Annotated in this window: 45 protein-coding genes and 1 tRNA gene (1 of these 46 cut by a window edge); 23 read left to right on the top strand and 23 right to left on the bottom strand. The window is 56.3% G+C overall.

Features of this window, described 5'->3' with window-relative positions:
- Nucleotides 1–247 precede the first annotated feature (247 nt).
- The 5 genes from VFA76_13725 to VFA76_13705 all read left to right on the top strand — a co-directional run bounded on the left by VFA76_13725 (nucleotide 248) and on the right by VFA76_13705 (nucleotide 3653).
- The gene (locus VFA76_13725) at nucleotides 248–1165 is read left to right on the top strand and encodes an alpha/beta hydrolase (GenBank protein HZR32899.1); all 918 of its coding nucleotides are present in this window, start codon (nucleotides 248–250) and stop codon (nucleotides 1163–1165) included.
- Nucleotides 1166–1281: 116 nt separating this feature from the next.
- Nucleotides 1282–1698 (top strand): hypothetical protein, encoded by a 417-nt coding sequence (locus VFA76_13720; protein ID HZR32898.1) that lies wholly within the window; start codon nucleotides 1282–1284, stop codon nucleotides 1696–1698.
- Nucleotides 1699–1712: 14 nt separating this feature from the next.
- Nucleotides 1713–2135, top strand: a complete 423-nt coding sequence (locus VFA76_13715; GenBank protein ID HZR32897.1) for a hypothetical protein — start codon at nucleotides 1713–1715, stop codon at nucleotides 2133–2135.
- Nucleotides 2136–2402: 267 nt separating this feature from the next.
- On the top strand, nucleotides 2403–3200 hold the full coding sequence (locus VFA76_13710) for an alpha/beta fold hydrolase (GenBank protein HZR32896.1): 798 nt from the start codon (nucleotides 2403–2405) through the stop codon (nucleotides 3198–3200).
- A 48-nt stretch (nucleotides 3201–3248) separates the two neighbouring features.
- Entirely contained in the window at nucleotides 3249–3653 is a 405-nt protein-coding gene (locus VFA76_13705) for a hypothetical protein (GenBank protein ID HZR32895.1), read from the top strand.
- Nucleotides 3654–3655: 2 nt separating this feature from the next.
- Here VFA76_13705 and VFA76_13700 read toward each other — a convergent pair whose 3' ends face one another.
- The gene (locus VFA76_13700) at nucleotides 3656–4687 is read right to left on the bottom strand and encodes a carboxypeptidase regulatory-like domain-containing protein (GenBank protein ID HZR32894.1); all 1032 of its coding nucleotides are present in this window, start codon (nucleotides 4685–4687) and stop codon (nucleotides 3656–3658) included.
- 249 nt (nucleotides 4688–4936) lie between these two features.
- Between VFA76_13700 and aroA the strand changes: the two genes are divergently transcribed.
- Nucleotides 4937–6232 (top strand): 3-phosphoshikimate 1-carboxyvinyltransferase, encoded by a 1296-nt coding sequence (gene aroA / locus VFA76_13695; GenBank protein HZR32893.1) that lies wholly within the window; start codon nucleotides 4937–4939, stop codon nucleotides 6230–6232.
- A gap of 9 nt (nucleotides 6233–6241) precedes the next feature.
- Here aroA and VFA76_13690 read toward each other — a convergent pair whose 3' ends face one another.
- A complete protein-coding gene (locus VFA76_13690) occupies nucleotides 6242–7219 on the bottom strand; it encodes a hypothetical protein (GenBank protein ID HZR32892.1) in 978 nt (325 codons plus the stop codon).
- A gap of 292 nt (nucleotides 7220–7511) precedes the next feature.
- Here VFA76_13690 and VFA76_13685 point away from each other — a divergent pair, with 292 nt between their 5' ends.
- Nucleotides 7512–7787: a hypothetical protein gene (locus VFA76_13685; GenBank protein HZR32891.1), complete on the top strand. Its 276-nt coding sequence runs from the start codon at nucleotides 7512–7514 to the stop codon at nucleotides 7785–7787.
- A 78-nt stretch (nucleotides 7788–7865) separates the two neighbouring features.
- Here VFA76_13685 and VFA76_13680 read toward each other — a convergent pair whose 3' ends face one another.
- On the bottom strand, nucleotides 7866–8372 hold the full coding sequence (locus VFA76_13680) for a hypothetical protein (GenBank protein HZR32890.1): 507 nt from the start codon (nucleotides 8370–8372) through the stop codon (nucleotides 7866–7868).
- A gap of 266 nt (nucleotides 8373–8638) precedes the next feature.
- On the opposite strand from VFA76_13680, the gene VFA76_13675 reads away from it, so the two are divergent.
- From VFA76_13675 to VFA76_13645, 7 genes are all read left to right on the top strand, one after another.
- Nucleotides 8639–10390 (top strand): S8 family peptidase, encoded by a 1752-nt coding sequence (locus VFA76_13675; protein ID HZR32889.1) that lies wholly within the window; start codon nucleotides 8639–8641, stop codon nucleotides 10388–10390.
- Nucleotides 10391–10720: 330 nt separating this feature from the next.
- Nucleotides 10721–12820 carry a TonB-dependent receptor gene (locus VFA76_13670; protein HZR32888.1) on the top strand — a complete coding sequence of 700 codons (2100 nt, stop codon included), beginning with the start codon at nucleotides 10721–10723 and terminating at the stop codon, nucleotides 12818–12820.
- Between the two features lie 18 nt (nucleotides 12821–12838).
- A complete protein-coding gene (locus VFA76_13665; protein HZR32887.1) occupies nucleotides 12839–13384 on the top strand; it encodes a YfiR family protein in 546 nt (181 codons plus the stop codon).
- A 1-nt stretch (nucleotide 13385) separates the two neighbouring features.
- Nucleotides 13386–16142 (top strand): response regulator, encoded by a 2757-nt coding sequence (locus VFA76_13660; protein ID HZR32886.1) that lies wholly within the window; start codon nucleotides 13386–13388, stop codon nucleotides 16140–16142.
- Nucleotides 16139–16750 carry a response regulator transcription factor gene (locus tag VFA76_13655; GenBank protein HZR32885.1) on the top strand — a complete coding sequence of 204 codons (612 nt, stop codon included), beginning with the start codon at nucleotides 16139–16141 and terminating at the stop codon, nucleotides 16748–16750. The genes VFA76_13660 and VFA76_13655 overlap by 4 nt, the downstream gene beginning before the upstream one ends.
- Nucleotides 16747–17775, top strand: coding sequence for a diguanylate cyclase (locus tag VFA76_13650; GenBank protein ID HZR32884.1), 1029 nt, complete (start codon nucleotides 16747–16749; stop codon nucleotides 17773–17775). The genes VFA76_13655 and VFA76_13650 overlap by 4 nt, the downstream gene beginning before the upstream one ends.
- Nucleotides 17776–18104: 329 nt before the next feature.
- On the top strand, nucleotides 18105–19082 hold the full coding sequence (locus VFA76_13645) for a redoxin family protein (protein ID HZR32883.1): 978 nt from the start codon (nucleotides 18105–18107) through the stop codon (nucleotides 19080–19082).
- Nucleotides 19083–19216: 134 nt separating this feature from the next.
- Here the strand turns inward: VFA76_13645 and VFA76_13640 are convergent, their stop codons facing one another.
- Entirely contained in the window at nucleotides 19217–19651 is a 435-nt protein-coding gene (locus tag VFA76_13640; GenBank protein HZR32882.1) for an NlpC/P60 family protein, read from the bottom strand.
- A gap of 451 nt (nucleotides 19652–20102) precedes the next feature.
- Between VFA76_13640 and VFA76_13635 the strand changes: the two genes are divergently transcribed.
- On the top strand, nucleotides 20103–20858 hold the full coding sequence (locus VFA76_13635) for an HAD family hydrolase (GenBank protein ID HZR32881.1): 756 nt from the start codon (nucleotides 20103–20105) through the stop codon (nucleotides 20856–20858).
- Between the two features lie 60 nt (nucleotides 20859–20918).
- Here the strand turns inward: VFA76_13635 and VFA76_13630 are convergent, their stop codons facing one another.
- From VFA76_13630 to VFA76_13605, 6 genes are read right to left on the bottom strand one after another with little or no spacing between them, the layout of a single operon-like run.
- Nucleotides 20919–22097, bottom strand: a complete 1179-nt coding sequence (locus VFA76_13630) for a lactonase family protein (protein HZR32880.1) — start codon at nucleotides 22095–22097, stop codon at nucleotides 20919–20921.
- Nucleotides 22098–22102: 5 nt separating this feature from the next.
- Nucleotides 22103–23515 (bottom strand): hypothetical protein, encoded by a 1413-nt coding sequence (locus VFA76_13625; protein HZR32879.1) that lies wholly within the window; start codon nucleotides 23513–23515, stop codon nucleotides 22103–22105.
- A gap of 30 nt (nucleotides 23516–23545) precedes the next feature.
- Nucleotides 23546–24589, bottom strand: a complete 1044-nt coding sequence (locus VFA76_13620) for an FAD:protein FMN transferase (protein ID HZR32878.1) — start codon at nucleotides 24587–24589, stop codon at nucleotides 23546–23548.
- Complete coding sequence (locus VFA76_13615; protein HZR32877.1) at nucleotides 24576–24935, bottom strand: PQQ-binding-like beta-propeller repeat protein; 360 nt, start codon at nucleotides 24933–24935, stop codon at nucleotides 24576–24578. Before VFA76_13615 ends, VFA76_13620 begins: the two co-directional genes overlap by 14 nt.
- Complete coding sequence (locus VFA76_13610) at nucleotides 24901–25614, bottom strand: PQQ-binding-like beta-propeller repeat protein (GenBank protein ID HZR32876.1); 714 nt, start codon at nucleotides 25612–25614, stop codon at nucleotides 24901–24903. Before VFA76_13610 ends, VFA76_13615 begins: the two co-directional genes overlap by 35 nt.
- Nucleotides 25615–25631: 17 nt before the next feature.
- Complete coding sequence (locus tag VFA76_13605; GenBank protein HZR32875.1) at nucleotides 25632–26801, bottom strand: DUF362 domain-containing protein; 1170 nt, start codon at nucleotides 26799–26801, stop codon at nucleotides 25632–25634.
- 200 nt (nucleotides 26802–27001) lie between these two features.
- On the opposite strand from VFA76_13605, the gene VFA76_13600 reads away from it, so the two are divergent.
- Genes VFA76_13600 through VFA76_13590 form a run of 3 tightly spaced genes read left to right on the top strand, consistent with a single transcriptional unit; the run spans nucleotide 27002 to nucleotide 32924 of the window.
- Nucleotides 27002–28360, top strand: a complete 1359-nt coding sequence (locus VFA76_13600) for an amidohydrolase/deacetylase family metallohydrolase (GenBank protein ID HZR32874.1) — start codon at nucleotides 27002–27004, stop codon at nucleotides 28358–28360.
- A 43-nt stretch (nucleotides 28361–28403) separates the two neighbouring features.
- A complete protein-coding gene (locus VFA76_13595; GenBank protein HZR32873.1) occupies nucleotides 28404–29672 on the top strand; it encodes an aminotransferase class V-fold PLP-dependent enzyme in 1269 nt (422 codons plus the stop codon).
- A 15-nt stretch (nucleotides 29673–29687) separates the two neighbouring features.
- Nucleotides 29688–32924 (top strand): DUF5107 domain-containing protein, encoded by a 3237-nt coding sequence (locus tag VFA76_13590; protein HZR32872.1) that lies wholly within the window; start codon nucleotides 29688–29690, stop codon nucleotides 32922–32924.
- A gap of 8 nt (nucleotides 32925–32932) precedes the next feature.
- On the opposite strand, the gene VFA76_13585 is transcribed toward VFA76_13590, so the two are convergent.
- Both VFA76_13585 and VFA76_13580 read right to left on the bottom strand, forming a co-directional pair.
- Nucleotides 32933–33736, bottom strand: coding sequence for a tetratricopeptide repeat protein (locus VFA76_13585; GenBank protein HZR32871.1), 804 nt, complete (start codon nucleotides 33734–33736; stop codon nucleotides 32933–32935).
- 247 nt (nucleotides 33737–33983) lie between these two features.
- Nucleotides 33984–37499 (bottom strand): TonB-dependent receptor, encoded by a 3516-nt coding sequence (locus tag VFA76_13580; protein HZR32870.1) that lies wholly within the window; start codon nucleotides 37497–37499, stop codon nucleotides 33984–33986.
- Between the two features lie 354 nt (nucleotides 37500–37853).
- Here VFA76_13580 and VFA76_13575 point away from each other — a divergent pair, with 354 nt between their 5' ends.
- Together VFA76_13575 and VFA76_13570 are read left to right on the top strand one after the other, a co-directional pair.
- A complete protein-coding gene (locus tag VFA76_13575) occupies nucleotides 37854–38576 on the top strand; it encodes a GntR family transcriptional regulator (GenBank protein ID HZR32869.1) in 723 nt (240 codons plus the stop codon).
- Nucleotides 38577–38767: 191 nt separating this feature from the next.
- Entirely contained in the window at nucleotides 38768–40408 is a 1641-nt protein-coding gene (locus VFA76_13570) for a CRTAC1 family protein (GenBank protein HZR32868.1), read from the top strand.
- Between the two features lie 14 nt (nucleotides 40409–40422).
- Here VFA76_13570 and VFA76_13565 read toward each other — a convergent pair.
- A tRNA-Lys gene (locus tag VFA76_13565) sits at nucleotides 40423–40498 on the bottom strand.
- Between the two features lie 132 nt (nucleotides 40499–40630).
- On the opposite strand from VFA76_13565, the gene VFA76_13560 reads away from it, so the two are divergent.
- Nucleotides 40631–41425 carry a DUF1080 domain-containing protein gene (locus tag VFA76_13560; GenBank protein HZR32867.1) on the top strand — a complete coding sequence of 265 codons (795 nt, stop codon included), beginning with the start codon at nucleotides 40631–40633 and terminating at the stop codon, nucleotides 41423–41425.
- A 106-nt stretch (nucleotides 41426–41531) separates the two neighbouring features.
- Here the strand turns inward: VFA76_13560 and VFA76_13555 are convergent, their stop codons facing one another.
- The 4 genes from VFA76_13555 to VFA76_13540 form a co-directional block, all read right to left on the bottom strand.
- Entirely contained in the window at nucleotides 41532–41909 is a 378-nt protein-coding gene (locus VFA76_13555) for a hypothetical protein (GenBank protein ID HZR32866.1), read from the bottom strand.
- 93 nt (nucleotides 41910–42002) lie between these two features.
- Nucleotides 42003–42851 (bottom strand): prohibitin family protein, encoded by an 849-nt coding sequence (locus VFA76_13550; GenBank protein ID HZR32865.1) that lies wholly within the window; start codon nucleotides 42849–42851, stop codon nucleotides 42003–42005.
- Between the two features lie 637 nt (nucleotides 42852–43488).
- The gene (locus VFA76_13545; protein ID HZR32864.1) at nucleotides 43489–44229 is read right to left on the bottom strand and encodes an SUMF1/EgtB/PvdO family nonheme iron enzyme; all 741 of its coding nucleotides are present in this window, start codon (nucleotides 44227–44229) and stop codon (nucleotides 43489–43491) included.
- On the bottom strand, nucleotides 44226–45677 hold the full coding sequence (locus VFA76_13540; GenBank protein HZR32863.1) for an aminotransferase class V-fold PLP-dependent enzyme: 1452 nt from the start codon (nucleotides 45675–45677) through the stop codon (nucleotides 44226–44228). Before VFA76_13540 ends, VFA76_13545 begins: the two co-directional genes overlap by 4 nt.
- Before the next feature lie 65 nt (nucleotides 45678–45742).
- On the opposite strand from VFA76_13540, the gene VFA76_13535 reads away from it, so the two are divergent.
- Nucleotides 45743–46459, top strand: coding sequence for a uracil-DNA glycosylase (locus VFA76_13535; GenBank protein HZR32862.1), 717 nt, complete (start codon nucleotides 45743–45745; stop codon nucleotides 46457–46459).
- A 2-nt stretch (nucleotides 46460–46461) separates the two neighbouring features.
- Here VFA76_13535 and VFA76_13530 read toward each other — a convergent pair whose 3' ends face one another.
- From VFA76_13530 to VFA76_13510, 5 genes are read right to left on the bottom strand one after another with little or no spacing between them, the layout of a single operon-like run.
- The gene (locus VFA76_13530) at nucleotides 46462–47721 is read right to left on the bottom strand and encodes an MFS transporter (protein ID HZR32861.1); all 1260 of its coding nucleotides are present in this window, start codon (nucleotides 47719–47721) and stop codon (nucleotides 46462–46464) included.
- Between the two features lie 17 nt (nucleotides 47722–47738).
- Entirely contained in the window at nucleotides 47739–48689 is a 951-nt protein-coding gene (locus VFA76_13525; protein HZR32860.1) for a bifunctional riboflavin kinase/FAD synthetase, read from the bottom strand.
- 5 nt (nucleotides 48690–48694) lie between these two features.
- Entirely contained in the window at nucleotides 48695–49465 is a 771-nt protein-coding gene (locus VFA76_13520; protein ID HZR32859.1) for an MBL fold metallo-hydrolase, read from the bottom strand.
- Entirely contained in the window at nucleotides 49462–50064 is a 603-nt protein-coding gene (locus VFA76_13515) for a DUF1844 domain-containing protein (protein ID HZR32858.1), read from the bottom strand. Before VFA76_13515 ends, VFA76_13520 begins: the two co-directional genes overlap by 4 nt.
- Before the next feature lie 14 nt (nucleotides 50065–50078).
- Nucleotides 50079–51125: a folate-binding protein gene (locus VFA76_13510; GenBank protein HZR32857.1), complete on the bottom strand. Its 1047-nt coding sequence runs from the start codon at nucleotides 51123–51125 to the stop codon at nucleotides 50079–50081.
- Nucleotides 51126–51203: 78 nt separating this feature from the next.
- Here VFA76_13510 and VFA76_13505 point away from each other — a divergent pair, with 78 nt between their 5' ends.
- A complete protein-coding gene (locus VFA76_13505; GenBank protein HZR32856.1) occupies nucleotides 51204–52283 on the top strand; it encodes a 3-isopropylmalate dehydrogenase in 1080 nt (359 codons plus the stop codon).
- A gap of 9 nt (nucleotides 52284–52292) precedes the next feature.
- On the opposite strand, the gene VFA76_13500 is transcribed toward VFA76_13505, so the two are convergent.
- Nucleotides 52293–52461, bottom strand: partial view of an agmatine deiminase family protein gene (locus VFA76_13500; GenBank protein ID HZR32855.1) — the final stretch only. Its footprint extends 890 nt past the window's final position; the window shows 169 of its 1059 coding nt (coding positions 891–1059); the start codon falls outside the window, past its right edge; the stop codon is at nucleotides 52293–52295.

The raw sequence follows: 52461 nt of genomic DNA, 5'->3' as shown, positions 1-52461 counted from the left end.
TCTCCAATAAGTGGCGATCTAGCCTTGTCGCAAACAATTCGAAGAGCCTGGAACACCGTGGAAGCGTGGGCCTTCAGGCCCACGATAAGGCGCACGAAAGAAGTGGGCTTTAGCCCCTGAGGATTCGAGTGCACAGGGGCTAAAGCCCTCATCCCTTGCTGCCAGCCGCACGGCTAAAGCCGTGCTCTTCCACGTTAGGGAGAGATCGATCCTGCAGGACGCTCAATATCTCTCATCAGGAGCTTTCATGAAAGCATTGTTGACGCCGTTTTTACGCGTGACTGTCTTCGGCCTGGTCATTTCGCCTTTGCTTGGGATCGCATCTGCAGACGCGAGACAAACCATTGCCACGCACACTGCCAATCTAGGCGGTGGTGCCATTTCCTACATGACCTCCGGCCGGGGAACCCCGCTGATCCTGCTACACGGTTTCGCGGAGACTTCTCGCATGTGGAAACCCATCATTCCACTGCTGGCAGAGAAATTTACGGTGATCGCACCAGACTTGCCTGGGATTGGCGATTCGGCGATTCCGCAGAGTGGTCTGGATATGAAGAACGCTGCGGTCCGCATTCATGATCTTGCGAAGTCGCTCGGGGTGCAAAAAGCAGAGGTCGTGGGGCACGACATCGGCCTGATGGTCGCCTATGCTTACGCCGCGCAGTTTCCCAGCGAGGTGACAAAGCTCGTGCTCATGGATGCGTTCCTTCCGGGGGTCGAGGGTTGGGAGGCGGTTTACAACAACCCCAACATATGGCATTTCCGTTTTAATGGGCCCACCCCTGAAGCTTTGGTTCGAGGCCGCGAGCGCACCTACTTCGAGTATTTCTGGAATGACCTCGCAGCCCACAAAACCCGCTCCCTTCCCGAAGCCGATCGCCGTGCCTACACCGCCGCTTATGCGCGGCCAGAGCGCATGCGCGCAGCGTGGGCTTATTTCGTCTCCTTCCAGCAAGCCGCAAAGGATTTTGCCGAACTCTCTCGGACCAAGTTGACCATGCCAGTGCTGAGCATCGGCGGCGAGAAGTCGTTGGGAGATGCGCTCGCGCAACAAACCAAGCTGGTTGCAACAGACGTTACTGTGGTCGTGCTCAAGGACACAGGTCATTGGATGCTGGAGGAGAAACCGAAAGAGACTACCGAGGCGCTGCTGAAATTCTTATGAGGTTTACCGTGAAATTTTCGCAATTGTTATCTTTTCTATTACAGCACTTTGCTTGGTTGTTAGCACGCCCTCGGCGACAGCTTTGCCGCAGCACGCGCCGGTGCTAGACTTCGCCCATGGCAACTAAAAAGAACAGGAAGAAAAAGCCGAAGCAGTCAAAGAAAACTGCCCGCAAAAAGCCAAGCAAGCGTCCCAGGAAAGTGACGAAGACCAGTGTTCGGGCGAGATCTCCGAAGAAAAGGTCCGCCGCCAGGAAGCGAACTCGCAGCCAGGGCCGGCGTGGCGGCGCCCAGCCGTTTTCGCCGCGAGTTCGGCAACCGTTTTCAGGCGAACAGTCGGGAGATTTACAGGGATTGTCGCGCCGCCCCAGCGCTGATTCGGAGAGCGTGGAAGAGTTAGTTGAGGAGGGGAATGCCTTTGAAGCTGACGCCGTCTCCGGCGTGGAAGAAGCCGGCAACACCGAAGGAAGGGAAGTCCACACCCGTGAGGTACCGGAGGACGACGTGCCGCAGGAATATCTGGACGAAGATTAAACCTGGAGGGCAACTTGAAAGCCTCTACCTTTTATCGAAGTGCCGCTGTTCTTCTGCTGCTTTTTGACGTCGGACACACCTATGGCTTTCGCCAGTCCGACACCGCATGGGGAATAGACACGCTTCTTGCTGCGATGCACTCAATTCGCTTTACCGTGCAAGGGTTCAGCCGGACGTATTGGGACCTCTTTGTTGGGGCTGGGTTCTTTGTGTCTGTGTTTCTTCTATTCTCGGCAGTATTGGCCTGGCAACTCGCCGGCCTTCCGGCACAGACTTTGGCGCTCCTGCGCCGCACTGCGTGGACGTTCGCCCTTTGCTACGGCGTCCTCACCATCTTAAGCTGGAGATACTTCTTTGCCCTGCCTATCATTTTCTTAGCTTTAATTACGGTGTGTTTGTTTGCCGCAGCATGGCTTTCACCGAAGCCAATCGCTTGACAATTACAGTCCTCTTTTCTCACAATCGTTTCCGTGTTTAAGAAACGGAACGACGATGCTCTACTTGTTAGCTCTTTGATAAACCGCCCTGATCATCCGTCCCATTTCCAAAACGGGAAAACACTCGGATGTTGCCAGGTAACCTCTTTGTCGGGAGGATTTTGTCTCTAACCTCCCCAAAACCAAAGATTTGGCGGGAAAAACTCGCCAAATGTATGATTCCACAGCCGGGCAGGGGGGAGGGGGTGGGGGTACTCGATAGCTAATATGACGCGCATCAAGAGTGGTGACGCAGAAATCGCGTACGAAGTTATTGGCGAGGGGCCGCCTTTGGTGCTGCTGCACGCCTTTCCGGCAAATCACGAGATGTGGTTGCCGGCGGCGCAAATGCTGGCACGCAACCGCCGGTTGGTATTGCCTGACCTGCGCGCCCACGGCGATTCCGGCGCCGGTGATGGCCCCGCCACCATGGAAAAGCACGCCGCCGATCTGGTTCGCGTCTGCGACGATGCCGGCGTCGGTCGCGCCGTGTTTGCCGGCGTCTCCATTGGCGGATACACCTTGTTTGAATTCTGGCGGCGAAATCGGCAACGCGTCTCTGCACTGATTTTGTGTGACACCAAGGCGTCGGCGGATACTCCTGAGGGCCGCAGCAACCGGCTGAAGTCCGCCGAAGATGCTCTCCAGCGCGGGCCCGAGTTTGTGATTGACGGTCTTCTACCCAAGCTCCTGGGGAAGAGCACGCAAGGGTTACGTCCCGATCTGGTCGCAGCCGCACGCCGCATGATGATGAAGATGTCCGCAGAAGATATTGCCGCCGTGCAACGCGGCATGGCCGAGCGGCCGGACTCAATCCCGACCCTAAAAACCATAGACGTGCCCACGCTGGTGCTGGTGGGCGATGAAGATGGCCTCACTCCCGTGGCCGACGCCGAGCTCATGCGCCAGAACATTCCACGCTGCGACCTGAGCGTGATCGCGAAGGCGGGCCACTATGCTGTCTTCGAACAGCCCAAACAGGCGGCGACCGTGATCCGCCAGTTCCTGGAGACTTTGCGCGCCTGAAGCGACTCAGCGCCGGGGATTCAGCGGCACTTTGCTAGAATGCTGCCCATGATTGATACGTTTCTGGTCCCCAAGAGCACCGTGACTGCTAAAGGCGACGGTCCGGTGGTTGATCTGAGTGGTGCGGGAAATCGTGTCCTGCTGCTCACGCTAGAGATTACGGATATTGTGGAGCAGGAATCTTTGGACGTGAGCATTTTTGGCTCACCCGACGGCGCTGCGTGGGGAGCGAAGTCGCTGGCCTCATTCCCCCAGAAGTTTTATCGTGGGCAGCATCCCTTGCTGCTCGACCTCACCAAGCAGCCCGAGATCAAGTTTCTGCGGGCGCACTGGGAGGTAGGCCGCTGGGGACGCGGTCCGGAGACTCCTGTCTTCGAATTTCAGGTTGCAATCAGGGAAGTTCCGGCCGAGGTCCTAAAAGAAGTCACTGCCGAAGCGCACGCCCGCCTCTGATTTCAGTTTTTGCCGCCCAGGGTTTCGCGGTTGCCGCCGGAAGCAACGCCGTGTTCCAGGGTGCTGACGCGAGCGCTGGCATTCTGCAAGTGCGTGCGTGCACCTTCCAACGTTAGCCGGGCATGCTCAGAGTTGGCGCCGTTGGGTTCGCCACTGAGAAACGCCTCCAACTCTGGTGTTGCACTGGAATAATTCTTCAGGCCGACATAAGCATAGCCCTTCACCAGGTGGATCATGGGCGCGCGGTTTCCGTTGAGCGAGAGAGCTTTGTCAGCTTGCTTGATGGCCTCTGAGAATTTGTTAAGTCCCAATAGCGCTCTGCTGTTTTCGAAGTAAACCTGCCACGTCGCCGGCAACAGGGTTGCGGCGCGCTCCAGCGGCCTCAAAGCCTGTTGAAATTCGCCTTGCGAATTCAGAACGGCCCCCATGACCATATAAGCCATACCGTAACTGGGGTCGCACTCGATGGCATGTTGCACATCTGCAGCAGCTTGCTGCACCTGGTTTGCATTCAGTTTCACTACGCCGCGCAGGGTGAGCGCTTCTGCATAGTTGGGGAATACTGCTATGGCTTTGTCCAGCAACTCGCCCGCGCGGTCTATCCTTCCCTGAGAAAACGCCTGCCTGGCTTTTTCAAACAGCGAACTTGCCCGCTCAGGTACTTTAAGTTGGTTGACAGAGATGGTTTGCTGACCGTCCTGCTCGCGTTGCCGCTGCGCGCGAGGCATCTTCACGGTCAATGAGTCGCTAATCTGTCGCACTTCCACTCGTTCGCTGGTTTGAGCGACGCCGGATGAGACCTCCACTTCATACTGCCCCTCGGGAACATGGTTGAAAGCAAAACTGCCGTCGGGGTTGGTGAAGCCCGTGGCCGCGATTTCACCCGCCATGAGGGAACGAAGCTCCACGCGGGCGTCCGGCACCGGACGTCCATCCAAGGTGAGAACATTGCCAGAGAGAGTGCCTTTATTCCCAGGTTCACCGACAAGTTGAGCTACGCCCGGGAGTGCGGCCAGGTTGAGAGCGGTTACCACTAACAAAAGCGTTATCCTGTTCAACATACTGCCCACCTTGAGAAGGGTCGGTCGGAGGGGGTCGGACTCAAAGGTAGGGGAGACCTGGAAGACCTTGTACCGCCGCTCTAACGGGGCGCCTTTTTTTGCGCACCATTGAGTGAGATGGGTTTGGAAAGAGAAAGTTGTCTTGTTATGGTTGCTAGCATGAATATTTTCATGTACTTAAGCGGGCAACTCGGCACAATGTTGGAAACGGCGGTTGCCTGAATGGCCGAGAGTTCAAGCATTCTGGTTCGTCCCGCGAAGAACCTTGCGGGAAGCCTGCGACTTCCGGGCGATAAATCCATCTCGCATCGTTATGCAATGTTGGCTGGCGTGGCGGAAGGGCAGAGCCATGTGGAAAATTTTTCCACCGGCGCGGATTGTGCCAGCACCGTGGCTTGCATGCGTGCGCTCGGAGTCGGGATCCAACAGCAAGATGGAAATCTTGAAATTCACGGGCTCGGTCGAGAGCTGAAACGAGCTGCCGGCGCACTGGACTGCGGCAACTCTGGCTCGACCATGCGCATGCTCTCCGGAATCCTGGCCGGCCAGAGGTTCAGGAGCGAACTGATCGGCGATGCTTCCTTGTCACGGCGTCCGATGGAACGGGTGGTTACTCCACTGACGCAAATGGGCGCCAATTTTTCGTCAGGACCCGGTTGTCGGCCGCCATTGAAGATCGAAGGCGGGCGCTTGCGGGGAATCGAGTACCACATGCCCATTGCCAGCGCACAGGTGAAGTCGTCGCTGCTGTTTGCCGGAGTGTTGGCCGAGGGTGAAACCAAAATTGAAGAGCCGCTGCGCACCCGCGATCACGGGGAACTGGCGCTGCGCGCTTTCGGCGCGGAGGTCAGTAGCGCGGGAACCAGGTGTTCGCTGCGAGGAGGGCAGGAGTTGCACGGGATTACGGCTGCAATTCCCGGAGACATTTCCAGCGCGGCGTTCTTTATTTGTGCTGCTGCCCTTTTCCCGGAGTCCAATCTGGTGATTGATGCCTTGTTGCTGAATCCCACCCGCACCGCGATCCTCGACTTTCTAATTTCCATGGGGGTTCGCATTTCGGTGATGCATGTGGAGGAACATCACGGCGAACTGGTGGGAACAGTACACGTGCGCAGCGGAGGGAAGTTGCTGGGAGGTCGTATTTCTGGAAAGCAATCGGCGGCGCTGATTGACGAGCTTCCGGTGCTCGCCGCCATCGCGCCTTATACGGAGAAGGGAATTGAAATCCGTGATGCTCGTGAGTTGCGGGTGAAAGAGTCAGACCGGATTGCCGCTATGGCGCAAAACCTGGGCGCTTTCGGAGCTGAGGTGGAAGTGCTCGAGGATGGATTGCGGGTGCCCGGAGGCCAGGACCTTCACGGCGGCGAGGTGGATTCCTTCAGAGATCACCGCATAGCGATGGCCTCAGCGATTGCGTCTCTACGCGCGTCAGGAGAGACTTTGATCCGCAACCCGGAAGTAGTGGAGATTTCCTATCCCGGCTTCTTTTCAAAGTTGGAGGATTTGCTGGAGCGCTGACGGCGTATTTTATCTGGGTTTGTCCGGAGTGGCGGCGGTTAAAGACACTGTCGCGTCTGGCATGCGGACCGCAGGGGCTCCCGCCACCGGTTTCCGTCGCGGCAGGACACGAGCCACGTCGGAATGACGAATTTGGCCAAAATTGCGCATCAAGTTGCCGGCATAATGCGCGAGACCGATCAGCGAGGTGCGATACCAGCAACAGCGGTTCATATGTGGTGACAAGCCGCAGAAGAAACGAAAGCGGTCGAGGACCGGTGTGGACGCTAAAAGAGCGGCCACCATGCGATGGTTCCCTTCCAGGACGGTGAGGGGGTCGCGATCATTGAGTCCGATCAACACCACCGCACTTTTCTCACTGTGGCTGGGTAATTTGCGGCTGAGAGATTCGATGTCCGCCAGGAAAGGATCGTCTGGAGTTTCTGTGATTGCCTGACGGATGCGGCTCGCGATTTTCTTCAGCCCAAAACCATCTTGGGAGAAATGTCGCCAATCGGCGCGCGGAAAAATCCGGATCTGCTCGAGATTCTCCGGCCTAAGCTCGATTTCCCACCATTGCGTATCTCTCGGCAGTTCCCGCCACATCGCCCCACGTTTGCGGAAGAATACGTCTCGGCGCTGTTGGGTTTCCGTGGCATTTTGCAGATTTGGGTGCAGAAGGAGGTTGGTGACCTCTTCTCTATCGCGATCAAAGTCCGGGTGATGAAGCTCATTCCTCAGAAACTCACAAATGACCTCGTCCTCCTTCACCGGGCGAAGAAGCTTAATGCCGCCTGAAAGGTAACGGTCCAAGCTGGGTACTTCCACGGACTCAACCGGATTTGAACCGTCGCGAGGTTGCGACGCGCCACTATGCCAAAGACGCAGAATCAACAGTAAGGCAGCTCCCACAAATGCTGCCGAGGTGAACACCGTGAGCTGGACAAATAATGCAAAGATGCCAGAAGGCAAAGTCTGCACGGCGAGAAGAAAACCATCGTTGACCATGATCGTGTTCTTTACGGCACGTTCTTATCTGCGACTCTCAAAGCAAAACTGCAACCTACCAGGTGGCTGACAAATTGCGGGCCAATTTTCTGCATCTATTTTGATGCCTACAATGCTGCTTGTGAGTACCGGCGCGCCAAAAAAGTTTTCCTGCACAAACGGGTGGAACAGGCGTCCCTGGCTTCTTCTATTCTGCTTTTCGCTTGCGCAAAGTGGTTATTCTGGTTAGCTTTTTATCCCGGTGGCTGGAGGCTGCCCCGATGTAATCGGAATTCCAAACGGAGGTTGGCAGGTGGCACGGTCCGTAAGAAATTGGCTTTTGCGACAACTCAATGCGAAAGACCCCCTGGATGGAATAGTGGTTACCGTAAAACTCGCCCTCATAGAACTCGGCACCAAGACCGTAGCCAAAGAACTGCGCAGGCTGGCTGACTGTTTGGAGAGAACGGGGCGCCTGCCGGGGTGGAATTTTCCTGTGATTGCGGGTAATCCGCTCAAACACCGAACACGTCATATGCCGCAGGTGACCGCAGAAACTTCCACCCGGGAACGCAGGAATGTCGCGTAGTACGAATTGTGGATCGTGTAGAGATCTTGCGGACAAAATGTGGCGGAGAGTGTCCGCCGTAGACGTGCTAGCGGGAGATTAGCGGCGGGCTGTATTTAATCTTCCCGGAGTCGTGAGAAAACGATAGAACCGCGGGGCGCCTTTTTTCCGCCAATACTCGGCATCGTAGTAATCTACGCCCAAGCCGGAATTCAAAGAACTGTAGAACGAGTGCTGCGATGGGTTCACTACGATTCCCGAGTGGCTGCGCCAAGCTATGAGATCTCCCGGCTGCGGACTAGTTACGCGCTCAAATCCATCTATTCCCCGGTAAAGATCGCGGGAACTAGCATAGGCATAAGGGAAGCCGGCATCGCTGTAAACCTGGTGGACCAAATGCGAACAATCGGGTTTCGATTGGCGCTCATGCGAGAAGTCGAGCGCGGCCCCGATTACCGCCAGACCTTCATCGGTGGTCAACGTCCGCGCCGAATGCCTACCTTGTCTTTCATCTGCCGACCATCCTCGTGACTGCCCATACGCAGGAGGCACGAGGAGCGCCATCGCAAAAAGAGCGAGTTTGAGGCTGCGGGACACTGCTGACATTTTGATGCCTAGCCCGGTCTCCATGCCTGGTTACGGCAGTGTCGGTTGTTTATAGCAATGGTTCACTACTGGCGCTCGAAACAGAGCTTGCACAAGCTGCTTCGTTTCCCAAAAGCTCGGAGTACCTGAACCGGTCGTAGGCCATTCTGTCCCGGGGGCCAGCCAAGGCGACATTCTGTCCCGTGCTCAGGAACTTAGCGGCATTATTCTCAGCCATTTACCTTCCGGAAGCTGGATTGCACCATGACCTGCGCTACCCGTCCTATATGAAAAAGCTAATAGCCGTTTTCCTGATACTGTTGTCGGCGCTTGCAGTTGCCGATGACTCCAAGCTGGCACCGGAACTGAGAGGTCTTCCGCCGGATGCCAAAACGCGGGTGATCGTCCAGTACAACCAGCCGGTCACGGTGAGCTCAGGGGGGCTGCTCGGAGGACTGGTCGGCGGAGTGCTGAACCTGGTTGGGAACCTGCTCCAGGTGCTTCCTTTGGTAAACGGTGTAGTTGCCGACCTGACGGGCGGCAGTATCGTTTCACTCTCGAACCAGCCCGACGTGGTGTATATCAGTCCGGACCGTCCTCTCGTCACCTTGCTGAGCAATGCAGCCCCGGCGATCAATGCGCCGTACGCGTGGAGCGCGGGTTACACGGGGACTGGAGTTGGGGTTGCGGTGGTGGATAGCGGGATCAGCAATGTTCCCGACTTGCGGAGCACGGGACTTCTTTTTAGCACCTCTGACGTCGTCTACAACCAGAACTTCGTTCCGACAAGCACAACCAGCGCTGACCAGTATGGTCACGGAACCCATATTGCCGGACTGATCAGCGGGAATGGCACCAGTTCGACCGGCTCGAGTTACTACCGGACATTTAAGGGTATCGCACCCAATTCCAAGCTGATCAATTTCCGCGTGCTGGATGCGAATGGCAACGGCACTGATAGTCAGGTAATTGCTGCCATCGGCCAAGCCATCGCGCTCAAGTCGCAGTACAACATCCGCGTGCTCAACCTGTCCCTGGGCCGCCCTATCATTGAGAGCTACCGCCTGGATCCGCTTTGCCGCGCCGTAGAGGCGGCTTGGAAATCAGGAATTGTGGTGGTGGTGGCGGCGGGCAATCAGGGACGTGACAACTCTGCCGGCAACAACGGCTACGGCACAATTTCTTCTCCGGGGAATGACCCGTACGTAATCACCGTGGGCGCGATGAAGCCCATGGGGACGCCGCAGCGCACCGACGATCTTATTGCCAGCTACAGCTCCAAAGGGCCCACGGCGATTGATCACATCGTTAAACCTGATGTGGTTGCGCCGGGCAATCTGCTGGTGTCTCTTGGTATCCCCGGTACATTGAGTTCTGAGTATCCGGTCAACTGGGTTCCGCTGAGCTACTACGTTCGCAACGGCAGCTCGGCACCTTCGAATACTTACTTCACCCTGAATGGCACCAGCATGGCCGCCGGCGTAGTGAGCGGAGCAGTGGCGGACTTGCTACAGGCGCGTCCTTATCTAACACCAGACCAGGTCAAGGCCCGCCTGATGAAGACGGCCTATAAGCGCTTTCCACAATCGAGCAGCGTCACCGATCCCATCAATGGCGTGACCTATACGTCCTACTACGACATCTTCACGGTGGGGGCGGGATATGTGGATCTCGCGGCCGCGCTTTCTAACAATGATGTAGCCACCGGAACGGCCATGTCTCCGACCGCGAGCTATGACTCCAGCTCGGGCAACGTATATCTGGTGAAAGATGATTCAGCGGTGTGGGGGACCAGCGCCGTGTGGGGCACCAGCGCAGTCTGGGGCACATCGGAGTTCGTAAATTCCGATTCGGCGGTTTGGGGCACGAACGCCATTTCCGGCGCCTCAGCGGTCTGGGGGACGAACACGGACTCGGGACTTAGCGCCGTGTGGGGTACCAGCGCGGTCTGGGGAACGAGCGCGGTCTGGGGTACCAGCGCGGTCTGGGGTACCAGCGCGGTCTGGGGTACGAGCACCACAGGTGTGGGCGAGAACTGAGCAACTCAGTGTTCTGCCTGTAGAATCGGTTTTTCCTCGCTCTTGGGCGCAGCTAACGCTGCGCCTTTTTTTGTTCATAATAGCCCGAGAAGATGGCCGTGGCGCCACGCCGCTGGCGAGCCGTATCCGATCTAGCACTCCGCCCGGAATGGGATAGAACGGAAGTCTCCACCTGTAAAGCAGCTGAGAAGCAGCCCCTTTCCTCCACCACAATAAAAACTTGGAATCTTGTGCCCTTAATCGGGCGAAGGTGTCAGCAGCTCTGGTGCCTGCCACGGTGACAACAAACGACGGGAGAAGGGGCAATGCTCCAGCACCCGAGGAGGCAGCATGCAATCGCCTATAGAGCGGATGGTTCGCGGCGAAGACCCCGTTAAAGCCGGAGCCCCGGTTTGCGTGCTCCGCCAAATAGGAGGGCGGCGGCTTTTTCCCGCGCTAGCCCTGCTAGTGATCGCGTTCTGTGCTCCGGCAATTGCCGATGACAAGAAGGAGATAAAAGAATCCAGTCTGGAAGAACTGATGAACATCCGGGTGTATAGCGCCTCCAAACATTTGCAGAGTACGAGCGAGGCGCCTTCCTCAGTCAGCGTCATCACACATGACGACATCCAGAAATATGGATATCGCACTTTGGCTGAAATCCTACGCAGCGTCCGCGGTTTTTACATAAGTTATGACCGCAATTACAGCTATCTAGGCGTACGGGGTGTTTTGCGGCTGGGGGACTTTAACAATCGGGTGTTGCTCCTGATCGATGGCCACCGGATCAACAACAACATTTATGACCAGGCCATGATCGGCAGCGAGTTTGCCGTGGATGTGGACATGATCGAGCGGGTGGAGGTAATCCGCGGTCCGAGTTCATCGCTGTATGGAGCAAATGCTTTTTTTGCAGTGGTCAACGTCATCACTCGGAAATCGAAAGACATTCATGGTCTGGAGCTCTCATTTGAGCCGGGCAGTTTCGGCACATACAAGGGGCGGAGCACGTATGGCGGAGAGTTTCGGAAAGTTAATTTTGTTTTTTCGGGCACATTCTCCGAAAGCGCGGGACAGAATCTGTTTTTCGAGGAGTTCAACAGTCCGGCCACAAACAATGGGGTGGCCATGCATGCCGACGATACTTCGTACCGGGACTTACTGGGCACGGTCAGTTTTCATGGATTCACACTGCAGGTAGTCAGCAGCTACCGTGAAAAAGGCATTCCAGATGCTGCAGTGCACTTGTGTGGCCGGGCGAACTCATGTGGGAGCTTCGATACTGTTTTCAATGATTCGCGAACCCGGAACATTGACCGACAGCAATATGTAGATGTCAGCTATGAACATCCCATGGCGGATAAATGGCGGATGACGCTACGCACGTTTTTTGATCAGCATCGCTACGATGCACTTTACGTCTATGCAACCGCCGACGTTTCCGGGCCAGCGGAGGTGCTGAACAAAGACTTGGGGCATGGGACGTGGACGGGAGGCGAGCTTAAGCTGGATCGTAGTTTCCAAAAGCAGAAGCTCACGTTTGGCACGGACCTTCGCTATAACCTGCAGCAAGACCAGGTAAACTACGACGTTAATCCCTACCTTCTTTTCATCAACAGCCATCACACGTCTTTTAACTGGGCGTTTTACGGGCAGGATGAATTCGCAATTACGTCGAAGTTTACCGTGAATGCCGGATTACGCTTCGACCGCTACTACAGCTTCGGAGGGACCACGAATCCCCGCCTGGGGCTGATCTATCGTCCGTTGGAGAAGACAACGGTCAAACTACTTTTCGGTGATGCGTTTCGTCCGCCCAACGCTTATGAGCAGTACTACGCGGGGGCAGGTTTGTCAGAAGGAAATCTGCGGCTCCATCCGGAGACCATCCAAAGCAGCGAAGCTGTTGTGGAACAAATGCTGGGGCAGCACTATCGGATTTCCGGGTCCGTCTTCCACAATAAAATTGATCATCTGATCACGCAGGAGCTTGATCCCGCCAATGGCCTGCTGGTCTTCCAAAATTCACAAAAAGCACGGGCCACAGGCACGGAATTCGAGCTAAACGCACGCTTCGCCGGCATGCAGGGCAGCGTTAGCTACAACTTCACGCAAGCAGAGAACGGTGGTACTAGCCGGGGCCTCGCCAATTCACCGAAGCATCTGGGGAAGCTGAACTTCAGCGCACCGCTAGGGACCCCACACCTGTTCGGAAGTGTGGATGCGCAATACGAGAGTTTGCGGGTCACAGAAGGCGCCGGTGTGGTGGGTGGATTCCCCATCGTTAATCTGACGCTATTTAGTCCACAGGTGCAGAAGCACGTCGCTCTCTCAGCTTCCATCTACAACCTTTTGGACAAAAGATACGCCTTCCCCGCTGGACAGCTTCTGGAGCCACCATTCGTGCAGGACGGCCGAAACTTTCGGCTGAAGATGACAGTGCATTTCTGAAGGACGGCAGATTTCAGAATGCGGAACGTTTTTCTAATGGCGTTGATCTGGTTTATAGCGGCGCAGGTCGCCACAGGCCAGTCGCCTGGGGCCAGTGAATACGAGGTGAAGGCGGCATTTCTGTACAACTTCGCAAAATTCGTGGAGTGGCCGCCTAACACCTTCTCGGACGATGGCCCGTTGCGGTTCTGCGTAGTCGGAAAAGACCCATTTGGTGGTGAATTGGAAACCACAATCCAGGGCCGTACGGTGGGTGGACGACAGCTGGCGGTCTGGCGTCCTCACAGCGCCGAAGAGTCCCGGCATTGTCAGGTGCTGTTCGTCAGCATCAGTGGCCGCGGAGTGGTGAAGGAGCTGCTGACTGAACTTCGAGGCGCGCCCGTCCTGACCGTGGGTGAAGACCGCGAATTCTTAAAGGTCGGTGGCATGATCAGTTTTGTTTTGGACGAGGAGCGGGTGCGCTTCGAGATCAATCCTATTTCCGCGGAAAGAGAACACTTGAAAATAAGTGCGAAATTGCAGGCGCTTGCCCGGGCCATTGTGGCAGAAGGCACAGGTAAGTAACATGCGACGCTTCCGTGATGTTTCGATCAGCGCCAAACTGACGACCATTATTATGGCGATCAGTAGTGTCACTTTGCTTCTGGGATGTCTGGGCGTGGGAATATACGACCTGCTTGATCTACGCCGCAGCATGGCCAATGACGCCACTATTTTGGCGGGCATTATAGGCAGCAACAGCACGGCTGCGCTCAGCTTTAATGACGCCAAAGCGGCGGAAGAAGTGTTGTCTGGATTGCGTGCCGAGCCGCACATAGTTTCGGCTTGCATCTTTACCGCCAAAGGCGAGCCTTTTGCCCTCTACAGTCGTCACGCCGGTGTCGGTTTTCGCTGTCCTTTGAATCTGCAACCGGATGGCAGTGCTTTTCATGATCAACGTCTGTTGGAATTCCAGACGATTCGCCTGGGCGGAGAGAAACTGGGGACGGTCTACATCGAATCCGACCTGGGTGAGCTATGGACGCGCCGAAATCGTTATGCGGCCATTGTTAGCGGTGTGCTGGGAGTGTGCCTGATCCTGGCTTTTATATTGGGATCGCGCTTGCAGCGCGTGGTCTCCGGCCCCATTCTGGCGCTGGTGGGCACGACCCGCTCGATTTCTCAAGCAAAAAACTATTCTTTACGCGCGGAGGGTCGCGGGGAGGACGAACTCGGGACGCTGATTACCGCCTTCAACCAGATGCTGGATGAGATCCAGTCGCGAGACCAGGAACTGCAACAGCACCGCGACAACCTGGAAGAGCAGGTCATGGTCCGCACTTCTGAACTACAGGCTGTCAATACGCAGTTGATGGTGGCCAAAGATGCGGCAGAGAGCTCCAACCGCGCCAAGAGCGACTTCCTCGCCAACATGAGTCATGAGATACGCACCCCTATCAATGGGGTCATGGGCATGACCGAGTTGGCGCTGGAAACTGATCTGACTGCGGAACAGCGCGAGTACCTCACCATTGTCAAGAGCTCCGGAGATGCCCTGTTGACGGTGATCAACGACATTCTCGATTTCTCCAAGATCGAGTCCGGTAAGCTGGACATGGAAGCCATTGATTTCGATCTCCAGGACTGCATTGCCGAGACCTTGCGGCCACTAGCTCTTCGCGCCGCCCAGAAAAACCTTGAATTGGTATACCGGATCGATGCCAACGTACCCGACTTTTTGGTGGGTGACCCGGGACGACTGCGGCAGATTGTCACCAACCTGGTGAACAACGCAATAAAGTTCACGGAAAAAGGCGAAATAGTTCTGGAAATAAAAGAGTCGGGCCGGGCGGAACAGAGCATGGAAATGCAAGTCCAGGTCAGCGATACGGGCATCGGTATCCCGGCTGAGAAACGCGGACAGCTCTTTGAGGCGTTTGTGCAGGCGGACAACAGCATTCGTCGCAAATACGGAGGCACGGGACTGGGCCTGGCCATCTGCGTTCGCCTGGTGACTTTGATGAAGGGCCGTATCTGGCTGCAGAGCGAGGAGGGGGTTGGCAGCACATTTTGTTTCACTGCCCACTTCGGGCTGTCGAAGGTGCGGCGGGCTGACCTGAACAAGACGGCGGACCTGCGAGGTACGTCAGTTCTCATCGTTGACGACAACGAAACCAACCGCAGAATTCTGCTTGAATACGCACGGGGCTGGGAGATGCACCCGGTGGCCGTGCCGGGGGTGAAGCCAGCTCTCGACGCCTTGCGTGCGGGACTCACCAAGGGCGAGCCATTTCGGATCGTCCTGAGTGACGTATGTATGCCGGTATTCGATGGATTCGAGCTCGCGAAACGTATCCGGGCTGAGCCCGCGCTCGCGCAAGTAGTGGTGATGATGCTGACTTCGGAGGGACAACGAGGTGACGCACTGCGGTGCCGTGAACTGGGGATTTCCGCATATCTGGTAAAACCCATCCGCCGCTCAGAACTGCATCTGGCGATGCAGCTTGCGGTCATGGCGCGCTCACAGGCGGAGCCGCTTCCGCTGGTGACGCGACACACATTGCGTGAAGGCAAACGCAAGCTACGGATTCTGCTGGTGGAAGACAATGCGGTCAATCAGAAGTTGATGGTTCGTGTACTGGAAAAAATGGGGCACGTGACCACCATCGCCAACAACGGGAAAGAGGCCCTCGACCTCTCCGCAGCGGAGCAGTTCGACCTGGCGTTCATGGATATGCAGATGCCGCAGATGGACGGACTCACGTCGACGCAAGAAATACGGCGCCGCGAGCAGTCCTCGGGTGCTCATCTACCCATTGTTGCTATGACTGCGAACGCCCTGAAGGGCGACCGCGAGCGCTGTCTGGAGGTCGGTATGGATGGATATATCTCGAAACCGATAAGCCTGGAACGAGTACAAGAAGAACTTGATCGGTTCTGCGGAACCGAGCCTCCGGTTGTGGCACCGGCGGTAGAGGCGGCGCCCGCAATCGCAGGGCCGCCGATCTGGTCGCGTGAGACGGCCCTAAAACGGGTGGGCGGCGACGAAGAGTTGCTGCGGGAGATCACCGGCATCTTCCTGCGGGAATATCCAAAGACCCTGGTCAATCTGCGCAACGCTGTGGCCGCGCGCAATTACGCAGTCGCCCGCGAGGCCGAGCACACATTGAAGGGCGAAGCCAGTTGCTTGGCGGCGGAGGCCACCCTGGCGCAAGTGGAACGCTTACGGCAGGACCTGAAAGCCGAGGATGCTGCAGCCGTGGATGAGGCGCTGCGACTTCTTGAGGTTGAATTGGCGCGCTTGGAGCCTGAGCTCAAGCAACTGCTCGAGGTGCCCGTGTGAAGGTGCTGATCGCAGATGATGATCCGGTGTATTGCCGAATGTTTAGCGCACTGCTAGGCCGCGAGTACGAGCTGGTGTTCGCGAACGACGGCGGTGAAGCGTGGGATTTCTTAAATGAAAATCCATTACTGCGGTTGGCAATCCTTGATTGGCAAATGCCCATATTCACCGGGGTGGAGCTTTGCAAGAAGATACGTTCTGTTCCGGAACTGGAGAATATTTACCTCTTGATCGCCACCGCCAGAAACGACCTGGATGATGTAGTGACCGGATTTAACGCCGGGGCCAACGACTTTGTCGTAAAACCTTTCCATGCACAGGAGTTGCTGGCACGGGTGCGGGTTGGGCAGCGCATCGTGGAGTTGCAAACCGCCCTCTCTGGTCAGGTGCAAGAACTGAAAACTGCTCTCGCCAAAGTCAATCAGCTTCAGGGGCTGCTACCTATTTGTTCCTACTGCAAGCGTATCCGCGATGACAATGACTACTGGCAGCAGCTGGAAACTTACTTCGGCGAGCACTCAGCCGCGATTTTCAGCCATGGTATTTGTCCTGACTGTTACGAAAAATTCATGCTACCTGAGATCAGGGAACTGAGGAGTAAGCAATGACGGTGTCCGACATTCATGGCGGAACTGCTGCCCCGTTTGAAAAGACTGACGAAAAAGCCGTTTCCGTTCTGGTGGCGGAAGACGATCCTATGTTCCGCGCCATGTTGACAATGTGGCTGGGACGCTGGGGGTATTACCCGCTGATAACCACGACTGGAACCCAGGCATGGGAGATATTGGAAGCACCCGGCGCGCCCAAGCTGGCAATTTTTGATTGGATGATGCCGGGGATGGATGGGCCTGAGCTGTGCCGCCGACTGCGGAGTCGTGGGGCCTCGCATTACACCTACGTGCTCCTGTTGACAGCCAAGACCGACAAACACGACCTGGTTGCGGGTCTGCAGGCAGGCGCGGATGATTTCCTGACCAAGCCCTTCGACGCTAATGAGCTGCAAGCCCGGCTTCGCGCCGGACGTCGCATCTTGCAACTGCAAGAAAACCTGATCGCTGCCCAAGACCACCTGCGCTTTCAAGCTACCCACGATCCATTAACGGGAATATGGAACCGGGCGGGGATACTGGACTTTCTGAATCGAGAGCTGTCGCGGATCAGCCGTGTTCCGCATGCGCTCAGTGTGATGATGGCAGACATAGATCACTTCAAGGGAATTAACGACACATACGGCCACGAGATTGGAGATGTAGTGCTGTGTGATGTGGCCAAGCGGTTGCAAGGCGCGGTACGCGCCTACGACGCAGCTGGGCGCCACGGGGGAGAGGAGTTCTTAATTATATCGCCGGAGTTGGACGCCAAGGGTCTGCCGAACTTTGCCGAACGGCTGCGGACGCGCATCGCGGGTACGCCGGTGTTTACTTCAGCCGGACCCATTCGTGTGACCGTAAGCATAGGAGCGTCCGCTCTGAATGACAATGAATCAGGAATGATCACAGCCGACGCGCTTTTGCGCGCAGCTGATACTGCCTTGTACAAAGCCAAAGCGGAAGGCCGCAACTGTGTTCGCCTCGCCGCGACCAGAGCTGCTGTGCCCGTCTTGCAAACCCAGGCGAAAACCGCCGGCGCATAGTGACTGCGTTCTAGCCCCGTGAAGTGCATCTCCCAGTCGTTTCTATTCCTGAACCGATTCCTCACCTCTTTCCAGAGTTCTCGTTGTTTGCCGCACCACGAACTGGAAGTCGGATGCACAAAGGGCAACTCTGCCCATTAAAACTAGCCTCCTATGGAACGGCGTTGCCGTAAATGCCATTGTTTTGTAAATGGGAGGTTCCGCTGTTCTCAAGCTAGAACGGAATAACAAACACTATTGACAGCATGGAGTGGTCGGCAGTATGTTTCGCCACTGCTGCTGCAGGCGGGATAGACAAAGACAGCGCCCCGGGAGGTCCAGTCGTGAGCATGCGAGCAAGAGTTGCCGCGTTAACCCTTATCTTCGTGACGACCCCCTTGATGGCTGCTGAAAAGAGTGGCTTTGAAGAGAAAGTCAATCAAGGGCTGGCGGAGCTTAAGTCAGGGAACTTCAAACAGGCGATTTCCGATTTGAAAGCAGCCAATAAACTGAAAGACCAAAAATGCGATGTCTGTTATGTCGCTATGGCCGCGGCCTACCTGCATATGCGTGAGTTCAACAACGTGTTAGAGAACTGCAACAAAGCCATTTCTTGCACTTCGGTACCGAACTACAAGGCGCAGGCCCATAAATTGTGGGGCGACGCCCTTATGCAGTCGGCCGACAATAAGAAGAAGATGGACCAGGCACTGGAGGAATATCGCCGTGCCGAGCAGGCGGATGGCAATTACGCGCGGGCCCATTTGGATTTAGGGTTGGCGCTTCTAAGGAACTCACAAGACGCTGAAGGCACAAAGGAATTGGCCAGGTTCCTGGAATTGGAGCCTTCTGGAGCAGGGGCAGATCTGGCACGAAAACTTATTGCCAATCCCGATCGGGGCCGGCAAAACTATGCTCCGGAATTTGAAGCTACTACCGCCAGTGGGGAGAAGATTGCCCTCGCTGGCTTTGCGGGCAAGGTAGTGGTGCTGGATTTTTGGGCAACTTGGTGTCCGCCTTGCCGCGAGTCGGTGTCCCAAATCAAGGAGTTGTTAAAGAAGTACCCGCGCGAGAGGCTGGAGGTCATCAGTATCAGCGCTGACTCTGATGAAAAGAGGTGGCGCGACTTCATTGCGAAAAAGGAGATGGAGTGGCCGCAAATTTTGGACAATGGGCATGGCTTGAGCGATTCATTCGGGGTACGCGGTTTCCCGACCTACGTGGTGGTTGACGGAAAAGGCGTAATCCGACGCGTGATCGTGGGCGAAAATCCTCAGCAGACAATCGTCGCACTATTGAAATCGGAGTTGGCGAAGCTGATGGAATGATCGCAGTGTGAATCGGGCGGTTGCTCTCAACCAGCTGGGGCCGGGACGTCTACCTTTGCCGCCCAATAGGCTTGGCATAACGGAGAGCCAGGCTTCCGCATTAGACAAACGCCAGGTTGAGCGCACGAACGAACTCAGTGCGCGTGGGCTTCTGTCGCGTAATCGCGAGGAGGTAAGACATACCGGTAAAAACGGGGATGTCCTCTTTTTCTCCAGTAGGGGGAGTCATAACGTTCAACTCCCTTTCCTGTGCGCAACGCACTGTAGAAGGCGTGCTGCGCTGGATTGACCATGATTCCGACGTGACCTTTCCATGCGACAATGTCCCCGGGCTGCGGATAAGCAACCGGTTCGAAAGCGTCAAAGCCTGCGTACAACACCGAAGAAGGGGAGTATGCGTAATCAAAACCGGCAGCCTGGTAAATGGCGTGCACCAGGTGGGAGCAATCCAGATGCTTGCGATGATGATGGCCATATTCAAGGGCCGCCGCGATTACTGATAATCCCTGGTCAAAAGCGAGTGGTTGGCCACTTGAGCTCGAGCGTTCTGAACTTTCTGGGAGAGTCACTGGAGACTGGGTGTTCGGAGAGGCTTGAGGGAGCGCCTCCTGAGCGTGCAAGCCCGCCAAAACTAAGAATAGCGAAATGCCAATCTTGAATATGCCGCGCATCCGGAAATTGGATGCAAGCTTTGAACTCCGTGCTGGTCGGCTGTTTCGGCAAAAACTTTGCGGCAGTAGTGCAAATCAGGGCAGACTTCGGAATGGTCAGTTTGAAATTCAGTCATCAACCCCCCTCTTGTAGGGCTTGAAGCATCTATCGTGCTCCCCAGATGAAGAAAAACAAGGGTGGCATCGAAGTAAGGCCTCTAATTCCATTAACCCGAGAAAAGGCGATTGCGAAAACAATCACCGAACGGTGAGGGTATCTACTACTTTGGACTAGGACGTAAGCTTGCGAGCTTCATTTGAGGCAATGGCATCTCACTAGACTCATCAGTAACTTCTGCACGCACACCGAATGTCGTGGCGTTTGCAGGATAGGTTTCAAATCATGACTCTACCGGCAAGATCTTCCGCTCAAAAAAATCGGCCAACATCGAGTAGCCAAACACCGGCATTTGTTTTCGATCTGGATGGAACGCTAATTGACAGCGTTTACCAGCACGTCCTAGCGTGGCGGGAGGCACTCGAAGGCCTTGGACTTTCATTAGCTGTCTGGCGAATTCACCGGAAAATAGGCATGAGCGGGGGCCTGCTGGCGCATGCTCTGGCGCGGGAAATTGGTCACCGCGTGAGCCCGAAACAGGCAAAGGAACTACAGCAGCGGCATGCCATGGCTTACGCTCGTTATCGCGGCGATATTCAGCCGCTGCCGGGATCCTGTGAACTGCTGCGCCAGCTCAGCAAGTCAGGGGTCCGATACGCAATTGCGACCAGCGGACGTTTGGAGAGTGCAAAGCCCAGCTTGGATCGACTGGGCGTCGAACCCAAGATTCCGGTGATAACACGAGACCAGGTCGAACGGGCGAAGCCCGATCCGGATTTATTTATTGCGGCGGCTGATCGGTTGCGGGTTCCTATCCAACACGCGATTGTAGTTGGCGATAGTGTTTGGGACCTGTTGGCCGCGCGCCGGGCCGGCACTCTAGGCGTCGGACTACTTTCTGGGGGCTATGGAGAAGAAGAACTCCAACAGGCTGGGGCTTACCGTGTTTATCAGGATCCCGCCGATCTACTGGCACACCTCGATGAGGTTGGAGTGCGCACCCTGTAGGTAAGAGAACGCGCGTAAGGCCTCGGACGTTCCAAAAGTCTTGTCCGAGTACCCCGCCAGCTACTGGACGGCTAAGAATTTCAGACAGACTGGCGCCGGTGCTTCGATAACTTTGCTGGTGGCGGTTAGATGGCCAGTCCTCGGATCAATTCGGAAAATGACAATGTTGTTGGACTCCTGATTGGCCGCAAACAAATAGGCGCCGCTGGGGTCTATGGCAAAATTGCGGGGCGTCTTGCCACCGGTCGGAACAGTTTCGAGGAGTGCGAGCTTGCCCGACTTGGGATTGATCCTGAACACGGCGATGCTGTCGGGCCCGCGCGTTGAAGCATAGAGAAACTTTCCTGAAGGGTGCGCTTCGATTTCAGCAGCGTCACTGTGGCCGGTAAAGCCTTTCGGCAGCGCCGAAATACTCTGCAGTTTGCTGAACCTGCCATGCTTCGCATCGTATGAAAAACCGGTGACAGAGGAAGACATTTCATTGATCACATACGCGAACCTGCCGCTGGGATGGAAGGCGAAGTGACGTGAACCCACCCCGGGTTCGACCTTGGCGAAGGGTGGATGGTTCGGCGCCAATGTCCCGTTGATTGGGTCGTAGCGGTAAACGAGCAGCTCATCCAAGCCCAGATCCGTCGCAACCCCAAAGCGATTATCAGGCGAGAGCTCAATGGAGTGGGCGTGAGGGGCTTCCTGGCGTTCGGGATCAACGCCGTGTCCCGTATGTTGCACAACTGCTGACACTTCGCCAAGGCGGCCGTCCGCAAGTACAGGAAAAACAGCCACACTGCCGGAATCGTAATTCGCGACAAGAACATGCTTGCCAGTTTTATCGAGCGTGATGTAGCAGGGGCCCGCACCACGCGACGAAACTTGGTTCAAGAGAGCCAACCTGCCGGTTTTCGGATCAATGGCGAAAGAGCTGACGGCACCCGTCTTCTGGCCTTGGTACTCCGAGGTTTCATTGACCGCGTAAAGAAACCGATGATTTGCAGCAATGGCGAGAAACGACGGGCTTGTGGTCTCCGCGATGAGATTTACCGAACTTGCTTGACCTGTCGCTGGATCGAAGTGGAAGCCGTAAATTCCTTTGCTGGTTGGCCCGGTGTAGGTGCCGACAAAAACCTGGTAGGACGTGTTCGCAGTGCGCTTGTTTCCTGCCTGCGCAAACGGCGACAAGACGAGGAAAATAACAATTGCGAATATTGATGCGATCACCTGCCATCTGTGCATTCTCATGGGGTTCACCTTTGCGGAGTTGTGTCGGACCGGGGGGCTGTGGGCCGCAAATGGATACGGCCGGCAATCTTCAGTTCTGGGACAACAAATTCGGTGAAGCCGCCACGCTGCGTCGTTTTCAGTGACTGGCAGCAGCCGCGCTCCGGGCTGTCGTACTGAGCGCTGGAAAAAGATCCGGCAACCTGTACCTGTACATCGAGCGGCTCTTGGGCGTAATTGACGAGCTCCACGATTGTCTCGCGGCTGTCCGCCCTGCGGTACGGGACGGCAAGCGTAGTTAGTGCATTCCAGAGAGTGATCAGCATTTTGTTCCGATCCATTAAGCGGCGAACGTCCTGCGCAAAGATTTCGGGCTCGGTAATCGGACCGGAGAATTCAACGATGCGGCCCTTGCCGAATTCATACGCGACCGATCGCTTGCCGGTCCTGATAGGAGTGGCGGAGTGCCAGGGATATGCGCCACGCAAATTCACGAGGACCACATTCCGTCCTGAGGCTGCAAACTCGGCAATTGTCTTGCCTGCTTCCACATTCATTGGCGCGAATACCACGAGCATCTCCAGGCCATTGAGGTTGCGGGCTGTTAAATCTTCAGGGCGCAAAACGCGGAATGGAATGTTGTGGCGGGCCATCAGGTTGATGGCTTCGTAGTAGGTTTCCATATCGCTCATTACCGCGGCGACATTGGCTCGGGGCCGCGGCTGGTCGCCAGTATGTGAATAGAAGCTGATGTATTTCTTCACGCGATTCCATGTGGCCCAGGCGTGCTGGTCATTCCGCAGCAAGTCCTTCTGGAGTTTTTCGTGTAGATCCAAAACAAGATCGGCGTGAAATGCGCCCTGCTCCGCCACCGCCAGCGAGTAATCCTCCGCGCTGGGGCCTTGTTCACGCTGCAGCGGATCGGAGAGGTCCCAGTGGAAGCTATACACCGGAAGCTGGCCAGGGCGAAAAGTTTGGTCAAACCTCACGAGTGCAAGATTGGAATCAATCCACGGTTGAGCGGTAGGGCTGGAAACTTCCAGTATGCCCTCCCGTTTGGTGACGGTCTGCCCGCGCATGTCCGGCTGTTTTCCATTGGTATCGAGCAACAAAAATACGAGCTTGGGATAGCGTGAACGCAGAGCTCTGAGGCTCTCGTCCACTTGCGCCGGATCGGCCTCGCCGGGATCGAGGATGATCCCGCTGAGCCCGTTTTTAGTTACGGACTCTGCTGCCTCCGAAGCCTGTTTCAGGGAAACGTTCGTGTAAACGTGATAGCCATGATTACGGGCGCTTTCCATAAGCGCGGCAGACCTTGCGTCCGACGGAACTACGAGCTCGCGTACCCCCAGCGACTCGGCTGAAGGCACATCGGCAAGACTCCAGCGCACGAACACTCTGCCCCAGGCTGACAAGGCCAGCAGGAGATAAAGTAGCAAAAGCGTTATTTTCCAAAGGCGCATAGGTAGTTAGCGCAGACCTGCAGCTTCGCTTTTGCGAGTACCGTGCCTCATGCGGCCCAGCACAATCTGTGGCCCATTGCTGGCGGATTCTGTCTGACCATCCGCCGATATCCAGATCGCAGCCACTTCCGCGGTGTTCTTCACTACTCGCTTCCCCTCCTGCGGGCCCACCAGCAACAGAGTTGTCGAAAGAGCATCGGACGCCGTCGCGGTCTTGGCAACGACACTCACTGCGAAAGGCGTCTTTAACGGCTCGCCTTTCGGCGGATCAACAATGTGCCCTGCCGATCTTGCGCCAAGCAAGCTCGCCGGCGTTTGCTCAGAGGTGGAAACACTGTTATCCGTGAGCACGATCTGGGGATCGAGCCGCTGCGAAGGGTCGCGCAAATTTACCAGCCATCCTGGCTGGCCGGGAGAGCAGCCCATTCCGTAGATCGTGCTTCCTCCCGCGTTAATCAAGGCGTTGCGAATGCCATGGGCACGCAAAATGTCGGCTGCGCGGTCAACAGCATAACCTTTGCCGATTGCTCCCAGATCTATTTCCAGGCATTCAGAAAGAAACTCGATGCGATTGTCGGAAAGGAGCTGAATCTTTTCATACCCGATGCAAGTGCGAAGTTGTTGTTCCTCCGCCGTGGAAGGAGCAGGTTCGCCGCGCATTACCGCCTTCCAGCGGTTGACCAGCGGCCCCACCGTGATATCGAACTTGCCTCCGGAAAGTTTGGAATACTGCAAGGATTTCTCGATCGTGCGATACAAATCCGGCGGTACGGCTTCAGCGTGGAAGTGAGCGGCGCGGTTCAGGCGGCTCAAATCGCTCTCGGGTTTGTAATTGCTCATAATGTTGTCGAGATGAACGATCTCTTGAAACGCTAGCGCGATGGCCTCGGAGGCATGGGGCAAGGAAGTGTCGTAGGTCAAAATCTCAAACACCGTTCCCATGGCATATTTCTTTTTGTGAAGGGGAGTGGCGACATCTGAGGCGAGTGCTGAGAGCGTAAATAGCAGCAGGGCCGGGCCCATGATGAATCTGCTCTTACTCCAATGCATACACCTCTCCATCGCCACTGGTCAGATAGATCATGTCACGGGTCAGCACAGGGACTGACTGTACTGAACCACCCAGGCCTGCTCTCCACAACACGCGGCCAGAACCGGCGTCTAAAGCGAGGGTTCCGCCTGACTGGATACACACGAACCCATCCCCAAAGACCGGCGGAGCCGTTGCTACCTGGCCGACCTGCGTTTTCCAGCGCAACTGTCCGGTGGGGATGTCGAACGCGTAGAGATACCCATCTTTGCTCCCGACCACGGCAAGGTCGCCGGATGCTGCCGGCGATGATGCAATCCCCAAGCCAGTTTCATATTTCCAGCGCACCGCCCCAGTGGTTTGCATCGAGAGCGTAAAAGAAAAAATCCTCAGAGCCAATCAGGACCGCGTTGCCGACCACTGCCGGCGAAGAATCAATGCCGTTGCCGGTCGGAGTACTCCACAGGATTTTTCCGGATGCGAAGTCGAGACTGTAAACCTTGCCATCGCCGCAGCCGAAATAGAGTTGCTTATTGGTGGCGTAGGCGGTGGAATAGACGCGCCCAGGAAGGTCCTTTGTCCAGCGTAAACTGCCGGTGTGGGGATCCACCGCGTACATCCGCCCATCGGCGCTGCCGAAGAAAAGTATTCCATTATGCACAACCGGCGACGCCCAGACTTCTCCCGCGGTTACAACTTCCCAGGTTTTGTCGCCGGAGTCGCGATCAACGGCATAGACCTTTGCGTCGTCGCAACCGAACAGAACATTTTGCCCGCAAAAGGACGGCGTGGAATGGACCTGGTCCGCCACGCGAAATTCCCACTTTAGCCTCCCGCTTTGAGCATCAATGGCGTGGAGGCCTCCGCCCAGTGAAGTCACGTACAAAACTCCGCCACGCAGCAGGGGAGCAGAACGAATGGATTTGCCAACGCGGATTTGCCATTTGACCCGGCTTGGCGCGCGCGCACCACGGATCCCCTGTCCTCCGCTTCGCAGGTTGTCGTTAAGTAGCGTTGGCCAATCTGCCTCAGTGGGGGGAGACACTTTGGAGGAGTGCTGCATTACGCAGTGCCGAGTCCGATTCGACGATGTTCAATCTGTTTCGGGTCGGCAACACCTAAGCCGAGCTTTCCGGCGGCTGCGATGTGGCCCGGCCGCCGATAGAACAGATTCTTGTGCGGGTTGTGATAGAACTCCTCAGAATCTTCCGTGATGCTCTTGGGATCGTGGATCCAGACCGACGGCACCCCTTCTTTCTTCCGTTTTTTCTCGATCATCTCCAGTTCGACAGTGTCAATCGCAACCGGGTCGGTGCCGATCAGGAGAATGCCGGCCTGGTGAATGAAATCCTGGACCTGAGTGAGCGGCCCGCCGTGCCACACCTGGCGCATGCCGTCCATGATGTGCAATACAGCTTTCGAACGCAACGGCTCGACCGAGCACATGATGCCGATCAGGGGTTCGGTAAAGGAGTACGGTGCTCGATGGGAGCGAGCTACATTATTGAAAGTTCCGTAGCCCAGATTTTTCAAGCAACCGGTTACGCCCGCGGCGGAATGGTCCTTCATGGTGGGAACATTAATTATTTTTGTGACGCGGCGAGCCACAATACCGGCCATGTATGAACGCGTCTCCCACTCGCCGAAGAAATTTGCTTCACAGTAAACATTCGGATCGTAGCCGACTGTGCCCGAAAGGTCATCACGAATGCCCACCACGTTAACTTCCGTAGGAAGCAGGGTGTGGTAGCCGCCAATATCAAGTTGGTATGCGTAGCGGTCGTACACGGTGATGCTGCTGGCGGGGACGCCGACTGATTGCACGCCAGAAATAATCTCTCGCACGATTTCCGGCGACGAGCAGCACGCGGGCGTTCCAGAAGGATTGATTTTGATTCCGACAACATCTTTGGGCCCGATAAACTTTGCCCACGCTGCGGTAACTGAACTCTCGCCTGTGAGTTCTTTCATCCCCTGCTCAAGCATCTGGTGCACTACCGGTTGCGAGACGCGATTGCGCACAATCGAGGTGGGATTTGAAATTTCGACTACGCGCCCAGGAAACAATCCCGGCATTCCCAGTGGTGACGGTTTACCGTGCGGGAGCCCGTGAACCTCAATGGGAGGAGGCTTGGGGAGGGAGACCTCGCCTTGAACTGTCGGATCAAGCCCATGTAAGAACAGGCCGGCGCTTCCCCAGCACGCGCCCTTCACAAAGGTACGACGGTCCATTATGAGCTCCGAGCTAAAATGCGGGTGCGAGAAGAAGCCTAAGGCTACGCTACACTTCGTGAGTTTTTCAAGCGATAAGCAGTTGTTCTAGAACAACAATCAGGATATGGCCGCCCGGAATACTCCGCCAGGATCAAAGGATGACAATCTCGCCTCTGCTCCGATAAACTTGCGGTCTTCAAAATAAAAAAGAGGTCCGCATGCGGCAAAGGACGAAACTGGCTTTCGCGCTTTTACCACTTGCCGTCGCACTCGGCTGCTGCATTAGCGCGAATGCGCAGGCACCCCGTTACGATTTGCTGTTAAAGGGCGGTCACGTCATTGATCCCGCTAACCAATTGGATGGGCTGATGGATGTGGCCGTTTCTGGTGGAAAGATCGCTGCCGTGCAAAAGGAAATTCCGGCTGGTCAGGCTGGAAAAGTGGTGGACGTCTCGGGCCTCTACGTTACGCCAGGGTTGATTGATATTCACTTTCACGTGGGCCATGGTGGCGCGCCCATTAATTGGTTCTCCGCAGAGGCCCGCTCCCATGAGGCGCCACTCGGTCTGCCGGCCGACATTGCCTTGCAATCAGGCGTGACCACGGTAGTGGACGCGGGGACTTCGGGCGCCGATACCTTCGCTCTGGAAAAGGCGGAGATCATTGATCATGCCAAAGTACGAGTTTTGGCGTTCCTCAATATTGTTGCTAATGGCATGAATGGTGGATTGGAGCAGACGGTAGATCAGATGGATTCCAAGCGATGCGCTGAGACCATCCGGAAATATCCTGACATTCTTATAGGTGTCAAAACAGCGCATTACTGGACGGAGGATCCTTGGGATCCGGAACACACTCCCTGGGCTGCGGTGGACCGGGCAGAAGAATGCGCTAAAGCCGCCAACGTGCCCGTGATGTTCGACTTCTGGCCTCGTCCCCCGGAGAGGAGCTACGCCGAACTGATCCTCAAAAAAGCAAGGCCGGGCGACATCCATACGCACGTATTCGCACAGCAGTTTCCAATTATTCTTCCGGACGGCAAGCTGAACCCAATCATGACCGAAGCGCGTGCGCGCGGAGTCATTTTCGATGTTGGCCATGGGGCGGGCAGTTTCTGGTTCCGCAATGCAGTACCGGCGATGAAGCAGGGTTTTGTCCCGGATTCAATGTCCACCGATTTGCATACCGGGGACTACCGAGTTCTCAGCATGACCGAAGTGATGTCGAAGTTTCTTGCCATGGGCGTGCCATTGAATGATCTGATCAAACGATCCACGGTCAACCCAGCGCACGAGATTGGCAGGCCCGAACTAGGGTCGCTCTCCGTGGGGAGGGATGCAGACATTGCGGTCCTCGAGGAACTCCACGGGAATTTTGGCTACATTGATTGTGGTTACGCCCGAATGGATGGAAAGGTCAAGCTAGTGCCGCGCATGACGGTGCGGGCCGGCCGAATTGTGCACGATCCTTCAGGACTGAGCATGGTGCAATGGGACAAAGCGCGCCCGCAGTATTTCACTACACCGGCTCTGGGTAGTTCTCCAAAGGCAAAAGCGGATGATTATCCACGAGAATGAGGCTGCGCTTCGGGCGCCATTACGTTTAATAGTGGAGGATTAAATGGCGAAGACGTTCAGCCGTCGCAAGCTTCTGGGTACAGGTACTAAAGTGATCGTCGCAGGTGGCGCAGCACTCTGCGGTGGTTCGGCTCTGCACGCCAAAGACAAGGCGCGCGCCAGCACGAAAGCTGTGGACTACTACCAAAAGCTGGGGATAACGCCCTTCATCAACGCGGCTGGAACCTACACCATCCTTTCTGCTTCCACCATGCCCGACGAAGTCCAGGCCGCGATAGCGCAGGCTGCGCGGCAACCGGTCAACCTTGAAGAACTGCTCAATGCTTCGGGCGAATATCTGGCAAAGCGACTGAAATGTGAGGCCGCCCTGGTGACGTCGGGCGCGGCGGCGGCGCTTGTGGTTGGAACGGCCGCTTGCGTGACGGTAGGCAACAATTCGGCAATCGTCAGCATACCCACCGATATGAATGGGCTTAAAAACGCGGTCATCATCCAGAAGACGCATCGCTATGGATACGATCATGCCGTCCGAAATTCGGGAGTTCGCTTTGTGGAAGTTGAAACTCTCGACCAGTATCGGCAGGCTTTCACGGACAAGACCGTCATGGCCCACTTTTTTAATGCCGGTGAAGGTCAGATCAGCCGGGAAGATTGGGTACGTGTAGCTCACCAGCACGCGGTGCCTTGTTTCAATGATGCAGCGGCGGATGTTCCCCCAATCTCCAATCTTTGGAATTACACCCAGATGGGATTCGACTTGGTGACCTTCTCCGGCGGCAAAGGTCTGCGCGGGCCGCAATGTACAGGTTTGCTGCTGGGTAGAAAAGACCTGATCGAAGCAGCCCGAAAAAACAATTCGCCAAACTCGAACACCATCGGCCGCGGAATGAAAGTGGCGAAAGAGGAGATTGTAGGTCTGGTGGCTGCGGTGGATTGGTTCTTGAGTCAGGATGATGCCGCCATGGAAGCGGAGTTCCGCCGGCGCGCCGATCGGATCGCCGGGCGTTTGAAGACTTTGCCGACCATCGAGACTAAGATCTTTGTTCCTGCGGTTGCCAACCACGTTCCTCACCTACTTATTACCTACGACCAGAACAAGATCAAGATCACCGGCGCCGAAGTCATGCAGAAAATGCGCCAGGGAAATCCACGGATTGAGCTGAATCCCTCCACGGGTGGCCCTCCCGCCAGCGCCGGATTGCCGGGAGGCGCTAACACCATCGTCGTGGGTGTGTGGATGCTGCAACCCGGTGAAGACAGAATCGTTGCCCAGCGCCTTCACGACGTGTTGCGAGGCGCTCTGAGCACTTAGGTCGGGCATCACTCTATGAAATTGCAACGAAATCTCGCGGTTTTGTTCGTTGCTGTGGCTCTGGTTTGTCCTCTCTGGGCACAAACCTCTCCGGTTCGCGGATGGGAGGGCACAATCGAGCTGCCCACGTATCTTCTAGGCGAGGAAGATCCCAATCCGCCGTTTCAAATGAGCGACCGCCACGACGTATATCCATATACTATGCTCGACGATCTTACGGATCGTCGCGAGCCGAAAGCCTACCGCGCCATCTATCTCGAAAATGAGTTCCTCAAGGTCATCATCCTGCCTGAACTCGGCGGTCGTGTGTACTCGGTCTTCGACAAGGTAGCGCGGAGAGAAGTTTTCTATCGGAACCAGGTTGTGAAGTATGGATTGGTCGCGCTTCGCGGGGCGTGGATCTCCGGTGGGATCGAGTTCAATTTTCCCAACGGGCATACGATGGTGACCGTGTCACCGGTTGATTCGCAGCTTACGCACGAGAAAGACGGCAGCTCAACAGCGATTGTCGGCGGAACCGACCTGGTTACAGAGATGCATTGGGAGGTGGCACTCACTTTGCGTCCGGGGCGCGCCCGCCTGGAGCAGCATGTCACCCTTTTTAATGACACGCCGCTGCCGCAGCTTTATTGGTATTGGGCCAACGCGGGCGTGCCGGCGACCAAAGACATGCAATTCATCTATCCGATGCGAGAGGCCAATCCGCACTCGGAGACTGAGATCTGGAGCTACCCGGTGTGGAACGGGGTTGATTACAGCTGGTACAAGAACATCCGCCATCCCACCTCGCTGTTCGGAACCAAGGTGCAAAGAAGTTTCTTCGGCGCGTACTACCACGATTCAGACTACGGCGTGGTGCACGTTGCCGACTTCCATGAGGTACCAGGCAAGAAAATTTGGAGCTGGGGTACGGCGGATGATGGCTTGATCTGGACTGATCTCCTGACCGATGCCGACGGCCCCTACAACGAAATCCAGAGTGGCCGGTATGAGACACAGCTGAGCCAGGAATTTCTGTCGCCCAGGCGAGTGGAATCGTGGACTGAATATTGGTATCCGGTGCGCGGACTGGGCGGAGGCTTCGTGGAGGCCACGAATGAGCTTGCCTTGAACGTGAATTTTGGCGAAGTGAAGCCCTCACGGGTTGAGCTGGCCCTCTACCCGGTTGTCAACTTGCAAGGGGCGAAGCTGCGCGTCCGAGTGGGGGGACGATTGGTCCGCGAGGTCGCCCTCGGCAATCTGAAAGCGGGCAATGCAGCGAAATTGTCGGTGCCGGTCGCGAGTGTGGAGTCGGCAAAAAAAGAATTGGTAGTTGAAGTTAATGCTGAAAACGGCGACACGCTTCTGCGCTGGTCGGCTGTCGACCCGCTTGACGGCAACCCGGACTTTACTCCCGCTGCCGGAGTTCATCCCCCGAAGGAAGCCGGGCCGAATCAGCCGGTGGACGAGCTTTTTCTGCATGGGGTGCACGAAGAAAAGGAAGGGCGCACTGAAACAGCGGCCGGGATTTACAAAAAAGTTCTGGAGCGCGATGCGGGGCACGTTGGCGCGCTATTGAAACTTGCCTGGCGTGATTACCGTGCGGCCGACTTTGTTGCTGCCGAGAAACGGATCGCACGGGCCCTCGAGAGCGACAGCGCCGATCCCGGAATTTACTATGCTGCGGGTGTAATCCACCGTGGTTCAGGCCGGTGGACGCGGGCCGAGGAGGCCTTCTGGTCTGCCATCCAATTCGGTGGACCGCCTGCACCCTCGCTGACCCAGTTGGGCGAAATTGCTACTCATCAGAAGCGTTATGAAGAAGCGGCTCGGTTGCTGCGACAGGCCCTCCGCTACAACCCCGACGATGCACTCGCTCTTACTGAGCTCGCGGTAGCTCTACGTCTGGCTGGCAGGACCGAAGAGGCCCAACAAAGTGTGGGACGTGCGCTGGTTCTTGCGCCTCTCCTGCCCTTTGCGGTAGCGGAACAGGAACGACTCAGGAACACTTCCGGTGCTCGACGCCCACTAACGCTTCGCACTGGGACGGCTCTAATTCCGCACACCAGCGTTGAGACTTACCTGAGCGTAGCCGCCTGGTATCGCGATCTCGGCGACCTGGATCCTTCGAACGCGGTACTTGAATACGCGGCTCACACGTTTTCAGACTCTCCGCTGGTTAATGGCTATTTGGCTTCGAATGCCTGGAAGAGCGGGCATGATGAACAGGCGAAGGAGTTTGCCGCCAAGGCCGCAGCGGCGCCTTACTCGAAAGTCTTCCCCCATCGCCTTTCCGACGTTGAAGTGCTCAGCGAAACGTTGGCACATAATCCGAAAGACGCCCATGCACATTTTCTGCTCGGCAATTTTCTCTTTGCGAGAGGGCGTCACCAGAACGCCGCTGAATCCTGGGAAAGGGCGCGGGCAGCGGGATTCGACGATTCCGTTCTGGAGCGAAATCTTGGCTTCTGGGCCTGGCATGTGCGAGCAGATCGGCAAGCCGCAGCCGCGTCTTACGCCAAGGCAATCCAACTGGCGCCAAAGCAATATCGGCTCTATAACGACCTGGACCAGATTTATTCCGAACTCGGCGACAAAACGCAACGGGAAAGTCTGTACGCGAGCGCGCCAAAGGAAGTGCTGGATCGTGACACGGTGCGCCTGCGACGGGCTGTGCTGCTGATAGAGCAACACAATTCCGATGCAGCCCTTGCTCTGCTGAAGGACCATCGCTTTAAGCCGTGGGAAGGTGGCCAGAGTGCGCATGAGGTATATGTCCTGGGAGCCATCGAGCGCGGCCGGCAGGCCCTGGCAGGAAAAAACTACGAGCTCGCCGAACGGAGCTTTCGTGCAGCGCTGGAATATCCCGTGAACCTGGGCGTGGGCAAGCCCGATGGTGCGCAAGACCCTGAGGCCAATTACTGGCTTGGCGAGGCGCTGAGCGCGCAAGGGAACAAGGACGCGGCAATGCTGGCATGGCAAAGCGCAGCGAACGAAGCGGGAGCGGAAACGGGTGTGCCGAAATCGTTTCGCGCAGCGGCTCTGCTGCGGCTGGGTAAGCAGCAGGAAGCCGATAGAATTTTTGTCGAGTTGGAAAATGCCGCCAAGGCAGAAAGCGCAACCGCCAGTGAGCTCTGCGCTGCCGGATTAGCAGAGCGGCTAAAAGAGCACGACTCTGCTGCCGCGAGCTATTTTCAGCAAGCTTTACAGCGCGATCCCGGACATCTGCGTGCGCGGGTGGAGCTCGAGCACACCGCAATCACCAAGCGGTAGAGCCGGTCCTACTGAGGAGCTTCTGCAGCCGGCAGCGGTTGCGGTGCTTGCGAATCCCGCGCTGCTTGGGCGGCTGCAGCGGTTTTGCGGTGAAGCGCAAATTCCTCGGCAGCCTGCTCCTTCTGCCCGGCGCGGCTGTAGGCCATGGCGAGGTTGTAGTGGGTGGCTGGATTCTCAGGCTGCAGCTTGGCGGCGTTTTGCAGGGGAGGAATGGCCTCTGCATACTTCTTTACTGAGAGAAGTGACATACCCAATCCCAACGAAGCATCCGCAAACCCAGGGTCTAGCTTCGCGGCGCGAGAAAAATGTGCAATGGCATCGTCCCATTGTTGAGCCTGACGAGCCAATTCACCCAGAACATACTCAGCACCAGCATTCGATGGATCAATCTCCAGTTCCTGCTTGAATTCCTTCTTGGCGTCCTCAGCCATCGTAGGACCGGGATTCGGTTTGGAGAGCAGCAGCCTTCCCATTCGAAAGTGGATACCAGGAGCTCGGGGATTCTTTTCCAGAATCCAGCGATACTCCTTAGCGGCTTGATCCCACTCCCCGCGTACTTCGAGCGCCTCAGCATTTAGTTCATGCGCCTCGTAGGAATCAGGTGCATCTCGCGCCAGGGTTTGAGAGAACTTGGTAGAAAGGTCGGAATAGGCATGAATGGCAACGTACAAGACTTCGGGATCCCGAGGAAATTCGCGGGTCAGAGTCCGAAGGAAGTCCAATGCCTCCTCTGGTTGATGGACCGTCATGGCACAATGCACTCCATCGAGTCCCAGTCTACGTTTGAGGTCCTTGTCTGCAGGTTGCCGCATTGCGCTCTTCAACATTGGTAATGCTTGAGCGCAGTGACCACTTTCCGCGAGTTCGATGCTGCGCGAGGAGATCGGAGAATCGTCAGAACGCGACTTTTGTGCTGGCCGTGACTGTGCGGCGCAAGTCACACCGACCAAACACACCAGGAGCACGAGATCGGGGGGATTGGAGAGCCTGAGCATGCTTCATCTTAAATGAAAAATGACAGGCGCTTTGGGCGCCTGTCATTGTTTTCTTGCTACTGCATTAGAAATAGAACTTCAGCGCAAATTGGATGTTGCGTGGGTCTTGAGACGAGTTGACAAGCCCCATGTTCCCGCCAAGCGCCGTAGCCGGAGCATTGAGATTCGTGTGGTTAAAGGCGTTGACAAAATCGGTACGGAACTGAAGTCTCTTAGATTCCGTAATCAGGAAGTCTTTTTGCAGGCTCAAGTCGAGGTTTGCATATCCAGGACCGCGGATTGGGCCTTGCGCAGGACAATTTCCGAAGGTCCCCACCGCGGATGCTGAATATGGCGAGGGATCGAACCACTGGTACCCTATGAACGCGCCACTGCTGGTATCAAAAGCTGGCTTACGTCCAAAGGTGTGAGAGGGGCCGTTGCAGTTGGGGCGTAGGCCTCTGGATCCGGTTCCTGTGGGATCGTCGCCGAAATTGTACAGTGCCAGCGGGAAACCGGTATGCAGCGACAGGATGGGATTTATCGACCAGCCACCCGCAATCGCGTTGACCACTGGATTCGCGTTGTGTCCGAAGCGCTTTCCATGGCCGAAAGGTAGTTCGTACACAGCATAGGAACTCAGAACGTGCTTTGAGTCGTAGTAACACTCGGCCCAATCCGCACGCGGGTCATAGAGGTTCTGATAATAAGGGCTCGCTGGCGTGCTTTGAGTGGAGCCCCAGGTTCCATAGTATCCGCTGTTATCGGTCATGCACTTTGAGAACGTGTAGGCCACCTGATATTGCAGACCGCTGGAGTAGCGTTTCTGGAACACAGTCTGCAGTGCGTTGTATCTCATGCTCCCCACGGATGCGGTACCCGAGATTTGCGAGATATCGTTCTGCAAGGCAGTATTTCCCGACAAGAAGATGCTGGGGTCGGTACAAGGAGGGGCGTTGCATGGGCGTAGTCGCTTCTGGAGGTACGGCATGGGAACCATCAAGTGCGTCCCGTGCTGTCCTACATAACCGACCTGCAGCGTAGTGCTGTTGGTCAACTGGTGCTGAATAGTGAGGTTCCACTGGTCAGTAATTGCCGGTTGCACGTCCGGATCCCAAACGCGAATGAGCGCTTTTGCAAAGGGATCACCCGAAGGCGGCGGAACCAGGCCTTGCTCACTCGTGTGGACCACTTGAGTGCCATTAAACTGCTGCAGAAACTCAGCAGGACTGAACGGCGGATTGATGGGCAACCGCAAGTTGGTTCCCGTACCCTCCAGATAGGACGAAATAGAAAAGGCACCCCTAACGACTGTTTTCCCTCCCAGGGGCTGAGGTGTCCAGGCAAACCCAACTCGGGGCTGAAGGTCCTTCGGGCCATACGTGCCGTTGTAAAGGGCTCGGTTGCTGTTCTGGCATGAGAACGTAGTCAAACCCTTCAGCAGCGAGCAGTTTGGAGCGATGAGCTGCCCACCAATCAGCGTAAAGTTATCTTGACGATCATTTCTCTCCACCCAACCACCATGGGCTTCATAACGCAATCCGAGATTCAAAGTGAGGTTAGGACTGACTCGCCAGTCATCCTGCACATAACCGGCATAGATGTTGGCCCGCTGTCCCCAACCCCCACCTGACACACCGCGACCATAGCTGTTGGGCAAGCCGAGGAAGAAATCTGCGCCGCCGAATCCAGTGCCAGTTACAGTATTTTTTGGGTCATTGGAGGTAAAGTTCCCGCCATAGAAGATGCCGCCGAACTTCCCGTTGTTACCGCTATAAAAAGTGTTGATGCGATCACGCCAGAACTCGAACCCGGTGTGGATGACGTGCCGGCCACGAGTCAGCACAACCGCGTCTGACAACTGGATCACGGCATCGCGAAAGTTCTGCTCGATCCCGCTGGCGCCAATATTAGTTAGAGTTCCATTACCAGCTTGCGAAGGAGTTCCTCCGTTAAAACCGATTTCAAGGAGCCCTGGACCATTAGTGTTCGCATTAGCAATACCAAGCTGCTCGCCAAAATTACCAATCGCTGAAGGAAAACTTTGCCCGTTATGCAGCTTGACGTAATTAACTCCAACCCGAAGGTCATTGAGTAAGCTGGAGCTTACAGTGTGCGACCAATCAACCACCTCGTTGTGAATGGGCGCTTGTGAAAAGCCATCGCCAAAAAGTACGAACGAGTTAGTAGATGGATTCTCCTGGTTAGCATGCGAAAAGCGGCCAAAAATTTTGTCTTTGTCGGTGGCGTTGTAATCAATCTTGATGTCGTATTGATTGTTGTTGAAGGCCTGGCTTACGAGGTTGGTCGCATTTTCCGTAGAGTTGCCGTTGATAGGCTGCGGATAGAAAGCCGATGCAAACAGGTTTGCAGCAACACCATCCAGCATGCTTAAGGGAATCTGGTTGTTCAAGAACGGTTGGCGTACCGCCGCCGTTGCACAGGGGACGCCGCCAAAGCCTGTGCCTGGCTGGCAAGGATTATAAAGCTGGTGAGTTGGATTGCTGGTAAGGTTGCCGTTCGCGTCCGTAGCTCGATCGTTGCAGATGCCGGCCGTAAATCCAGAAGTACAAAGGCCCGAGAAATTCCCCTGCCGCTCCGCGGCGGTAAAAACGGTGATCAGGTTTGTTGATCCGGGATGATGGAACCGTTGTCCCTGGTAATCCCCGAAGAAGAACAGCTTGTTTTTTATGATCGGGCCACCAATCGTGCCGCCGAACATATTCCAGCGGAGGGAATCTCTGGGAGAAGCTTTTGCCGGCCCTTGGAATTTGTTCTCCCACTTGTTGGCATTGAGCACATCATTACGGAAATACTCCCAAAGATCACCGTGGAAACTGTTGGTTCCGGATTTGATGCTGGTGCTGACGATGCCGCCCTGGAAATTGCCGAACTCGGCGGACGCGTTGTTGGTGATCAGGTTGAATTCCTGAATAGCATCAGGCGCCGGAGTGTAACCGAGGAGGTTGTCGGAGACCTGATTGTTGTCCATCCCATCGAGGATGAAATTATTCGCTTGTTCACGGTTACCGTTGATGTAGGGCCTGGCTCCGCTGGCTGTGTTATCGCCATTGTTGAAGTTCGTAGGATCTGGCGATACGGAGCCCGGGGAGAGCAAAGTCAATTGCACGTAATTTCGTGTGGCCAGAGGTAGCCTATCCGCGGAGACTGAATCTATAACCGTGTTGACCTGTGTGGTTTCTGTTTGCAGTGCCGGGACGGCGCCTGTGACCTCCACCGTTTCCGTCACTTGGCCGATCTTGAGCTGCACGTCAATGCGGGCGGTCTGGTTAAGCACAAGCGTGAAAGGGGCATGCGCGGTTTTCTGGAAGCCGGGCGCTCCCACCGTCAATACATAGGTACCGATTGGAACTCGAGTCAAGTTGTAGGCACCGGTGCTGTTCGTCTTAGCGGTCAACACAGTCCCCCGTTCCGTGTCCTTGGCGCTCACGTCGGCACCCGGAACTGGCGCACCACTTGGATCTGTCACGGTCCCTACTATGGCCGCGGTCACGTCCTGGCTCCAGGCCGGCGACACACTGAGCAGCGCGGCTACTAACAACAGCACAAGCACGATCTTCTTCGACTGTAGCGTACCCATCACAAATCCTCCTGACGTTTCTCTGGCTGAAGACATTGAAGACGTGACGACACCTGGGGCTAGAAATACTGTTGGGGCATTGCTATATAGCATAAGAGGCGGCTCGGTCAAGAAAAAAATGAAAAAGCCGGGAAACCGCACTCCTCCCAGAAATTGAGTTATGAAAAATCGGAGAGAAGATGGGATTTCGGATGTGTTTTATCGTAGGTACCGGCCGACGCGAGGACGCACCCCGGTCTCATTACAATAGCTTTTTTCAAACGTTTGTTATATTAAGCTCTATAGCACCTGCCCAGGAATGCCCGCGAAAGCGACGGGCATGAATCACCGTCTTCAAATCGCTTGGGAGCTGTGATGGAAGAAATCCGTCCCAACGGGACGCCAGCCTACAAGAGAATCCAGGGCGCAATTCTTAAGCGCATTGAGGCCGGACAATTGAAGCCCGGAGATGCGGTGGATTCCGAACGGGAGCTGGCAAGAATTCACGGAGTGAGCCTAATGACCGCACGCCACGCCCTGGCGGGACTGGAAAGACAGGGCTTGGTCAGCCGACGGCGAGGTGCCGGAACTTTCGTAGCTCCTCCAAAAATTCATTTCAACAAGTTAATGAGTTTTACCGAACAGATGGCAGGCCGCAGCTTGCAGGCGCGCTCCAGAGTTCTCGCGCTGACCGAGATTGATAATGAGGATGAAATTGCAGCGCGCCTGGGCCTGCCGGCTGCTACCCGTCTTTTTAAACTGGAGCGGGTCCGGGAGGGAGCCAACGAACCGTTCGCGGTAGAAACCTGCTACTTACCCGCCGAGGAATTCGCCGATCTCACACAGGCCAAACTGGAGCGAGGCTCGCTCTTCTCTATTCTTGAGCAGGATCACGGAGTCAAGCTGGCTTACGCCGACGAGGAGATTGACGCCACATCCACCGGTCCTCGAGTAGCGTCATTATTAGGAATTGCCCGGGGACTGCCGCTGTTACGGATTCGCCAGGTTATCTACTCCACAGCAGGTAAACCTATAATCTACGTGCTCGGTCTTTACCGGTCTGACCGGCATAGACTATTGATCCGGAGATTCCGCTAGCGAAATCTTCACTGCATGCGTCTTGCAGAAGCATGCGGCACGTGCAGGGCATGCGCCAACCCCAATTTCCAAGTCGTTTGTGGCCGTCGAAGGTTCTGCAGTTGCTTTTGAGCGGTGTGCTCGTATTGTGGCCGTACACCCCATACCTTGCAGCCCAAAATCCCTCACGCCAAATTGTGCAGTTCTCGAATGTGACCAAGGCAGCAGGCATTGAATTCGTTCACTACAAAGGGAAGAACGGGACCTCGACGATCCTGGAAGAGGCTGGACCTGGGCTGTGCGTAGCTGATTTCGATGGGGATGGGTTCCAGGACGTTTATTTTGTAAATGGCCGCGACCTCTACAACCGTGGGGTTTCGGTCCGCAATGCGCTGTATCGAAACAACGGCGACGGAACTTTCACTGACGTGACCGAGAAGGCAGGGGTGCCCGGCACTGCTTATGGTCTGGGCTGTGTGTGGGGAGATTATGACAATGACAGTTTTCCCGACCTCTATGTGACGCAGTACGGGCGCAACATCCTGTACCACAACAACGGCAACGGTACTTTTACCGATGTTACCGAAAAGGCCGGCGTTGCGGGGACGGATTTCGGAACCGTATTCCACACGGGAGCGACATTTTTCGACTACGACCGCGATGGCCTGCTGGACCTATATGTCGGGGGCTACGCCGACTTCGGGCCAAAAAGCAAGCGCCATTGCACTATCGGGAATGGCATTCCTACCAGTTGCCGTCCAGCCGCCTATAGCGGAACTCCCGCAGTTCTCTACCACAATAATGGCGACGGCACCTTCAGCAATGTCACAAGAAAAGCGAAGATGTTTCAGGCGCACGGTTTCAATCTTTCGATCGGAGCGGCTGATTATGACAACGACGGCTGGCCCGACCTGTTCGTGGCCAACGACGGGATTGAAGCGTTCCTTTACCACAATGAACACAACGGGACGTTTACGGAAGTAGGAGCGCCCGCAGGCGTCGCCTTTACGGCGTATGGAAATGCCATGGCCGCAATGTGTATTTCGCTGGGTGATTATGACAATGACGGCAATCTCGATCTTTATATTTCTGATTTCCAGCTTTCTTCCGACCATGTTTGGCACAACGACGGCAAAGGTGTGTTCGACGAGGTCAGCGATCAGGTGGGTATAACCGCACCCACGCACAACGTCCTCAGCTTCGGCGGAGGCTTCTTCGACTACGATAATGACGGTTGGCTCGATCTATTCATCGCGAACGGACACGTATACGAGGAAGTGGAACTCGTCTCCCCTGATATTCGATACAAGCAGATCAACTCTCTGTTTCACAACGAGGGGAATGGCAAATTTATCGAGACGACGAAAACTGCGGGTGAAGGATTTCGCACACCTTATGCCGGACGGGGAGCGGCTTTCGCTGATTTCGACAACGACGGCAATGTCGACGTGATCGTTGCGAACAATGGCGACCCACCCCTGCTGCTGAAGAACAGCGGTAATGGAGCCAATCACTTCATTAACTTTAAGCTCGTTGGCACCAAGAGTAACCGCGATGCGATGGGCGCGCGCATTCGTCTCCGCGCTGGCGGTCTCTCGCAGATTCGCGAAGTTGCGGGCGGCGGGAGTTATCTTTCGCAGAGTGACTTACGCGCGAACTTTGGCCTGGGAAAAGCTACCCAGGCGGAGGTTGTCGAGGTTCTGTGGCCCAGTGGGATGCGGCAGGTCTTTCGTGATCTTCAGGCCGACAAGTTTTATGTCATCCAGGAAGGTTCTGAGCGGTTGAGCGTTCAACGCTTCGCTGCGAACTCAGGAAGTGCCAAATTGCCTCCGCCGGGCTGCCGCGTTCAATGACTCTCAGGAATTAGTGGTGAGCGCGGATGGACTCGAACCATCGACCCATGCCTTAAAAGGGCATTGCTCTACCAACTGAGCTACGCGCCCACTGCGGGCTTGAAGCGATTGAAACAACTCACTCAGTTTACTACACTCGCAGATCGGCTCATCGAGCGGATTCACTCAGCAAAGCTGAGACCGCTGGAGGATTTTGCCCATAGCTGATCTCCGAGGCCTGCTATGAAACAGTTTTTTTGTTTGCTAGGCTTGACGTCTTTCTTGACGTTACAACTCCCAGGTATGCAATCCAGGCAGAGTTCCGCACGCGCGGTTCACGACTGGGCAATACATGACGTGAATCGTCCCCAACCGCCGGTTGTCTCTCCGGGCAGTGGCAGCACTCCAAGTCAGCCCGGGAAAGTGCCGTCAGACGCGACTGTGTTGTTCGACGGCCGAAGTCTGTCTAATTGGGAAGCCGACAGTGGAGGTCCGGCAAGGTGGAAGGTGCAGGATGGATACATGGAGGTGGTAAAAGGCAGCGGAAATATTGTCTCGAAAAATAAATTTGCGGATTGCCAGCTGCATGTGGAGTGGAGGACGCCGGTACCGGCTGTTGGGGAGGGACAGGAACGCGGAAACAGTGGCATCTTCCTCATGGGTAAGTATGAAATTCAGGTTCTGGATTCATACCAGAGTAAGACTTATCCCGATGGTCAAGCCGCGGCGGTGTACGGACAATATCCACCTCTGGTTAACGCTAGCTTGCCGCCTGGGGAGTGGCAGACGTACGACATCATTTTTCGGCGCCCGGTTTTCGATAGCAGTATCAAGCAACTTCGTCGCCCAGCTCGCGTCACGGTCCTACACAACGGCATTCTCGTGCAAGATAATGTCGAACTGACAGGCCCAACTGCTCACGGCGAGCGTCCTGCTTATCAGTTCCACGCTGATCGTCTGCCACTGAGTCTTCAGGACCATGGCAATCCGGTTCGTTACCGGAACATCTGGATCCGCGAGTTGCCGGAAAGTGAATGACGGGTTCAACCCGCTGCCCGGGCGAGCTGCGCTCGCCAGCACAGGCGAGGGCGCCTGTGCCCACGTGAGTCTGCAGGTTTCTTTGGCCGGGTCTCTTTTGTCGAGGCTACGAAGCGCGGTTGATCTCGACAACGCGAAGCAGAAGCTCTTTATCGTGCGAGGAGCCAGCGTGACCACGCGGCACTTTTAGTCCCCAGAAGTCAGACTTTGTTTCGAGCGACTCAATTCCCACTTGTAGCTCGTTGGGGTTAACCTGCTTCGCCCAACTTACGCGGAATTGTGCCGTCAGATTCTCCCGCTGGAGGGTGATAGTGTCCCCGGGCTGCAGGCGAGACCGTATCCCGCCGAGCTTGGCTCCTAATTCGGCGACATCAAGAGTGTGAGCAAACTCCACCAGGGCAGGTGTGCAACCCTTAGCACTCAACCACATGCGCAAGGGTAGCTTTATCTTGGTGCGTTTATGCTTCCGCCGCTCGATTCCCATATGGCAACTGCCACCTACTTGGTTATACGAACCAAAATTCGGCGGGTAAAGTGACCTTTGTAACTTTTGCGTTAAAGAGAGGGACTTTGCTTGTTATTTTTCGCCGCCGAGGATGAGCGGCAGGCCATTCTTTCCGCTCCCGATCACAACCACCTTGGAGTTCGGGCTTCTGGCCAACGCCTCGGTGGCTTCAATACCTTTCCACTCCAGCAATGCGGGGCTGATGCCCTGGGCAACGATTTGCTGAAAGTCGTGAATACCTTGTGCCTCGATGCGCTTTCGCTCGGCTTCCTGTTTCTCACGTTGCAGGCGGAAGCTCATGGCCAATGCTTCCTGCTCCGCCTGCTGCTTTTGCTCGATGGATGCTTTCAATGTCGAGGGTAGCTGTATATCGCGCAACAGAACGTTTTCCACCTCAAATCCGCGAGGATTGAGCTGGTTGAGAAGTTGGGAATAGATCTGGCGCGCCACCTGTTCGCGTTCGCCGGTGTAAAGAGCATTGGCACTATGCGAGGCGGTGGCCTCGCGGATGGCGGCGCGCAGAGTGGGTTCAATAACGATGTCTGAGTACGCCGGCCCGAGCTTCTGGTACACCTCCGCCGCCTTGCCCGGATTCACGTGATAGATGAGCGAGGTATCGAGGTTCATCACCAAGCCTTCGCTGGATGGCACGCTGGCCGATTCTTTGATCTCCTGCGTGCGCACCGACATCTGGTTATTGATCTTGAAGGGATTCACCATGTGTATCCCCTCGGGGAGGATCTCACCGGTGACACGGCCGAAGAGAGTGAGGACACCTACATGGCCGGCGTCTACTTTGGCCACAGACGCGAACAGCAGAATAATGATCAGCAATGCGACAATGCCCGCAGTTGCCAAGCGGGCAAACGGATTGGCCCCAGCTTCTACGATCCTCTCGCGTCCATAACCAAAATTTGCCACAGTTCCTCCCTTACGGTGGGGCTAATGTTGATTCCAGAGTACCGCAAGCGGGAAAGGATTGTGTTTTCTTTTTGTGGAGTGAGGGAGGTGGGTCTTTGGCGGGTCGGCGAGGAGACTGCCCACGCAAATATCGGGTACCCCCCCCCGCGATGTGCGGAGCGGCGGAAAATAGTGGATGGCGAACGTCGTGCTTTAGCTACAACAACCAGCACCAGAGGCAATCTGCCTTAACTCATGGTCTGGACGAGAGAAGGACTTGCAGCAGGTTTTCCAAGTCGTGAACCACGCCAGCGGACGCTCGAAAATTTCGCTCGTCGAGCAGCACGGCGCAGGGCGGATGATTCTTGTCCTCCCGACCATGTGTCCAGGTCCTGCCTGAGGTACTCCACGAAGCGCCCCAGGTATTGAAACTTCGGACCGCAGCCCTTGCGTCTCCACAGCCTGAGCGTGGCTGGCGAATAGCCCAGGTACGCGGCTGCGAATCGAGTGTCCATCATTCCATCGGTGTAGTGCATAACGCCCCCCAGCGGGTTAACTGCGTGCTAATCAGGTGATATCAGCAGCTAGCACTGACACTCTAGTGCGCGAAGCTTAACACAGCCATTACAGCGGAAACAAACAAATGTGGAAGAAATTTCTATCCAGACTGGCGGGTGTGAGTTGCTGTGTCTCTCAGCAGCCGAAATCCGTAGTCCGTGTACCGGAACGCTGGTGGGATGCTCGACCGCGTGTGGCAGCGGGACGCCTTAATGTGGTGTCGCCAAGATCCCCCGCGCGAAGCCTTCCGCGTGCCTTGGTTGGGACCGCACGGATTGCGCTCCGGTGAGACGCGATAATAATCCGCGGCAAACCAGTCCACGCACCACTCATGCACGTTCTCGCAGATATCAAATAGGCCAAATTTGTTCGAAGCATAACGCCCAACCGGCTCGGGGCCGTTTCGCCAGCGCTTTTCATAATCGGGCAGCGACTGCGGCGGCTCATCACCCCACGGAAAAAGCTTTCCATCTATGCCGCCGCGCGCGGCCCGCTCCCATTCCGCTTCGCTTGGCAAGCGATAGTGCTGGCCGCTGATCTCAGACAGCCACTCGCAGTACTCTGCGGCCTCAAACCACGAGACTGCGACCACAGGCTGCTGAGGATGATTGAAGCTAAGATCATTCCAGGAAGGCGGTGGCTGGACGCCGCGAGCGATCAGAAATGCGGCATACTCGGCGTTCGTCACCTGGCACGCAGCCATTTCGAAGGCATCTACCCAAACGCGGTGCACCGGCTTCTCGCAGTCGAGTCCTTGGTTCGAACCCATCTCAAACCAGCCTTCGGGAATCCGCACCAGTTTGGGTGCAATGAAGTTGTGAGCAGCTTCTTTCGGCTTCATCGGGCTGCTGAAACTTTGTTGCCGAGCGAGAGCTCGTTTGCCGCTTCGCTAAGCGCGTGCTGCAGGCTTTGCAGGTGCCGCTCCTCGGTGAGATAACTGATAACCATCACTCGAATTACGCTGTGGCCATTCACTTTGGTCTCAGAAATCCAGCGAGAGCCGTCGCGGGTGACTGCTTCCACCACGGCCAGATTGGCTGCCGCGATCTCATCTTCAGTGCGGCTGCTCGATTTGACCCTGAAATTCACAATAGTGAGCGCAGGATCAACCGTGAGCTCGTACGCAGAAGAGTTCTTGAGCCAGGCAGCAAAGGCGCGGGCCAGGCGCAGCTGGCGATCAATATGTTCCTCATAGGCCTGCCGGCCATGAACCCGCAGCGTGAGCCAGAGCTTCAGAGAATTCATTCGCCGCGACCACTGTGTGCTGATGCGAGAATTGTCGGGCAATTGAGCGCTACGGTCTTTTGGCATGTAGGGGGCAGCCACGCTGAACGCACGAACCAAGATCTCCGGATGCCTGGTAAGCACCACTCCGGCGGCAAACGGCATGGCCAGCCACTTGTGCGGATCAATGGTGAGCGAGTCGCAGACTTCGATTCCACGCACGAGGTCGCGATGCTGGTCTGAGAAGATGGCCACCGCGCCGAACGCGCCATCAACGTGCAACCATAGTTTGTAACGGCGGCAGATCTCGGCTATGGCGACGATGTCGTCCACCGTCCCAGAGTTCGTCGTCCCGGCTGTGGCTATTACGCAGAACGGTTTCTTTCCAGAGGAGATATCCTTCTTGATCGCTGCCTCCAGCTTGGCGGGATCGAGTTGTAGCTTCTCATTCACGTCGATCCGGCGCAGCGCCTTGCGACCGAGGCCGAGCAGGCCGGCAGACTTGTCTAGCGAGTGATGTGCCTCTACCGAGGCGTACAGCACTGGTTGCGCCCCGATAGTGGCGATGCCATCTTCAATGGCACTGGGAAAATGCGCCGCTACAGCCAGCGCCATGCCGCTGAAATTCGCCTCGTTGCCGCCGCTGGTGAAGCTCCCGTCGAACGGGGCAGTCCAGCCAACGCGTTCGCCGATCCAGCGGACGGTCTCCAACTCGATTTTCGAGGCGAGCTGCGAGCGCGCTAACGTAGCCAGCTGCGGATTAAGCGCCGCGACCAGCGCCTCCGCCAGCACCGCCATATAAGTTGGCGTGGGATTCATCAGGCCAAAATAGTTCGCCGCGGGAACGTGAAAGCCTTTATCCGCAAGTTCCCGGCACATTTCGTCGAGGACCGCCGCTGCATCTTCGCCCGTTTCCGGGAGCGGGTTCCCAAGTTGCCCAAACGTGCGCTGTGGCTTGGGCAGCTGGACCGGCCGGTCGGGAAGGGAAGAGAAGTATTGGTCAATGAAATCAATCAACTGGTACCCGAGCTTGCGGCGAGTGTCAGAGTCGAAGGCGAATCCCATGTTGGTATCTTCGCAGAAGAACGATTGCGAGCGGGCCAGCCCCGCTGCAACTTAGAATAGATGTTATGGCATCTGGCCTTGATCTGCTAAATGCTGAGGTGGTGGCCTGCCGGCGCTGTCCTCGGCTTGTTACCTATCGCGAGTTAATTGCGCGCGAGAAGCGCCGCGCCTACCGCGATTGCGAGTACTGGGGCAAGCCCGTCCCCGGGTTTGGCGACCCCAATGCGCGCGTACTGATTCTTGGCCTGGCGCCGGGAGCGCATGGCTCGAACCGTACCGGTCGGCCATTCACAGGAGACTCTTCCGGCAACTTCATGTATCCAGTTCTCCACCGGACAGGATTTGCTAATCAGCCTGATGGGCGGCGGATTGATGACGGTTTGAAGTTGCTGGACGCCTACATTACTGCCGCTTGCCGCTGTGCACCGCCGGCCAACAAGCCGCTTCCCGAGGAGCTGGCCAACTGCGCCCCATTCCTCGACCGCGAACTCGCCTGCCTGAAGAGAGTAAAGGTGGTTGTGGCCCTCGGACGAATCGGGTTCGACACATACCTGAGATACCTAGTGCGGACTGGCGTGGTGAAGAGCAAGGCCGAATTTTTGTTTGCTCACGGTGCCGAATACGCGCTTCCGGATGGAAAAATCCTGGTGACCTCCTATCATCCGTCAAACCAGAACACGCAAACCGGGAAGCTCACAGAGGAGATGTTTACTAAGGTGTTTGAGCGGGTAGCTGCATTGGTCCGCGGTGAAGCGCAACATAAGAAGAGTGTGGCTGTTTAGGTCTATTGCAAGGTTTTTCCTTTGGTTTCCGGCAGCTGCGTTGCCACAAGCATGGCCAACAAGTATGACGCGGCGCACAGAAAAAAAGCCCATCCCAACCCCTTTTGTTGGCCGACACGTCCGATCACAAATGGCGCCACCGAACTGAGAGCACGTGCGCCGTTATAGGTGAATCCGAGAGCGCGAGCGCGCACTTCCGTAGGAAAGATTTCGCTGCCGATTAATCCCGATCCGGAGAACGAACCTGTGCCGAAGAACGCCACCATCGTGCCCAGGAGCATCAGCGCCCACCCTGAGCGTACCACTGCGTAAAGCGGTACCAGAAGAGCAGCAGCCAGCATGTAATACACGAACGCATTGCGGCGTCCGACCCAGTCCGCGACCCAGCCAAAACTGAGATATCCGGGAAACATTCCCAAGAGATTCAAAACCACCAGCAGAGTGGTAGTGCTCATCACCCCGAAGCCGCGGCCGCCCTGCGCGACCGGAAGCGATAGGAAAGATGGAATCCAGGTGAACAGTCCCCACCACCCGAACATGCCAAAAAAATTGACCAGCAACAGGGTCAATGTTGGCTTGGCGAGCGGCGAGGTGAATAAGCGCCCTAAGGATATGTTTGTTGAAGAGCTGGCTTCGGCTGTCCGCGAAGATTCCGCGCGATGCTCCTGCCACATTTCCGACTCGGGAACATCTTTTTGGATCCACAGGGTCAACAATGCGGGAGCGATCCCTACGAAAAAGACGGCCCGCCAGTTGGCTACCCGCAGCATCAGCCCGGAGACGAGGGCGGCCGCGGCATAGCCGATGGCCCACGAACTCTGGACAATGGAGAGCGCCTTCGCGCGAAGCGCAGTTGGCCAGGTCTCGGCGACCAGGGCGGCACCCGTGTTCCACTCTCCGCCCATGCCCAGCCCAAGCACGAAGCGGAAAACCGCCAGCATAAGAATGGATGTGGAGAGTCCAGAGGCGAAAGAACAAACCGAATAAGTAAGAATGCTGGCCATGAGGGCGCGCTTGCGGCCGAGGCGATCGGCAATGAAGCCGAATAGAACGCCGCCCAGGCCTGATGCCAGCAGAGTAAGCGTATTAAGAAGACCGGCTGTGGCTTTGCTCATGCCCAGGTCGCGCATCACATGCGTCAGCACCAGGGCATACAGCATCACGTCAAAGCCATCCAGCATCCAGCCTAGTCCGGCCGCGAGCAAGGTGCGTCGCTGATCGCGCGTGGTGCTCAAAAGACGCAACGGTGCAGTTCCGGCCATGGCGGGCGATTGTATAGCTACTGGGAAGAAAGCTTCTCGAAAAGGTGAAAGTAGCGGCGCGCATGGTGAACGTCATGGGCGATCTGCTGCCGCAGTGCGTCCACCGAGGGGAATTTAATTTCACCGCGCAGGCGTCGTAGAAAATGGATTTCCACCTCGGTCTCCGGCGCGAGTTCCAGCGGATGGAAGTTGAGCAGATGGGACTCGATGGCGAATGAATCGGCGCCGAAAGTTGGACGGTTTCCTACGTTGGTGACGGAATCAAAGCACTCCTCGCCTACTCTGGTTCGCGTGATATACACACCATCCTGCGGGACCAGTTCGTCATAGCGGCTCAGATTAATTGTTGGAACCGTGTACTTCGCGCCGAACCCGCGCCCCCGCCCCGGGGTCGAGAGAATGCTGAATGTATCTCCGAGGAGCTGTCGTGCGCGGCTGATGTCGCCATGCAGAATTAGTTCGCGGATATGGCTGCTGGAGACCTGGTGGCCGCGGATCCGCATCTCGGGATAAACCTTTGTTTCAAACCCCATCCCGCGCCCGAACTCGGCGAGCATGCTCACCGTGCCGGCTGCCTTGTGGCCGAACCTGAAATTAAATCCCTCGTGCACTTCGCGGGCGTGTAGCCGATTTTTCAGGATCTGTTCGGCAAATTCGCGCGGACTGAGGAGTGAAAGATCACGAGTAAAGGGCAACACCAGAGTTGCATCCACACCGGTTGTTTCCAGCAGGCGCAATTTGACCGGTAAAGGCGTGATCAGCGGAGGCGCAGCATCAGGTCGGAGAATCCGTACCGGGTGCGGCTCAAAGGTGACTGCTACAGATTTCGCGTGTATTTGCCGCGCCCGTGTTCCAATCTCGTTGAGCACGTGCCTATGGGCACGATGTACGCCATCGAAGTTTCCGACGCTGACCACACTTCTGCCCAAGTCAGCAGGAATATCCTCGAGGTGGCGAAATATCTTCATCTGTTTCAGATTTCGAACTCAAGCTTCAGGCCGTCATAGGATAACCGCACATTCGCTGGAAGTGAGGCATTGGTCTGCTGGTGTGGGAGATCATGCGAGATATGGGTGAAAAATGCACGCGCTGGCTTCACCCGCTCCACAATGCGCAACGAGTTCTCCACAGTGGAGTGCGTTGGATGAGGTTTGCGGCGCAGCGCGTCCAAGAACAAAATGTCCAGGCCCGCGAGCTGATCGAAAGATTCTTCCGGAATCGTACTGAAGTCGGTGAGATAGGCAGTCGAGCCGAAGCGGTAGCCAAATATCTCGGCGTCACCGTGCAGCACCTTCAAAGGTCGAAAGCAGGCCCCAAACAGCTCGACTGGGCCATCAATGGGTTTGAGCTCCACGCGGGCGAGCCCGCCGTATTTGTAATTGCGGTCAAAAATGTAGCTGAACATCTGGCGCAAAGACTGCGCCACGTCCTCGCGGGCATACAGTGGAATCGGCGATTCGCGGTGAAAGCTGAGCGATCGAAGGTCATCGAGTCCAAGAATATGGTCCGCATGGGAGTGAGTGTAGAGCACTGCGTCAAGCTGTCGAATGTGCTCCCGGATTGCCTGCTGGCGAAAATCCGGAGTGGTGTCAATCAGAACAACATGCCCGTTGTATTCCACCAACACCGATGGACGCGTACGACAATCGTGAGGATCGGACGAAGTGCAAACCCCGCAGTTGCAACCGATGGTAGGAACTCCCATGGAGGTCCCACTTCCCAACACCGTCAGGACCGCCTTCATCGAGGCTTCGGACCGGCACCAGGAGGCGGCGTCTGCGGTCCGCGGGCGAGTGCGTTGGTGACCTCCAAGTAGGCCATGTGCAGCTCGTAGAGTACGTTTTGCATGAACGCTTGCTCGGCTGCGGTCAGATTTCCTTTGGTCTTTTGTTCCAGGATGGAGATGGTGTCAATGGTCTGCCGCGCTCCGATCAGGTCAATTTGTGGCTGAGCGCCTTGTTCTCGTACCAAGCCGAGCTGCAAAAGGGCAGTCATGTAGAGCGACGCCAGGAAACGCTCAAAGGTCATCTCCAGGTCTTGAGCTTTGCGCGACCCCAACTGAGTTTTTAATTGAGCGTCCAAATCGCGAGTGGACTTGCTGTACGCATCGGCTTGAGCTTTCTGCTCCTCCGCGCTAGGAGGGGTTGGGGTCTTGGCTTCAGTTTCGGGTGGAGGAGAAGGAGCGCTGGGCTTGAAGGCTGTTTCAGTGGGAGCGGTTGGCTTCTGCGGCGGTGCGGCTGCGGGCCGGGAAGGCTCTTCTTCAGGAACATCGGGGCGCAGCTCACCCTCAGGCGTGAACAGCCGCCGGTCGGTAACTACGAACTCTTCTTTTTTCTCGGCCATAAACTTGGACCCTATTACGTAAACGGCGGCGGCTGCACCGTAGCCTTGGTCTCACCGGCCGTCAGGAAGGAGCCCAGAGAACCTGCCTCCCGGCGCACGTACCCGAGCGCTACGGGCAATTGTCCGCCAGCTAGTGGCAGCACACCGACGCTGGTGACCTCGCCGACATCTTTCCCGTCCGCCTGGAGCTTCGCGCCAGGAGCCGGCAAGGGACCCTCAATTTTGAGGCCAGTGAACATCCGGTGCACATTACCCCGCGAGCGAATGCGCTCCACGATTTCCTGTCCGATGTAGCAGCCTTTGGTGAAATTCAACGCCCGCTCCTGCTGGGTTTCCTGCGGTAGGTCGCGCTCACGAATATCCTGGCCATATTTTGGAATTCCAGCAGCAATGCGCGCCAACTCGATCGCCTCCGCGCCTACGGGAGTGGCGCCTGCTTTCACTAATGCGTCCCAGGCAGCTGCTGCATGTTCTGGAGTGAGCCAAACTTCGTATCGGACTTTCGGCTCATCGGCGCGAACTAGAGTCAAGCTGCCCTGCTGCCAGCTACTTTCGACCATTTCCAGCGGCTGCAGCTCGGGAACCTGTATTCCGGCTGCTCGAAGCACCTCAGCAGCCTTAGGTCCCTGGACTCCTATGGCGGCGAACTGGTCGGCGACTTCCACCAGTTCAACCTTATCCATGATGATGAACTTTCGCCACAGCGCCAGCAGATTCGGTAACTGAGCGAGATCGGTATCCACCAGAAATTCTTCGCCGTGATTCCAGGCGTAGAAGTCGCCCAGGATCCGTCCCTGCGGATTCAACACGAAGCTGTAAACGCCACGGCCAGCCGCCAGGTCGCGAACGTTGTTGCTCACCATGCCATTAAACCAACGCACGCGATCGCGGCCGCGGATGGCGAGCTTTGCGCGCCAGCACAGATCGCAAACACCAGCGCCCGAGAGCAATGCCGCAAATTCAGTTTTCGAGTCGGAGAAGCGCAACACGGTCTCGGCCCCGCCGTACTGTCCCGAGGCGCCCGCCGCCGTCAGCTTCTCAGTTAGTGCGCTCGCAGCCATACAAACTATTAATTATACTCAAGCGCGTTTCGCTCGAGCCAGACGTTGTGAGCCCACTCATGTAAACTTCTTGGCTTTATGTGTGCTGCCAAGGACTCCTCTTCCAGGAAAAAACGGATTGCTGTGGTGCCGGGCGACGGCATCGGCCAGGAGGTGATCGCCCAGGCAGTTAAGGTGATTGAGGCCAGCCGGGCGCCAATCGAAATGTCCAGCTTTGATTGGAGCGCCGACCGCTACCTCAAAGACGGCACCACCGTTCCGCCGGATGGCTTCACCATGCTGGCCAATGATTTCGAAGCGATCCTGGTGGGGGCTTTCGGCGATCCCCGCGTGCCCACGAACATTCACGCTAAAGAGATCCTGCTGGGTATGCGCTTCAAAATGGACCTGTACGCCAATGTTCGCCCGGTGAAATTGCTCGATGAATCGTTGTGCCCTCTGAAGGGCGTCAAGCCACAGGATGTTAATTTCACCGTGATTCGCGAAAATACGGAAGGAGTTTACGTTGACGTCGGCGGCGTACTCAACCAGGGCACGCCGGAGGAAATCGCAGTTCAGGAAGATATCAATACCCGCCGGGGAGTCGAGCGGATTATTCGGTACGCGTTTGAATATGCGCGCCACCATCCGCGTAAAACAGGTTCGCGCGTAATGATGAGCGACAAGTCCAATGTCATGACCTACGCTCACGGCCTGTGGCAGCGCGTGTTTAAGCAGGTGGCCAGCGAATATGCAGAGATAAAAGCCGAGCACATGTACGTGGACGCGCTGTGTCTGCAGATGGTTCGCGATCCCCGCCAGTTTCACGTAATTGTGACCAACAACATGTTCGGCGACATCATTACTGACCTGGCGGCAGGATTGCAGGGTGGACTAGGCATGGCCGCCAGCGGCAACATCCATCCCGGAAAGACGTCCATGTTCGAGCCAGTGCACGGCTCAGCGCCGCCGATTGCGGGCAAAAACATCGCCAATCCCATCGGCGCGATTTCGACCGCGGCCATGATGCTGAAGCATCTTGGATTGACCGCCGAGGCGGTGAAGATTGATGCCGCAGTCCTGGAATCGGTCCGCCAGAAGAAGACCACGCAGGACGTCGGCGGGACGCTCGGAACTCGCGAGGCTGGCGAGTGGATCGCGAATCGGGTTGCAGGTTAGGAACAGCCGCTAGGCTTTGTTTGTCTGAGCGGCCGCTGGTTGCTGTTGAGTCAAGCAATGGATAGCGCCGAAGCCCCAGATCAAATCCCCGCAGTAGATTCCTACAACGCCGCGATCGGGAAATAGATCAGACAGGATGTTAAGCGCGAGCCGGTCGTTTTTGTCGTTAAAGGTGGGT

This window comes from Terriglobales bacterium (assembly GCA_035651655.1).
GTDB lineage: Bacteria > Acidobacteriota > Terriglobia > Terriglobales > Acidobacteriaceae > DASRFG01.
Note: the sequence above shows the minus strand (reverse complement) of the source record. Positions and strands in the feature narration are given on the sequence as shown.

What these genes read in the sequence shown, in the direction of transcription:
- VFA76_13725 (HZR32899.1), top strand. Translation starts at nt 248, where the DNA reads ATGAAAGCATTGTTGACGCCGTTTTTACGCGTGACTGTCTTCGGCCTG.
- VFA76_13720 (HZR32898.1), top strand. Translation starts at nt 1,282, where the DNA reads ATGGCAACTAAAAAGAACAGGAAGAAAAAGCCGAAGCAGTCAAAGAAA.
- VFA76_13710 (HZR32896.1), top strand. Translation starts at nt 2,403, where the DNA reads ATGACGCGCATCAAGAGTGGTGACGCAGAAATCGCGTACGAAGTTATT.
- VFA76_13705 (HZR32895.1), top strand. Translation starts at nt 3,249, where the DNA reads ATGATTGATACGTTTCTGGTCCCCAAGAGCACCGTGACTGCTAAAGGC.
- aroA (HZR32893.1), top strand. Translation starts at nt 4,937, where the DNA reads ATGGCCGAGAGTTCAAGCATTCTGGTTCGTCCCGCGAAGAACCTTGCG.
- VFA76_13690 (HZR32892.1), bottom strand. Translation starts at nt 7,219, where the DNA reads ATGGTCAACGATGGTTTTCTTCTCGCCGTGCAGACTTTGCCTTCTGGC.
- VFA76_13680 (HZR32890.1), bottom strand. Translation starts at nt 8,372, where the DNA reads ATGTCAGCAGTGTCCCGCAGCCTCAAACTCGCTCTTTTTGCGATGGCG.
- VFA76_13675 (HZR32889.1), top strand. Translation starts at nt 8,639, where the DNA reads ATGAAAAAGCTAATAGCCGTTTTCCTGATACTGTTGTCGGCGCTTGCA.
- VFA76_13670 (HZR32888.1), top strand. Translation starts at nt 10,721, where the DNA reads ATGCAATCGCCTATAGAGCGGATGGTTCGCGGCGAAGACCCCGTTAAA.
- VFA76_13665 (HZR32887.1), top strand. Translation starts at nt 12,839, where the DNA reads ATGCGGAACGTTTTTCTAATGGCGTTGATCTGGTTTATAGCGGCGCAG.
- VFA76_13660 (HZR32886.1), top strand. Translation starts at nt 13,386, where the DNA reads ATGCGACGCTTCCGTGATGTTTCGATCAGCGCCAAACTGACGACCATT.
- VFA76_13650 (HZR32884.1), top strand. Translation starts at nt 16,747, where the DNA reads ATGACGGTGTCCGACATTCATGGCGGAACTGCTGCCCCGTTTGAAAAG.
- VFA76_13645 (HZR32883.1), top strand. Translation starts at nt 18,105, where the DNA reads ATGCGAGCAAGAGTTGCCGCGTTAACCCTTATCTTCGTGACGACCCCC.
- VFA76_13635 (HZR32881.1), top strand. Translation starts at nt 20,103, where the DNA reads ATGTCGTGGCGTTTGCAGGATAGGTTTCAAATCATGACTCTACCGGCA.
- VFA76_13630 (HZR32880.1), bottom strand. Translation starts at nt 22,097, where the DNA reads ATGAGAATGCACAGATGGCAGGTGATCGCATCAATATTCGCAATTGTT.
- VFA76_13620 (HZR32878.1), bottom strand. Translation starts at nt 24,589, where the DNA reads ATGCATTGGAGTAAGAGCAGATTCATCATGGGCCCGGCCCTGCTGCTA.
- VFA76_13615 (HZR32877.1), bottom strand. Translation starts at nt 24,935, where the DNA reads ATGCAAACCACTGGGGCGGTGCGCTGGAAATATGAAACTGGCTTGGGG.
- VFA76_13605 (HZR32875.1), bottom strand. Translation starts at nt 26,801, where the DNA reads ATGGACCGTCGTACCTTTGTGAAGGGCGCGTGCTGGGGAAGCGCCGGC.
- VFA76_13600 (HZR32874.1), top strand. Translation starts at nt 27,002, where the DNA reads ATGCGGCAAAGGACGAAACTGGCTTTCGCGCTTTTACCACTTGCCGTC.
- VFA76_13595 (HZR32873.1), top strand. Translation starts at nt 28,404, where the DNA reads ATGGCGAAGACGTTCAGCCGTCGCAAGCTTCTGGGTACAGGTACTAAA.
- VFA76_13590 (HZR32872.1), top strand. Translation starts at nt 29,688, where the DNA reads ATGAAATTGCAACGAAATCTCGCGGTTTTGTTCGTTGCTGTGGCTCTG.
- VFA76_13585 (HZR32871.1), bottom strand. Translation starts at nt 33,736, where the DNA reads ATGCGGCAACCTGCAGACAAGGACCTCAAACGTAGACTGGGACTCGAT.
- VFA76_13580 (HZR32870.1), bottom strand. Translation starts at nt 37,499, where the DNA reads ATGGGTACGCTACAGTCGAAGAAGATCGTGCTTGTGCTGTTGTTAGTA.
- VFA76_13575 (HZR32869.1), top strand. Translation starts at nt 37,854, where the DNA reads ATGGAAGAAATCCGTCCCAACGGGACGCCAGCCTACAAGAGAATCCAG.
- VFA76_13560 (HZR32867.1), top strand. Translation starts at nt 40,631, where the DNA reads ATGAAACAGTTTTTTTGTTTGCTAGGCTTGACGTCTTTCTTGACGTTA.
- VFA76_13555 (HZR32866.1), bottom strand. Translation starts at nt 41,909, where the DNA reads ATGGGAATCGAGCGGCGGAAGCATAAACGCACCAAGATAAAGCTACCC.
- VFA76_13545 (HZR32864.1), bottom strand. Translation starts at nt 44,229, where the DNA reads ATGAAGCCGAAAGAAGCTGCTCACAACTTCATTGCACCCAAACTGGTG.
- VFA76_13540 (HZR32863.1), bottom strand. Translation starts at nt 45,677, where the DNA reads ATGGGATTCGCCTTCGACTCTGACACTCGCCGCAAGCTCGGGTACCAG.
- VFA76_13535 (HZR32862.1), top strand. Translation starts at nt 45,743, where the DNA reads ATGGCATCTGGCCTTGATCTGCTAAATGCTGAGGTGGTGGCCTGCCGG.
- VFA76_13530 (HZR32861.1), bottom strand. Translation starts at nt 47,721, where the DNA reads ATGGCCGGAACTGCACCGTTGCGTCTTTTGAGCACCACGCGCGATCAG.
- VFA76_13525 (HZR32860.1), bottom strand. Translation starts at nt 48,689, where the DNA reads ATGAAGATATTTCGCCACCTCGAGGATATTCCTGCTGACTTGGGCAGA.
- VFA76_13520 (HZR32859.1), bottom strand. Translation starts at nt 49,465, where the DNA reads ATGAAGGCGGTCCTGACGGTGTTGGGAAGTGGGACCTCCATGGGAGTT.
- VFA76_13515 (HZR32858.1), bottom strand. Translation starts at nt 50,064, where the DNA reads ATGGCCGAGAAAAAAGAAGAGTTCGTAGTTACCGACCGGCGGCTGTTC.
- VFA76_13510 (HZR32857.1), bottom strand. Translation starts at nt 51,125, where the DNA reads ATGGCTGCGAGCGCACTAACTGAGAAGCTGACGGCGGCGGGCGCCTCG.
- VFA76_13505 (HZR32856.1), top strand. Translation starts at nt 51,204, where the DNA reads ATGTGTGCTGCCAAGGACTCCTCTTCCAGGAAAAAACGGATTGCTGTG.